Source organism: Microbacterium sp. A84, from assembly GCF_051842815.1.
GTDB lineage: Bacteria > Actinomycetota > Actinomycetes > Actinomycetales > Microbacteriaceae > Microbacterium.
Map to the genome: position 1 here is coordinate 335,468 of NZ_JBPXMS010000004.1, position 56,801 is coordinate 392,268.

General features: G+C 65.7%; 52 protein-coding genes, 3 tRNA genes and 1 other RNA gene (2 of these 56 running past the window's edge). 13 read left to right on the top strand and 43 right to left on the bottom strand.

Annotation, left to right across the window (positions count from 1 at the left end):
- Positions 1–8 carry the final stretch of a fasciclin domain-containing protein gene (locus tag ACSU04_RS16460; RefSeq protein ID WP_439280816.1) on the top strand. 667 nt of this gene lie to the left of the window's left edge, so the window shows 8 of its 675 coding nt (coding positions 668–675); the start codon falls outside the window, past its left edge; its stop codon occupies positions 6–8.
- A 562-nt stretch (positions 9–570) separates the two neighbouring features.
- On the opposite strand, the gene ACSU04_RS16465 is transcribed toward ACSU04_RS16460, so the two are convergent.
- From ACSU04_RS16465 to ACSU04_RS16480, 4 genes are all read right to left on the bottom strand, one after another.
- A complete protein-coding gene (locus ACSU04_RS16465; protein WP_439290310.1) occupies positions 571–900 on the bottom strand; it encodes a hypothetical protein in 330 nt (109 codons plus the stop codon).
- 85 nt (positions 901–985) lie between these two features.
- Positions 986–1,663: a YigZ family protein gene (locus ACSU04_RS16470; protein ID WP_439290311.1), complete on the bottom strand. Its 678-nt coding sequence runs from the start codon at positions 1,661–1,663 to the stop codon at positions 986–988.
- Entirely contained in the window at positions 1,660–2,193 is a 534-nt protein-coding gene (locus ACSU04_RS16475; protein ID WP_439290312.1) for a DUF1697 domain-containing protein, read from the bottom strand. Before ACSU04_RS16475 ends, ACSU04_RS16470 begins: the two co-directional genes overlap by 4 nt.
- The gene (locus tag ACSU04_RS16480; protein ID WP_439290313.1) at positions 2,190–2,765 is read right to left on the bottom strand and encodes an isochorismatase family protein; all 576 of its coding nucleotides are present in this window, start codon (positions 2,763–2,765) and stop codon (positions 2,190–2,192) included. Before ACSU04_RS16480 ends, ACSU04_RS16475 begins: the two co-directional genes overlap by 4 nt.
- A 90-nt stretch (positions 2,766–2,855) precedes the next feature.
- On the opposite strand from ACSU04_RS16480, the gene ACSU04_RS16485 reads away from it, so the two are divergent.
- Positions 2,856–3,299 (top strand): VOC family protein, encoded by a 444-nt coding sequence (locus ACSU04_RS16485; RefSeq protein WP_439290314.1) that lies wholly within the window; start codon positions 2,856–2,858, stop codon positions 3,297–3,299.
- Between the two features lie 50 nt (positions 3,300–3,349).
- Here ACSU04_RS16485 and ACSU04_RS16490 read toward each other — a convergent pair.
- The 10 genes from ACSU04_RS16490 to ACSU04_RS16535 form a co-directional block, all read right to left on the bottom strand.
- Positions 3,350–3,425 (bottom strand) — tRNA-Thr (locus ACSU04_RS16490).
- Positions 3,426–3,484: 59 nt separating this feature from the next.
- On the bottom strand, positions 3,485–5,008 hold the full coding sequence (locus ACSU04_RS16495) for an alpha/beta hydrolase (protein WP_439290361.1): 1,524 nt from the start codon (positions 5,006–5,008) through the stop codon (positions 3,485–3,487).
- Between the two features lie 38 nt (positions 5,009–5,046).
- Positions 5,047–6,204 (bottom strand): DNA polymerase III subunit delta', encoded by a 1,158-nt coding sequence (locus ACSU04_RS16500; protein ID WP_439280821.1) that lies wholly within the window; start codon positions 6,202–6,204, stop codon positions 5,047–5,049.
- Between the two features lie 60 nt (positions 6,205–6,264).
- Positions 6,265–6,891, bottom strand: a complete 627-nt coding sequence (tmk, locus tag ACSU04_RS16505) for a dTMP kinase (RefSeq protein WP_439280822.1) — start codon at positions 6,889–6,891, stop codon at positions 6,265–6,267.
- The gene (gene topA / locus ACSU04_RS16510; protein ID WP_439280823.1) at positions 6,888–9,746 is read right to left on the bottom strand and encodes a type I DNA topoisomerase; all 2,859 of its coding nucleotides are present in this window, start codon (positions 9,744–9,746) and stop codon (positions 6,888–6,890) included. Before topA ends, tmk begins: the two co-directional genes overlap by 4 nt.
- Before the next feature lie 89 nt (positions 9,747–9,835).
- Entirely contained in the window at positions 9,836–10,165 is a 330-nt protein-coding gene (locus tag ACSU04_RS16515) for an Rv3654c family TadE-like protein (RefSeq protein ID WP_439280824.1), read from the bottom strand.
- On the bottom strand, positions 10,165–10,500 hold the full coding sequence (locus ACSU04_RS16520) for a TadE family type IV pilus minor pilin (protein WP_439280825.1): 336 nt from the start codon (positions 10,498–10,500) through the stop codon (positions 10,165–10,167). Before ACSU04_RS16520 ends, ACSU04_RS16515 begins: the two co-directional genes overlap by 1 nt.
- 29 nt (positions 10,501–10,529) lie before the next feature.
- On the bottom strand, positions 10,530–10,727 hold the full coding sequence (locus tag ACSU04_RS16525) for a DUF4244 domain-containing protein (protein WP_439280826.1): 198 nt from the start codon (positions 10,725–10,727) through the stop codon (positions 10,530–10,532).
- 27 nt (positions 10,728–10,754) lie between these two features.
- Positions 10,755–11,654 (bottom strand): type II secretion system F family protein, encoded by a 900-nt coding sequence (locus tag ACSU04_RS16530; RefSeq protein ID WP_439280827.1) that lies wholly within the window; start codon positions 11,652–11,654, stop codon positions 10,755–10,757.
- Positions 11,648–12,652: a TadA family conjugal transfer-associated ATPase gene (locus tag ACSU04_RS16535; protein ID WP_439290315.1), complete on the bottom strand. Its 1,005-nt coding sequence runs from the start codon at positions 12,650–12,652 to the stop codon at positions 11,648–11,650. The genes ACSU04_RS16530 and ACSU04_RS16535 overlap by 7 nt, the downstream gene beginning before the upstream one ends.
- Before the next feature lie 365 nt (positions 12,653–13,017).
- On the opposite strand from ACSU04_RS16535, the gene acs reads away from it, so the two are divergent.
- Positions 13,018–14,985: an acetate--CoA ligase gene (gene acs / locus ACSU04_RS16540; RefSeq protein WP_439290316.1), complete on the top strand. Its 1,968-nt coding sequence runs from the start codon at positions 13,018–13,020 to the stop codon at positions 14,983–14,985.
- Between the two features lie 91 nt (positions 14,986–15,076).
- Here the strand turns inward: acs and ACSU04_RS16545 are convergent, their stop codons facing one another.
- On the bottom strand, positions 15,077–15,694 hold the full coding sequence (locus ACSU04_RS16545) for a TetR/AcrR family transcriptional regulator (protein ID WP_439280830.1): 618 nt from the start codon (positions 15,692–15,694) through the stop codon (positions 15,077–15,079).
- Between the two features lie 111 nt (positions 15,695–15,805).
- Between ACSU04_RS16545 and ACSU04_RS16550 the strand changes: the two genes are divergently transcribed.
- Complete coding sequence (locus tag ACSU04_RS16550; protein WP_439290317.1) at positions 15,806–17,797, top strand: hypothetical protein; 1,992 nt, start codon at positions 15,806–15,808, stop codon at positions 17,795–17,797.
- Positions 17,798–17,855: 58 nt separating this feature from the next.
- Here ACSU04_RS16550 and ACSU04_RS16555 read toward each other — a convergent pair whose 3' ends face one another.
- Positions 17,856–18,314: a RidA family protein gene (locus ACSU04_RS16555; protein ID WP_439290318.1), complete on the bottom strand. Its 459-nt coding sequence runs from the start codon at positions 18,312–18,314 to the stop codon at positions 17,856–17,858.
- Positions 18,311–18,535: a hypothetical protein gene (locus ACSU04_RS16560; protein WP_439280833.1), complete on the bottom strand. Its 225-nt coding sequence runs from the start codon at positions 18,533–18,535 to the stop codon at positions 18,311–18,313. Before ACSU04_RS16560 ends, ACSU04_RS16555 begins: the two co-directional genes overlap by 4 nt.
- An 80-nt stretch (positions 18,536–18,615) precedes the next feature.
- Here ACSU04_RS16560 and ACSU04_RS16565 point away from each other — a divergent pair, with 80 nt between their 5' ends.
- From ACSU04_RS16565 to ACSU04_RS16580, 4 genes are all read left to right on the top strand, one after another.
- Positions 18,616–21,204 (top strand): transglycosylase domain-containing protein, encoded by a 2,589-nt coding sequence (locus ACSU04_RS16565; RefSeq protein ID WP_439290319.1) that lies wholly within the window; start codon positions 18,616–18,618, stop codon positions 21,202–21,204.
- Positions 21,201–22,148: a metallophosphoesterase gene (locus ACSU04_RS16570; RefSeq protein WP_439290362.1), complete on the top strand. Its 948-nt coding sequence runs from the start codon at positions 21,201–21,203 to the stop codon at positions 22,146–22,148. The genes ACSU04_RS16565 and ACSU04_RS16570 overlap by 4 nt, the downstream gene beginning before the upstream one ends.
- Positions 22,149–22,210: 62 nt before the next feature.
- Positions 22,211–22,287: transfer RNA gene (locus ACSU04_RS16575), tRNA-Pro, on the top strand.
- A gap of 56 nt (positions 22,288–22,343) precedes the next feature.
- Complete coding sequence (locus ACSU04_RS16580) at positions 22,344–23,099, top strand: HAD-IIB family hydrolase (protein WP_439290320.1); 756 nt, start codon at positions 22,344–22,346, stop codon at positions 23,097–23,099.
- Positions 23,100–23,218: 119 nt separating this feature from the next.
- Here ACSU04_RS16580 and ACSU04_RS16585 read toward each other — a convergent pair whose 3' ends face one another.
- The 8 genes from ACSU04_RS16585 to ACSU04_RS16620 form a co-directional block, all read right to left on the bottom strand.
- Entirely contained in the window at positions 23,219–24,454 is a 1,236-nt protein-coding gene (locus tag ACSU04_RS16585) for an alpha-hydroxy acid oxidase (protein ID WP_439290321.1), read from the bottom strand.
- Between the two features lie 36 nt (positions 24,455–24,490).
- Complete coding sequence (locus ACSU04_RS16590; protein ID WP_439290322.1) at positions 24,491–25,231, bottom strand: FadR/GntR family transcriptional regulator; 741 nt, start codon at positions 25,229–25,231, stop codon at positions 24,491–24,493.
- 84 nt (positions 25,232–25,315) lie between these two features.
- Positions 25,316–25,969, bottom strand: coding sequence for a thymidine kinase (locus ACSU04_RS16595; protein WP_439280838.1), 654 nt, complete (start codon positions 25,967–25,969; stop codon positions 25,316–25,318).
- 9 nt (positions 25,970–25,978) lie between these two features.
- Positions 25,979–27,448: a malate:quinone oxidoreductase gene (locus ACSU04_RS16600; RefSeq protein ID WP_439290323.1), complete on the bottom strand. Its 1,470-nt coding sequence runs from the start codon at positions 27,446–27,448 to the stop codon at positions 25,979–25,981.
- A 192-nt stretch (positions 27,449–27,640) separates the two neighbouring features.
- Positions 27,641–28,711: an aspartate-semialdehyde dehydrogenase gene (locus tag ACSU04_RS16605; RefSeq protein ID WP_439290324.1), complete on the bottom strand. Its 1,071-nt coding sequence runs from the start codon at positions 28,709–28,711 to the stop codon at positions 27,641–27,643.
- 150 nt (positions 28,712–28,861) lie between these two features.
- Positions 28,862–30,145 carry an aspartate kinase gene (locus ACSU04_RS16610; protein WP_439280841.1) on the bottom strand — a complete coding sequence of 428 codons (1,284 nt, stop codon included), beginning with the start codon at positions 30,143–30,145 and terminating at the stop codon, positions 28,862–28,864.
- An 89-nt stretch (positions 30,146–30,234) separates the two neighbouring features.
- Positions 30,235–30,852 carry a response regulator gene (locus ACSU04_RS16615; RefSeq protein ID WP_439290325.1) on the bottom strand — a complete coding sequence of 206 codons (618 nt, stop codon included), beginning with the start codon at positions 30,850–30,852 and terminating at the stop codon, positions 30,235–30,237.
- Complete coding sequence (locus tag ACSU04_RS16620; RefSeq protein WP_439290326.1) at positions 30,849–32,048, bottom strand: sensor histidine kinase; 1,200 nt, start codon at positions 32,046–32,048, stop codon at positions 30,849–30,851. Before ACSU04_RS16620 ends, ACSU04_RS16615 begins: the two co-directional genes overlap by 4 nt.
- Before the next feature lie 95 nt (positions 32,049–32,143).
- On the opposite strand from ACSU04_RS16620, the gene ACSU04_RS16625 reads away from it, so the two are divergent.
- Positions 32,144–32,620 carry a DUF2871 domain-containing protein gene (locus ACSU04_RS16625; protein ID WP_439290327.1) on the top strand — a complete coding sequence of 159 codons (477 nt, stop codon included), beginning with the start codon at positions 32,144–32,146 and terminating at the stop codon, positions 32,618–32,620.
- 9 nt (positions 32,621–32,629) lie between these two features.
- Here the strand turns inward: ACSU04_RS16625 and ACSU04_RS16630 are convergent, their stop codons facing one another.
- From ACSU04_RS16630 to ffs, 12 genes are all read right to left on the bottom strand, one after another.
- On the bottom strand, positions 32,630–33,544 hold the full coding sequence (locus tag ACSU04_RS16630) for a DMT family transporter (protein ID WP_439290328.1): 915 nt from the start codon (positions 33,542–33,544) through the stop codon (positions 32,630–32,632).
- A 10-nt stretch (positions 33,545–33,554) separates the two neighbouring features.
- The gene (gene recR / locus ACSU04_RS16635) at positions 33,555–34,148 is read right to left on the bottom strand and encodes a recombination mediator RecR (protein ID WP_439280846.1); all 594 of its coding nucleotides are present in this window, start codon (positions 34,146–34,148) and stop codon (positions 33,555–33,557) included.
- Entirely contained in the window at positions 34,148–36,370 is a 2,223-nt protein-coding gene (locus tag ACSU04_RS16640; RefSeq protein ID WP_439290329.1) for a DNA polymerase III subunit gamma and tau, read from the bottom strand. Before ACSU04_RS16640 ends, recR begins: the two co-directional genes overlap by 1 nt.
- 41 nt (positions 36,371–36,411) lie before the next feature.
- Positions 36,412–37,509, bottom strand: a complete 1,098-nt coding sequence (locus ACSU04_RS16645; protein WP_439290330.1) for a DUF2207 family protein — start codon at positions 37,507–37,509, stop codon at positions 36,412–36,414.
- Positions 37,509–40,007, bottom strand: a complete 2,499-nt coding sequence (locus ACSU04_RS16650; RefSeq protein WP_439280849.1) for a glycoside hydrolase family 65 protein — start codon at positions 40,005–40,007, stop codon at positions 37,509–37,511. The genes ACSU04_RS16645 and ACSU04_RS16650 overlap by 1 nt, the downstream gene beginning before the upstream one ends.
- Entirely contained in the window at positions 40,004–40,810 is an 807-nt protein-coding gene (locus ACSU04_RS16655; RefSeq protein ID WP_439290331.1) for an HAD family hydrolase, read from the bottom strand. Before ACSU04_RS16655 ends, ACSU04_RS16650 begins: the two co-directional genes overlap by 4 nt.
- Before the next feature lie 95 nt (positions 40,811–40,905).
- Positions 40,906–41,529: an NAD(P)-binding oxidoreductase gene (locus ACSU04_RS16660; protein WP_439290332.1), complete on the bottom strand. Its 624-nt coding sequence runs from the start codon at positions 41,527–41,529 to the stop codon at positions 40,906–40,908.
- Entirely contained in the window at positions 41,526–42,749 is a 1,224-nt protein-coding gene (locus ACSU04_RS16665) for an acetate/propionate family kinase (protein WP_439280852.1), read from the bottom strand. The genes ACSU04_RS16660 and ACSU04_RS16665 overlap by 4 nt, the downstream gene beginning before the upstream one ends.
- The gene (pta, locus tag ACSU04_RS16670) at positions 42,746–44,881 is read right to left on the bottom strand and encodes a phosphate acetyltransferase (RefSeq protein ID WP_439280853.1); all 2,136 of its coding nucleotides are present in this window, start codon (positions 44,879–44,881) and stop codon (positions 42,746–42,748) included. The genes ACSU04_RS16665 and pta overlap by 4 nt, the downstream gene beginning before the upstream one ends.
- A gap of 22 nt (positions 44,882–44,903) precedes the next feature.
- On the bottom strand, positions 44,904–45,620 hold the full coding sequence (locus tag ACSU04_RS16675; RefSeq protein ID WP_439290333.1) for a hypothetical protein: 717 nt from the start codon (positions 45,618–45,620) through the stop codon (positions 44,904–44,906).
- A complete protein-coding gene (locus tag ACSU04_RS16680; RefSeq protein ID WP_439290334.1) occupies positions 45,617–46,219 on the bottom strand; it encodes a rhomboid family intramembrane serine protease in 603 nt (200 codons plus the stop codon). Before ACSU04_RS16680 ends, ACSU04_RS16675 begins: the two co-directional genes overlap by 4 nt.
- A 61-nt stretch (positions 46,220–46,280) precedes the next feature.
- Positions 46,281–46,377, bottom strand: an RNA gene (ffs, locus tag ACSU04_RS16685) — signal recognition particle sRNA small type.
- A 224-nt stretch (positions 46,378–46,601) separates the two neighbouring features.
- On the opposite strand from ffs, the gene ACSU04_RS16690 reads away from it, so the two are divergent.
- Genes ACSU04_RS16690 through ACSU04_RS16700 form a run of 3 tightly spaced genes read left to right on the top strand, consistent with a single transcriptional unit; the run spans position 46,602 to position 51,030 of the window.
- Complete coding sequence (locus tag ACSU04_RS16690) at positions 46,602–47,579, top strand: AAA family ATPase (RefSeq protein WP_439280856.1); 978 nt, start codon at positions 46,602–46,604, stop codon at positions 47,577–47,579.
- A 9-nt stretch (positions 47,580–47,588) separates the two neighbouring features.
- A complete protein-coding gene (locus ACSU04_RS16695) occupies positions 47,589–48,788 on the top strand; it encodes a DUF58 domain-containing protein (RefSeq protein ID WP_439290335.1) in 1,200 nt (399 codons plus the stop codon).
- Positions 48,775–51,030: a transglutaminaseTgpA domain-containing protein gene (locus tag ACSU04_RS16700; protein WP_439290336.1), complete on the top strand. Its 2,256-nt coding sequence runs from the start codon at positions 48,775–48,777 to the stop codon at positions 51,028–51,030. Before ACSU04_RS16695 ends, ACSU04_RS16700 begins: the two co-directional genes overlap by 14 nt.
- A 69-nt stretch (positions 51,031–51,099) precedes the next feature.
- Here ACSU04_RS16700 and trhO read toward each other — a convergent pair whose 3' ends face one another.
- Both trhO and ACSU04_RS16710 read right to left on the bottom strand, forming a co-directional pair.
- Positions 51,100–51,993 (bottom strand): oxygen-dependent tRNA uridine(34) hydroxylase TrhO, encoded by an 894-nt coding sequence (gene trhO, locus ACSU04_RS16705; RefSeq protein ID WP_439290337.1) that lies wholly within the window; start codon positions 51,991–51,993, stop codon positions 51,100–51,102.
- A gap of 41 nt (positions 51,994–52,034) precedes the next feature.
- Positions 52,035–53,237: an LCP family protein gene (locus tag ACSU04_RS16710; RefSeq protein WP_439290338.1), complete on the bottom strand. Its 1,203-nt coding sequence runs from the start codon at positions 53,235–53,237 to the stop codon at positions 52,035–52,037.
- Positions 53,238–53,361: 124 nt separating this feature from the next.
- On the opposite strand from ACSU04_RS16710, the gene ACSU04_RS16715 reads away from it, so the two are divergent.
- Positions 53,362–53,446, top strand: a tRNA-Ser gene (locus ACSU04_RS16715).
- Between the two features lie 65 nt (positions 53,447–53,511).
- Here the strand turns inward: ACSU04_RS16715 and ACSU04_RS16720 are convergent.
- From ACSU04_RS16720 to ACSU04_RS16735, 4 genes are all read right to left on the bottom strand, one after another.
- Complete coding sequence (locus ACSU04_RS16720) at positions 53,512–54,126, bottom strand: GNAT family N-acetyltransferase (protein ID WP_439290339.1); 615 nt, start codon at positions 54,124–54,126, stop codon at positions 53,512–53,514.
- Positions 54,123–54,749, bottom strand: a complete 627-nt coding sequence (locus ACSU04_RS16725) for a phosphatase PAP2 family protein (protein WP_439290340.1) — start codon at positions 54,747–54,749, stop codon at positions 54,123–54,125. The genes ACSU04_RS16720 and ACSU04_RS16725 overlap by 4 nt, the downstream gene beginning before the upstream one ends.
- A 33-nt stretch (positions 54,750–54,782) precedes the next feature.
- On the bottom strand, positions 54,783–56,012 hold the full coding sequence (locus ACSU04_RS16730; RefSeq protein ID WP_439280894.1) for a multidrug effflux MFS transporter: 1,230 nt from the start codon (positions 56,010–56,012) through the stop codon (positions 54,783–54,785).
- A 251-nt stretch (positions 56,013–56,263) separates the two neighbouring features.
- Positions 56,264–56,801, bottom strand: the end of a protein-coding gene (locus ACSU04_RS16735; RefSeq protein ID WP_439290341.1) for a cystathionine gamma-synthase. It continues 617 nt past the right edge of the window; the window shows 538 of its 1,155 coding nt (coding positions 618–1,155); the start codon falls outside the window, past its right edge; its stop codon occupies positions 56,264–56,266.

Sequence of the window (56,801 nt, forward strand, 5' to 3'; positions counted from 1 at the left end):
CTGAGTGACCGGACGGATCTGATCGTGCCGGTTCGGGGGAGCAACGGCACAATCGGTAGAAGCGCGGTCGCCGACGACACCATGTCGTCGGCGACCGCGCTTTTGTACGCACTACGCCGCGCTGACTTCAAGGTCCCCGCGGCAAAGCACCGGTGGGAAGTACAGCTAGACTAATTGCGCGGGCCTCTAGCTCAGTTGGCAGAGCATCGGACTTCAACAAAATAGGAGCGCCTCGGGGGAAACTTCGGGGATGACACCACTCAAAGTCGGGGAACCCTTCCTGGGAAACCAGTTGGCGATCCCGAGCCAAGCCGGACGCAAGTCCGGAAGGTGTAGAGACTGGACGGGTGGCACCTACAGCGAAAGCTATGGTGAAGGGACAGTCCAGACCACGAACGCCCAGCGGGCGGCGGCGAAAGCCGAAGTGGTATGTTAATCCGCGGGTCATGGGTTCGAGCCCCATGGGGCCCACCGCATTTAAACGTCTGACCTCGACGTTATGGTGTCTGCATGAAGAAATGCGGCACCTGTCAGAAGGTTAAGCCGTTGACCGATTTCAATCGGAAATCCTCACGAGTAGACGGCCGCCAGGAAGTGTGTCGAGACTGCAATCGAGCCTCGTCTCGCGAGTACTACCAACGCAATCGCGAGCACCACATCACGGTGATTCGTGCACGCACGGATGCGCAACGCGCCTCGAGCATCGCGTTCATCACCGACCACCTTCTGACTCATCCCTGCGTCGACTGTGGCACTTCCGATCTCAGAGTCCTCGACTTCGATCATCGCCCCGGTACGCAGAAACGGGACGCGGTGATGAAGCTGGTACGCGACGGTTTCAGCCTGCGTACGATCAATGACGAGATCGGCAAGTGCGATGTCCGTTGCCGCAACTGCCACGCGATCGTGACGTATGAGCGCATGGGGAGGAACTGGCGCTCCGCCGCGATGCTAGATCGTAGCCGTGAATCGGGCACGGTGGCCTTCAGCCGCGAATCGGGGGACGAGGCACGCCCACGAGTCGTTCAACGCCGGTGAGCACCGCCTCGACCGCACCACCGGATGCCGCAGCGATCTCTGCGGAGAGCCCCACGACCGCCGCCGGCGGCGCCCACACCTCGAATCGGGCCGTCGCGCCGTAGACCGGATCACCGAGCACTGCACCGATTCCCTGGACACCATGACCGCGCACCCAATCTCGGAGCAGGTTGTCGAAGCGCCCCGCATCCGCATGATTGACCGAGATCGTGACCTCAGTAAGCACGTGACGGTCAACCAGCGTGGCGAGATTCAACGCTTCAGAGACTGCTGACGAATATGCGCGCACCAACCCGCCCGCGCCGAGTTTGATGCCGCCGAAGTAGCGCGTGACCACGGCGACGACGTCGGTGAGCTCCCGCCGGCGCAGAACCTCGAGCATCGGAATCCCGGCCGTGCCGGATGGCTCGCCGTCATCCGAGGATCGGGCACGGTCTCCGAGATCACCGGTGACCTGCGCGGAGCAGTTGTGCCGCGCATCCCACGCACGCTTCTTCACCGCGGCGATGACGGCATCCGCGTCTTCTGGCGAGGCAACCGGCGCCACGTGCGTGATGAATCGCGACTTCTTGATCACCAACTCGTGGTCGATCGCGGCGGCGATCGTGGACGGATACGTCGTCATGCCGTCAACTCGGCAAGCTTCCTGGTCGTGCGCAGGTTGCGGGCGGTACCCGCGACTCCCAAGGCCCGATCGAGCACGGATTTGGTGAGCTTCGTAGAGTGGACGCCACTTTCGGCGTAGTTGATCCAGAGGTCACGGCCGATGAGTGCGAGCTCCTCCCCCGGCACGAGCCTCGTCTCGAGCGCCGCGATCGCTCCAGGTGCTGGCGCACCCTCCAGAAACATCGCATGGACCAGTTTCTCCGCGCCGCCGCCGAACGGCTGCGCGGCAAGTGACGTCGCCAACTCGCTGTGAGTGCGGGCGATCACGGGCGTGTCCACACCGAACCCGGTCGCGATCACCTCGCGCACGCGGGAACAGGTGGATGCAGCATCCACCGGCTCATCGCAGATGATATTCCCGCTGGCAATGTATGTCGAGACGCCGGTGAGCGAAGTTTCGGAGGCCAACACTTCACGCAACCGCGCCATCGGCACGAGATTGCGGCCGCTGACGTTCACGGCACGCAGCAGGAGGATACTGCGGCTCACGACGAGGTGACCAGCTCTGCACCCGCATGCGCGAGCTCGGCCAGCGCCGCCTCGCTGCTCTCCGCATCCACTCCGGCAATGAGATCGGTCAGTACTCGCACGTGTACGCCGTGCGCGATGGCGTCAAGCGCGGATGCCCGGACGCAATGATCCGTCGCGAGGCCGACCACATCGGCACTGAGCACGCCGTGGCCGCTCAGCACAACGGCGACAGAAGCGCCGTCATCTCCGACGCCCTCGAACATCGAATACGCGGCAACGCCCTGCCCCTTGCGGATGTGGTGCGTGACGGCATCCGTCACGAGCAACGGGTCGTACTCGGCACCGGCGCTGTCCGCGACGCAGTGCAACGGCCAGGTGTCCACGAAGTCGGGCTCGTCGGCGAAGTGCCCACCATTGTCGCTGTCGGCGTCGTGCCAGTCTCGCGACGCCACGATCACCTCATAGTCGCCCGCGTGCGCGGCGAGATAGGCGGTGATGCCGGATGCCACGGCGTCACCTCCCGCGACAGCGAGCGTGCCGCCCTCGGTGAAATCGTTCTGCACGTCGACGATGAGTAGTGCCCTGGTCATACTTCGAGGGTACGCGCTCCGCGTTCTCCGCACATGGAGCGTTCTCGCGACACCTGGCAATGCATCGACGAGGCGAGGAGAATCGGCGCCATGGGTGCCATCAAACGTTTCGATCATGTGGGAATCACCGTCGCGGACCTCGACACGGTGACGAAGTTCTTTCTGGATCTAGGCCTGGAGAAACTGGGCGGTCCGGTACAGATGGAGGGCGAGTTCCTCGACACCGTGTGCGGTATTCCCGAAGCGAGGACAACGATCGTCATGCTGCAGGCACCGGGCGGCGGCACCGGCGTCGAACTTTCGGGCTTCGAACGCCCCGATCCTGAACCCGGTCAGCCGTCGGCGATGGCCAACGAACTCGGCCTGCGCAGCGTCGCCTTCGAGGTCGACGATCTGCCAGCGCTTGTCGAGCGGCTGGACGAGGACGGATACGAACTGATCGGTGGCGTCGGAGAATACGAGCACATCTGGCGGATGGCCTATGTGCGCGGCCCGGAGGGCATCATCGTCGCGCTCGCGGAGCGCATCGGATGAACGGCAAAGCCCCGTGATGTTCTTCACATCACGGGGCTTGTCCTCCTGCGTGGAGCCGCCTGTCAGAATCGAACTGACGACCTTCTCATTACGAGTGAGATGCTCTACCGACTGAGCTAAGGCGGCGTGCGCTACGAGAGCGGCACGATCAACGATATTACCTTGCTCCGACCCTCATCGCGAAATCAGTCGCAGTGCAGGTCTTCCGCGGGAACGACATCATCGAGGAGGAACGCCTCAACGGCCGAGTCGACACAGATGTTGCCCTTGTTGTAGCCGGTGTGCCCCTCGCCCACGCGAGTGATCAGCACGCCCTCTTCGAGCTGCTCCGCAAGTGAGACAGACCACTCGTAGGGGGTCGCCGGGTCGTTGGTCGTGCCGACCACGAGGATCGGCCCCGCACCCTCGGCGTGAATCTCACCGCGCGTTCCGGTCGGCTCATATGGCCAGACGGCGCAGGTGTCTGGGCCGCTCCAGTATGGCGCGATGGTCGGCGCTCCTGCTTCGATCTTCTTCGTCGAAGCATCCTCTGCCGCCTGATCGTTCTCGACCGGATAGTCCATGCAGTTGTAGGCAGTGAACGCCTCGCTGGAGTTGTCGAGGTAGATACCGTCCTCGCGGGCGTTGTAGGCATCGGCGAGGTAGAACGCTACGTAAGCATCGCCCTGCAGCACCCCATCGAGCGCCTGCGTGAGGCTGCCCCAGTTGCCCTCCGAATACAGCGTGACGATGATCGCTGTCATGAGCGAGTCGGCACCGAGCATGCGCCCGTCGTCATTCTTGAGCGGGCTGCGATCGACGCTGGCGAGGAGCGCACCAAGATCAGCCATGGCCTCGTCGACAGTGCCGTTGAATGGGCACTCACCGGAATCAAGGCAGTCCTGCATGTAGGCGCGCAGCGCCGACTCGAATCCAAGAGCCTGAGTGGTCCCGACCTCAAGTCCGGAGACGGCGGGATCGATCGCACCGTCAAGCACAAGGCGCCCAGCCTTGTCCGGGTACAGGTTCGCGTAGGTCGCGCCGAGGAACGTGCCGTACGAGTAGCCCAGATAGTTAAGCTGCGCGTCTCCCAGTACTGCGCGAAGCAGATCCATGTCGCGGGCGGAGTTGATCGTCGTGATGAATGGCAGGATGCCATCACTGTTAGCCTCACACGCGTCGGCGAACGCCTGGTCTGCCTTCGTGAGCTCAGCCTCCCAGGCGTCGCTGCCGCGCGGCGCCTCGGGGATGTCATAGAGGTACTTATCCATGTTGCCGGCGTCGAAGCACGTCACGGCCGTGGAATCACCCACGCCGCGCGGGTCGAACCCGATCACGTCGTAGTTGTCGATGAGGTCGGCGCCGACGGCGTAGTCGAGGCTGTTCAGGATGAAGTCCCGCCCGCTGCCGCCGGGGCCGCCGGGATTGGTGAGCAGCGATCCGATCGGCGTGCCTGTGGCCTGGTGGCGCGACACTGAGATCTCGATGTCGCCGTCGCCCGGGTTCTCCCAGTCCAGCGGCGCGGTCACGTACGTGCAGTCGAACCCGACGGGGCCGTCGTCGCACGATGTCCAGTCGAGAGTCTGCTCGTAGAACGGCAGCAGGTCCGCCGCAACACCCTCGGTGTCTGGCGCGTTCGTCTGGGAAGGACGCGGCGCGGCCTCCTCAGGGATCACCGAATACAGGCATCCGCTCAGTGCCACAGCTGCCGCGGCAAGCCCCGCCGTCATCACGGCGAGACGTCGCAGGCGAGAAGTCGGTCGAGTGTTCACGGTTTCCTCCCGCTCGCGACAGTCACGAGCAAACTTTCCAGGGCGAGAGTCGGGGCGACGTTACGCTCCAGCGACTCTCTCGTCTCAGCGAGATGGTCAAGAACGACCAGCGTACGTTCCACCGGCCATGCTGTGGCCAACGCACTCAGATCATCATACAATTCACGGTTTATGAGGTCGTCGCCGCGGCCGAACTGCAGCATGACGACGTCACGGAACATCGACTGTAAATCGGTGAGCACGCGGTCGATGCCATCGCGGAGGCTACGCGTCGCGCGTTTCTTCTGGTCGTCTTCCAGCGCGGAGATCTGAGCGCGCAGCGCCGGCGGCACCGCCTGCCCTTCTCCGACTCCGACCATTCGCAGCAGCGACGCACGTTCGGCGGCATCCCGCTCAGCGGTGAGCGTCTTGGCGTCCTCTGTGGCGGCCTGGATGATCTCGCCCGCGACTTCCACGGCGCTGCCCACACCTCGCACCCCGAGCACGGAGCGCAGCGTCGTGTCGCGCCTGCGGCGAGCAGCCTCATCCGTCGCCAGTCGCTGCGCCATGCCGATGTGGCGTTGCGCGTGCCGGGCGGCCTGCTCTGCGATCGCTTCATCGGCGCCGGTGCGCTGCACGATCAGCCGTGTGACGTCGGCGACATCTGGCTCACGCAATCGCAGCGTCCGCACTCTCGAGCGGATCGTCGGCAGGAGATCTGCTTCGCTGGGCGCGCAGAGAATCCACACGGTGTTCTCCGGCGGCTCTTCAAGCGCCTTCAGCAGAACGTTGGAGGTGCGCTCGACCATGCGATCGGCGTCTTCGACAACGAGAACCCGATAGCGCCCGGCCGATGGGGCGAAGTAGGAACGCTCGACGAGCGCACGCGCCTCTTTGATCGTGATGATGACCTTGTCGGTGCGCAGCGCCGTGACATCGGGATGCGTGCCGGCGAGCACCTGCCGCATGGTGTGCTCGTCGTCTGGTGTGTCGGCGACGAGTGCCGCGGCGAAGGCGTACGCGAGCGTTGATCGCCCCGACCCTGGCGGGCCCGTGATCAGCCAGGCGTGCGAAAGCGCAGCGGGATCGGATGCCGCGGTGCGCAGTGCATCGACGGCGTCGTCCTGGCCCCAAATGTCCGTCCACGGGAACGGCGCGAGGGCTACGGATGGCATGGACTCAGCCTAACTGGAGTGTCCGACAGCGCCCGCCGTGCTGTGGTGCATGATGCGGGCTCAGACAAGCGTAGCGACGCGGGTACGGACAGCTTCGGAGATCTCGTCAACGGATGCCGAGGCATCCAGCACCAGGAAACGCTCGGGCTCGGCCTCGGCGAGCTGCAGGAAAGACTCTCGCACTCGAGTGTGAAACTCGGCCTTCTCGGCCTCCAGGCGATCGAACGGCTTGTCAGCGGAGTCGAGGCGCACACGCGCTGCAGCAGGATCAAGGTCGAGCAGCACAGTCAGGTCAGGCAGCGCGCCTTCGGCAGCCCACAGCGACAGTTCGCGCACTTCGACAGCATCGAGAACGCGACCTGCGCCCTGATAGGCGACAGAGGAGTCGAGGTAGCGGTCCTGCAGCACGATATCGCCACGATCGAGCGCGGGCTGCACGACAGTTGCGACGTGATGCGCACGGTCAGCCGCATAGAGCAGCGCCTCGGCACGCGGGGCGATGTCGCCACGGTGGTGCAGAACGATGTCGCGGACCAGCTGACCGACCTCGCTGCCGCCGGGCTCACGCGTGCGAACGACCGTGTGCCCAGCATCCGTCAGCCACGTCTCCAGCAGCTCAGCCTGTGTGGTCTTCCCAGAGCCGTCGCCGCCTTCGAGAGTGATCCACAGCCCTGGGCGTGCGGTCACGAGGCCGCCTTTTTGGCGGCGTTGGCCGCACGAGTAGCCGCGGCCTTCTTCGCCGCAGCCGAGCGCGCCGCAGCCTTCTCTTCATCGGTCTTCGCAGCGGCCTTGGCCGGAGCTTTCTTCGCTACAGCCTTCTTCGCCGGCGCCTTCTTCGCGGCAGCCTTCTTTGCCGGCGCCTTCTTTGCAGCACCACGCTTGGGCGCAGGACCCTTGGCGCGCTTGTCGGCAAGCATCTGCACGGCGATCTCGAAGGTGATCTCTTCCGGCTTCTGCCCGCGCGGAATCGTCACGTTCGTCTCACCGTCGGTGACGTACGCACCGAAGCGGCCATCGCGGATGCGGATCAGTTTGCCACTGACAGGATCAGCTTCGAACTCGGCGAGCGCGCTCGATGCACGACGAGAGCCGGCACCGTACTTCGGCTGCGCGTAGATCGCGAGGGCCTGCTCCAGGGTGACCTCGAAGATCTGCGCTTCGCCCTCGAGCGAACGCGAATCGGCGCCCTTCTTCAGGTACGGACCGTACCGGCCGTTCTGAGCGGTGATCTCGTCGCCTGATTCAGGATCAGCGCCGACCACTCGCGGCAGGCTCAACAATTGCAGCGCGGTGTCGAGATCGATCGTGTCGACCGCCATCGAACGGAACAGCGAACCGGTGCGAGGCTTCGGCGCATCCTTCTTGGCGGGCTTCTTTTTCTTCTTGGGCGCCTCGACGACCTCGCCGGTGGCTTCATCAACCACAACGGCTTCATCGGCGGGAACGACTTCCTCGGGCAAGTTCTCCTGCACGTAGGCGCCGTAGCGTCCGTCCTTGACGACGATGACTCGACCGTTCTCGGGGTTCTCACCGAGCACGCGGTCGCCGGCAACGGGAGCGTCGATGAGCTCCTGCGCCTTGGCTGCGGTGAGCTCGTCCGGCGCGAGCTCTTCCGGAACGTTGACGATGCGCCCGCGCTCCTCCGGTTTCGCCGGGTCGATGACCTCAAGGTAGGGGCCGTACTTGCCGAACCTCAGGGTCGCCGTGTCGGTGATCTTGGTCGAGTTCAGCGCGCGGGCGTCGATCTCACCGAGGTTGTCGACGACCTGGCGTAGTCCCACCTGCTCATCGGTACCGAAGTAGAACGACTTCAGCCATTCGCCGCGCTTCTGCTCACCGCGTGCGATCGCGTCGAGGTCATCCTCGAGGCCGGCGGTGAAGTCGTAATCGATGAGGTGCGCAAAGTGCTCCTCCAGCAGACGCACGACGCTGAATGCCATCCAGGTCGGCACAAGCGCCTGGCCGCGCTTGGTGGCGTAGCCGCGATCGATGACTGTGCCGATGATGCTGGCGAATGTCGATGGGCGGCCGATGCCGTGCTCTTCGAGCGTCTTCACCAGCGACGCTTCAGTGAAGCGGGGCTTCGGATTGGTCTTGTGGCCCTTTGCCTCAGCATCCGACATCACCAGCGCGTCACCGACGGCGACGGCAGGAAGCGACTGGTCCGAGGCTGCGTCGGCATCGCCGCGCTTCTCGTCGCGGCCCTCTTCATAGGCCTCGAGGAAGCCCTTGAAGGTGTAAACGGTTCCGGATGCCGTGAACTCGGCGTTCTGGCCATCGGCGTCGACGGCAATGGTGACCGTGGTGGTCTCGTACTTCGCGTCGGCCATCTGGCTGGCGACGGTGCGCTTCCAGATCAGGTCGTAAACCCGCTGCTCTTCGCGGTCGAGCTCGCCAGACACGGATGCCGGGGTGCGGAACTTCTCGCCCGATGGGCGGATCGCCTCGTGCGCCTCCTGTGCGTTCTTGCTCTTGGACTTGTAGACGCGCGGCTTCAGCGGCACAGCCTTGTCACCGTAGAGCGAGACCGCCTGGCTCCGTGCTGCCTGCACTGCTTGGGTGCTCAGCGCGACAGAGTCGGTACGCATATAGGTGATGAAACCCTTTTCGTACAGACGCTGGGCGACACTCATCGCCTGCTTCGCACTCATCGAGAGCTTGCGACCGGCTTCCTGCTGCAGCGTGGAAGTCGTGAATGGTGCGTAGGGGCTGCGGGTTCCGGGCTTCGCCTCGACCTTGGTAACGGTGCCAGCGCCGGTTTTCTCCACGGCGTGTGCGAGAGCTGTGGCCTTTTTCTCATCGAGAACAAGGACGGCCTTCTTCAGTTTTCCGGCGTCATCGAAGTCAGTACCTCGGGCGAGCTGGCCGCCGTCGACACGCACGAGGCGCACGCGGAAGGAGATACCACTGGACGCGGACGCATCGACATCCCAGTATTCGGCGGAGACGAACGCCATGCGCTCGCGTTCACGCTCGACGATCATGCGGGTGGCTGCGGACTGCACACGGCCGGCCGACAGACCGGTCTTCACCTTGTACCAGAGCACCGGCGAGACATCCCAGCCGTACAGGCGGTCAAGGATGCGGCGGGTTTCCTGTGCGTCGACAAGTGCGAGGTCGAGCTCGCGGGTGTTGCCGACGGCAGCCTGGATCGCGTCCTTGGTGATCTCGTGGAACACCATGCGCTTGACGGGAACCTTCGGTTTCAGCGTCTCCAGCAGGTGCCAGGCGATCGCCTCGCCCTCGCGGTCCTCATCAGTTGCGAGGAGGAGCTCGTCGGCATTCTTCAACGCACGCTTGAGTTCGGCGACCGTCTTCGTCTTGCGATCGGAGACGACATAGTACGGGTCGAAGCCGTTCTCGATGTCGATCGAATACTTCCCGTACGCGGCCTTGTCGGCAGCGGGGATGTCCTTCTTATCAGCGAGGTCGCGAATATGGCCGACAGAGCTGAGTACCTCGTAGTCATCACCGAGGTACCCCTGAATCGACCGCATCTTCGTCGGAGACTCGACGATGACGAGCTTTTTGCCTTCAGCCAAGGGTGCGTCCTTTCTTCGAAGCACACCATACACACCACTTGCATGGTGCGTTCACAGCGAAGCCGTGGGTGAAGCCCGGATCAATGCCGTCAGAATCCCTCTGGTGGCCCGGCGCGGGCTCGGGAGACGGCAGCTAGACCAGAGTACGCCGCTTGAACCTGAACGGTCGCCACTGACCCGTCGATTGTGCACGAGGTGAGAGTCGCACCGGATGCCGCGGCCACTCGCGCGGCGAGCGCGCAGGGCTCCTCATCGGTGATGATCGCCCCGGAGACGGCGTCAGCTGCGGCCAGTGCCGCCGCGTCCGCAGCCCCGGCCGCTCGCTGCGCCGTGACGGCGGCGCCGCCGACGGCCGCGAGTCCCAATGAGAGCGCTGCGGCGACAGCCAGCACACCGGCCGCGAGTGCAGATCCGGCCATCAGAGACCTCCGCTGAGCGCACAGCTCGACGCCGTCAGGGGAATCTGAATGACCCGCCCGATCGTGACGTCGAGCCGTGCACTGACGCAGGACAAATCGCCACGCTGCTCGCTGGATACCTGCGCATCGCTGACGGATGCCACCACCACCGCATACGCGGTCGCAGTGTCCTCTCCGCGGCCGAGAAGCCGCGCAGCATCGGCGACAGCATCCTGAAGTGAGACCTGCCGCGCCGCAGCGCCCAGCGCGCCCGCTCCCAGCAGCAGCGTGAGCACCACTGCGGGGAGGGCGAGCGCGAGCTCTGCGGCGACAGATCCGTGCGCGTCTGTCTTCATCGCACGGACGGTCGTCTTGAGCCACATCGCTATGACACGGTCAATGCCCGGCGCACGAGATCGGTGAGGATGCCGCGCACCTCATCCGAGCGCATGATGACGACGAGAAGTCCAGCAAATGCAACGGCAGCCATTGTCGTGATCGCATATTCAGCGGTCGCGGCACCCGACTCGTCTGTGAATAACGACGCGGCGCGCCGTCTGGTGAGGGTGGAGATGGTGTTCATGTGTTCCTTCTTTCATTGGCGCTGTCGTCAGATCGGCAGCGGGGTGGATGAGAGCACGGAGAGGATCATCGGCGCGACGCCCAACAGCAGGAACGCGGGCAGCGTGCAGACACCGAGTGGGATGAGCAGTTGGGACGAGAGCTTGGCCGCGCGCAGACGCCCACGGATGCGCGCATCGTGTCGTTCCTGTGCGGCAGCGGCACGCAGGAGCTCGCCCGCGGGAACCCCCGCAGCGCGCGACAGTGCCAGCACTCCCGTCGTGCGCGCGCCGCTCAGCCGGTCGCGCGCGGGGCTGTCGTCGACGAGGCGCAGCGAGCGGTCGATGGATGCTCCGCCGGAGAGCGCGACGGCGACGAGCTCGGCATGCATCCCCGGTGTGCCAGGGTCGGGTTGCGCGCGCCGCAGAAGCTTGTGCGTCCACGCTCGCGCGCAGAAGACCAGCGCGAGGCCCGCGACAAGACAGGCTGTCCCGATCGGGTTGCCGATGAGCACGCCCAGTGTGTCGAACCCCAGCGCGAATCCGAGTATGAGTCCTGCCAGCGGCATCCACATCAGAAGGCGGGCCGTGCCGGCGGGTTCGGCGAGCGCGATGCGCACGTCGTCGGCGGCCGATGCGGCATCCTGCATCGTCTCCGCCAAAGATCTCAGCACCTCGGCCAGCGGGGCGCCCACTGTCGTCGCGACGTCCCAGGCCGCGGCGACGTCGCTCCATGCGCCGCCCTCCGTCTCGATCGCGGAGACGAGAGGCATGCCATCGTCGCAGCGTTCGACCACTCGCTCGGCGTGCACGTCCCCTGAACCGGCGAGGTGTCGCCACGCGATCAGCGGTACAGCTCCCGCCTGCAACAGCACGGCGAGGGTGCGCACCGATACGGCGGCGGCTTCGGCGCTGGCATCCGCCGTTTTGCGCCCACGCACGCTCACCACGGCTGCACCTCTTCAATATCGAGGCGGTCGGCGCGCAACAGAAACCGCCCTGCCTGCGCGATCCGGCGCACGCCGTCTGTCCCGCGAGCAAGATGAACCACGATGGTGAATGCACTCACGGCCTGACGCGCCAGCGCCGTGGCATCCATCCCGGCGAGCGCACCGAGCGCCTCAAGTCGAGCAGGCACATCGACGAGACCACTGGCGTGCAGAGTGCCCGCGCCACCGTCGTGACCGGTGTTCAACGCCGACAGCAGTTCGCGCACTTCCTCACCGCGGCATTCGCCGACGATGAGGCGATCTGGGCGCATCCGCAGCGATTCCCTTACCAGGCGCGCAAGTGTGATCGACCCGGCACCCTCGAGGTTCGCCTGCCTGGCCTCGAGGGCCACATGATGCGGATGCGCGGGGCGCAACTCGGCGACATCCTCAATGGTCACGATGCGCTCCGACGCCGGCACAGCGTGCAGCAGAGCGGCCAGCAGCGTCGTCTTTCCCGTGCCGGTGCCGCCGGTGAGGAGGATATTCGCTCGATCCATCACGAGCTGTTCCAGCCAGGCGCGTTGACGGGCATCGAACGCGCCGAGCGCGGCGAGGGCATCCAGATCTGCCACCCCCACCCGTGGGATGCGCACCGACACCGCTGTGCCGGACGTGGACACCGGCGACAGCACCGCGTGCACACGGATACCGGCGGAAAGTCGCACATCGACGCACGGAGATTGATCGTCCAGATGCCGCCCGCCCGCGCCAATCAGCGCCACAGCGAGGTCGCGCACCTCACGCTCGGAGGCCGCCCACGCCGCCACCCGCTCGGCCCCATCGCCCCGGTCGATGAAAAGACCGTCGACACCGTTGACGAAGACGTCGGTCACCCGCGGGTCCGCACAGTGCTCGGCGAGCGGCCCGAACGCGGCATCCAGATCGACAGGAAGCGCCTGGATGCCCGCGGCCGCACGCGCAGTGTCACGCGGCTGGATGATGAACGGCTGTGGCATCCCCCGAAACTATGCGCCCTGGCATCCGCGCGAAGGGCCAGAACCCACGCCCTGTGGGCAAGTCACCGCATCCGATTGACGGTGCAGAACAACTGCTCCACCAGAGGCAGAGGAGTCTGAAAGGGCGGCACCTCACGGGGGGAATGCGATGCCGCCCACTGGCGTGCCGCAACTTGGGGGACACGAGCACGCCGGGCCAGAATGAAATTCGGCTGTCGTCGAGTGTACGCATGACGACCGGTCTCGCAAAACTCCACGCACTACCGACTTTCGGCAGTACTGGCCGAATCGGGTGCAGACTAAAGTCACCGTGTCACGGTCGCGTTTTCTGCGCGGCCTCGTCCCGCCGCAAAGGAGCGCCCGTCATGAGCAGCCAGATCGATCATCTCCTCGACGAGACCCGACAGTTCCCGCCTTCGGACGAGTTCGCCGCAGCCGCCGTCGCACAGCCCGACATCTACGAGCGCGCCGCCGCGGATCGCGAAGGGTTCTGGGGCGACCAGGCCCGCGAGCTGCTGCACTGGCACAAGCCGTTCACCGAAGTACTCGACTGGTCGACGCCGCCATTCGCGAAGTGGTTCGATGACGGCGAACTCAACGTCGCCTACAACTGCCTCGACCGCCACGTCGAAGCTGGCAACGGTGACCGGGTCGCACTGCTGTGGGAAGGCGAACCGGGAGACTCCCGCCGCATCACCTACGCCGAGCTCACCGACGAGGTCAAGCGCGTGGCCAACGTGCTCGCTGGCTACGGCGTCGTCGCCGGAGACCGCGTCGCCATCTACCTGCCGATGATCCCCGAGGCCGTCGCGTCGATGCTCGCCGTTGCCCGCCTCGGCGCGATCCACTCCGTCGTGTTCGGCGGCTACAGCGCAGACAGCCTTCGCTCGCGTATCGATGACGCGGGCGCAAAGGTCGTCATCACCGCCGATGGTGGCTACCGCAAGGGCCGCGTCTCCGCCCTCAAGCCTGCCGTCGACCAGTCACTCAGCGACCGTGGCGACGGTGAGCAGCAGACCGTCGAGCATGTATTGGTCGTCAAGCGCGGCGAGAATGAGGTCGGCTGGGTCGAGGGCCGCGATCACTGGTGGCACGACGCCGTGCCTGCGGCATCCGCAGAGCACGAGGCGCAGCCGTTCCCGGCCGAGAACCCGCTGTTCGTCCTCTACACCTCCGGCACCACGGGCAAACCCAAGGGCATCCTGCACACCTCGGGTGGCTACCTCACCCAGGCCGCATACACGCACAAGAACGTCTTCGACTTGAAGCCCGAAACCGACGTGTTCTGGTGCACGGCCGACATCGGCTGGATCACCGGCCACAGCTACGTCACGTACGGGCCCCTGGCCAACGGCGCCACCCAGGTGCTCTACGAAGGCACCCCGGATGCCCCGCACCCCGGACGCTGGTGGGAGATCATCCAGAAGTACAAGGTGTCGATCTTCTATACCGCGCCGACCGCGATCCGCTCGTTCATGAAAACCGGGCGCAGCATTCCTGCCGCGTTCGATCTGTCCTCGATCCGCCTGCTCGGATCAGTGGGCGAACCCATCAACCCCGAGGCTTGGATGTGGTACCGCGAGGTCATCGGGGCAAATAAGGCCCCGATCGTCGACACGTGGTGGCAGACCGAGACCGGCGCGATCATGGTGTCGGCGCTCCCCGGCGTGGTCTCAACCAAGCCGGGCTCCGCACAGGTGCCGATCCCCGGAATCTCACTCGACGTCGTCGATGAGTCTGGTGCCGAGGTCGGCAACGGCAACGGCGGTCTGCTCGTGATCACCGAGCCGTGGCCGGCAATGTTGCGCGGCATCTGGGGAGACCCCGAGCGCTACCGGGAGACCTACTGGGAGAAGTTCGAAGACCAGGGGTACTACTTCGCCGGTGACGGCGCCCGCCTCGATGAAGACGGCGACGTGTGGCTGCTCGGACGCGTGGATGACGTGATGAACGTGTCGGGACACCGTCTGTCGACGGCCGAGATCGAGTCGTCTCTGGTTGCGCACGAGGCGACGGCCGAGGCCGCAGTGGTCGGCGCATCCGATGACGCGACAGGCCAGGCAGTCGTTGCATTCGTGATCATCAAGGAGAGCTATCTCTCCGGACACGACCCGGCGGGCCTTGCCCAGCTGCTCCGACTGTGGGTCGGCGAGCAGATCGGTGCGATCGCTCGCCCCCGCGACGTCTACATCGTCGGTGAGCTCCCGAAGACCCGCTCCGGAAAGATCATGCGTCGCCTGCTGCGCGATGTCGCCGAGGGCCGCGAGGTCGGCGACACCACGACGCTTGCCGACACCGCGGTGATGAGCATCATCTCGGCGCAGGTGAAGTAGCCCAGTCACCCGCGAGACCGCACAACCACGCCGAGACGACACGCATACGTGTATTTTCGGCGTGGTTTTGTGGTTTCGGTGAAGTGGGCAGTCACTCCGCCGGGATGCTGATCGCGGCCATCTGAGCGCGAACGACCTGAATCCGCTCGAGATCGATCGGGAATTCCCCGTCCACCTCGCGCGCGTGACGCTGCACTTCGTCTCCGAGCGCGATCGCCAGGCCGACCGTCACACGTGCTTCGGCGACGTGATTCGTATCGTCCAGACGCGCATACTCCGGATGCGCATCGAGCCACGCGGCGAGCACATCAACAAGTCGGTCGCGGCTCACCCCGCTCCCCCAGGAGACCGTGCTGGTAACGCCCGGTTCACGCACGAACAGCGCGAACCGGCGGCGCGTGAGGTCGTCGCCGGCCTGTCCCCGCACCGACGCCATCACGATCAGGCTGGCCGCGACCACAAGATCATGTGCGTGCTGCGTGAGGATGCGATCGGTGAGCGCAGGATCGTACTCCAGCGCCGAGCCGAAGATCGCCTGGTCAAGGGAGGAAAAATAGTTGAAGAACGTACTGCGAGAGACCATCGCGGCTTCGCACACGCGGTCGACAGTGACCGCCTGCACCCCTTCTTCATAGGCGAGATCCACCGCTGCACGCTCCATCGAGCGCCGGGCGGTACGCATCTTGCGCTCGCGAAGCCCCTCAGCCATGTTCGCTCCTTCACAACGTCCCTCACCACAATACTCAGTCGATGTTTGGCTTGTGTGTAAGTTTGGACTTAGTCCATACTTGTCGAAATAGTCACGGCTGAAAGGCACCCCATGCGTCGCCCGATTCATAATCGCCCCCTCCCCACGAAGGCCTTCACGCTCACCCGGGCCAGCGGCGCGATCGCCACGGTGATCGGTCTGACGCTGATGTCCGTGCCGCTGGTCGCTCACGCCGAGGAGCCGTCGACACACACCGTTGACGTCACCACGAGCATCACCGATGGGATGGATGCCGCATCCCTCGCCGGCGTCGAGATCGCGATCCGCAGCCCCTACGGCGACGATACGGTGATCGCCTCCGGAACCACTGGCGCCGGTGGCACCCTCCAACTCGAGGTGACCGGTGCCGAGTCGAGCTATGTGGTGGATGCTGAGTGGCCGGGCGCCGTCGGCGATCTCGAGACGACCTCGACGCGCACCGAGTTCCCGGTGAGCAGAGATGCTCCCGTCGAGGTCATGCTGTGGGGTCCGTTCGGTGCTGTTTCCGGATCCGTCGTCGCGACAGCGGATGGTGAGCCCGTAGCCGACCTCCGTGGAGCCAGCCTCCTCATCGCGAGCGCGGGCACGCTCGTACAGCAGGTGCCGATCGCCGCCGACGGCTCGTTCGCATCCGGCGCACTACCCACGAGCGATTCCCCGGACTACAGCGTGCGATTCCTGCCGCCGACCGGGTACGACCTCGACGACACGCAGACCGCTGCGAACGAGCCGTTCGCGCTTCCGTCCGCTGAGACGAGCCCGGCAGCGCTAACGATTGAGCGCAGATTCGCGATCGTCTCGAACGGTACAGTGCCGACACCGGAGCCGGAACCCACTACGGAACCGACGCCAGAACCCACGGCCGAGCCGACGCCAGAACCCACCGCTGAGCCGACACCGCAACCCACTACCGAGCCCACGCCGGAACCCACAACAGAGCCGACGCCCACCACCCCGGAGCCGACACCGACCACCGACCCGACACCGACACCGACACCGACACCGACCGCCGAGCCCACCGCGGAACCGAATCCCCTGCCCACCTCCACTCCGTCACCGACGACATCCCCTATCGCCCCGACAGCGCCGATGCTCGTCCCACCGATAGCACTGGGCAACGCCGCGGACCTCGGAGCAGCCATCGGCGGCATCACCAACGCCCAGTTAAGCCAACTGCTATCGGCCGCTCGCAGCAACCAGCCCGTCCCAGTCACCAATGCAGCAGGCCAGTTGCTCGGCCTGGCGTGGACGCCTGCACCTGCATTGCAGCCGGGGCTGTCTGCCATGAGTTCAGCCACGCTGGTGACCGCCCCTGGTATCGCCTTGATTCAGACGCCGGTGGCAGCAATGAGTCTCGAGGCCGCACTAATGGCCGTCCAGTCATCCCGCGCCTCCGCACTCGATGCCGATCTGGCGGCGCAACTCACCGGGGTCCAGGCGCGCAACACTCAGATTGCAATGTTGAACGCCGCGGTATCCGCCGTGTCCGTGTACCTCGCCTCACCAACCGATACGACTTACGCCGCATCCGTTGACGAAGTGAAGGCCGCCGGCATCGATCATCCTTTCCTCTCCGCTTCCGCTGAGGACCGCGCGTCGGACGCAGCATCGCTGCTCCAGTCGCTGCGCACCATGATCGATGCGACGGCGAACAGCCAGCAAATGGACATGCTGAGGCTGCAGGCGCTCACGGGCAAGCGCAACGAAGAGTTCGACTTGATGACGAACTTCGTCAAAAAGATGAACGAAACGCGCTCGAGCATCATCGGCAACATGCGCTCGACGCCGATCGCTCTGGGCACTGTGCACTGGGATGGCAGCACGGTGGCCGGCAGCTTCGATCTGGCCGCAGTGCAGGATGGTGACCACCACCTCATCCTGGACATCGCAGATGCCGGCGTCGTCCTCGTCTCCGGCGTCACCGTGCAGCGGAACTCGTTGGCGGCGACGGGAGCAGACCCCAGCGCAGCACTGATTGCGGGCGCAGGACTCATCGCCGTCGGGCTCGCTGCGTTCCTCGGCGCACCGCTGATGCGACGCAAGACTTCCGCTGACCCCCAGTAGGCGGAAACGCGAACAGCCTCCCCATCAGTTGATGGGGAGGCTGTTTGCGCGCCACACGTCAAGCGAGGATGAAGGTGACCTCAACCTCGACCGGGCTGTCCAATGGCAGCACTGCGACGCCGACGGCGGCACGGGCGTGCAGGCCGGCGTCGCCGAAGATCTCGCCGAGAACTTCGCTCGCACCGTTGATCACACCGGGCTGTCCGGAAAACGCCGGGTCGGATGCCACGAAGCCACCGACGCGCAATACGCCGCCGAGCTTGTCCACGCCGCCAGCAGCCGCCGCAGCTGCAGCCACCGCGTTCAGGGCACACGTGCGGGCATAACCCTTGGCATCCTCAGCCGTCACCTCAGCACCCACCTTGCCGGTCGCGGGAAGCGCTCCGCCGGCGAACGGCAGTTGGCCGGACGTGTAGACGAGGCCTGCGTGCACCACCGCGGGGACGTACGCAGCCACGGGTGCTGCCACCTCGGGCAGCACGATTGCGAGTTCGTTCAGACGCGCGGCAATGCTCATGCGGCACCGCCCTCAAACTTGCGTGCTGCCTGCTCGGCTGCGGCGAGACCGACGCTGTTCGAGTCGTCGCCCACGACGGGCCGCTTCAGGTAGGCCACGAGGCCCCCCTCGGGGCCCGTGATGACCTGCACAAGCTCCCAGCCCTGCTTGCCCCAGTTGTTGAGAATTGCTGCGGTGTTGTGAATCAGCAGCGGTGTAGTCAGATACTCCCACGTAGTCATGGCACTCCTGCACATCAGCGACGGTCGGCTCTGCCGAGCGTCAAAGGCGGTATTCAGGGAACTCCCCTACGATCTAGCGTATGCCTCAGAAGAATCGCACGGCGAAAGGCGTGCTCGGCGGCCTCCTCGGTCTCGTCGGGCTCAGCGTGGTCGCCGGGGTCCTGGTGACCGCAACAGTGACGCCCGCTCTGGCCGTCGCCGGTGCCGCCGGATCCCAAGCCCTCGACCTGTTCGAAAATCTGCCGTCGTATCTCAAGCCGGATGCGCCGATGGAGCCGAGCACGTTCTACGCCATCGGCCACGACGGCAACCCCACGCCGATGGCGAGCTTCTTCGACCAGAACCGCACGCAGGTCACCTTCGAGCAGGTCGCCCCCGTGATGTTCGATGCGATCCTCTCCAGTGAGGACAAGGGCTTCTACGAGCACGGCGGCATCAACGTCGGCGCCACCGCGAGGGCCCTCATCGACAACCTCACCAAGACGTCATCACGCGGCGCCTCGACGATCACCCAGCAGTACGTCAAGAACGTCCTGATCCAGCGGTGCGAGCAAGGTGTCTCGACCACCGACCCGAACTACGGCGAAAAGATCGAGCAGTGCTGGTGGGATGCAGCGAATGCCCAGGGCAGCGACGGCATCGAGCGCAAGTTGCAGGAGTTGCGCTACGCGATCCAGATCGAAAAGGACTACTCGAAGAACGAGATCCTGCTCGGTTACCTGAACATCGCCAGTTTCGGTAGCACGGTCTACGGCATCGAAGCCGCGGCCAACTACTATTTCAGCACCACTGCGGCTAACCTCACCCTCGAGCAGGCAGCGACACTTGCCGGCATGGTGCAGAATCCGAACACCTTCCGGATCGACAAGATCGAGGGTTCTGACACTGACTCGGCGGGCAACGCAGTGAACAGCGAGGCCGACGGCTATGCGCTCGCGAAGGATCGCCGTCACTACGTACTGGGCATGATGATCACCCAGGGCAAGATCACGCAAGAGCAGTACGACGCTGCGGATGCTTCGGCGATCGTGCCGGTGATCAAGCCGGCGACCCAGGGCTGTGCGGCAGCGGTGGCGAATGCCTACTTCTGTAAGTACGTGGAGACCATCGTGCTCGACGACCCCGCCTTCGGAGACACCGACCAGGAGCGCGTGAACGCCCTGCAGCGTGGCGGTTTGGACATCTACACCACGCTCGATCTGCGCGTGCAGGACCCCGCTGTGCATGCCATGCAGAGCCGCGTACCTCCGAACTTGGACAACCAGTACTTCGGCGCAGCCGGGGTAACGATCGAGCCGGGCAACGGCCGCATCCTGGCGATGACGCAGAACACGATCTTCCGAGAATCCGCGACCGAGGTCGAAGACCAGGCGTACTCGTCGCTCGTCTACGCCGCGGACCACGAGCACGGCGGATCCGGAGGCTTCCCGGTCGGCTCGTCTTACAAGCTGTTCACCCTCGTCGACTGGCTGGAAAAGGGCCACTCGGTAAACGAGTCGATCAACGGCCGCCAGCGGAATCTGAAAATACCGGCCGCTTGCGTGGATGCGACTCTCCCGCTGAAAAAGGACCAAATCGAAAACTTCGGTCGCAACGGCGGCTACACCGGCACGCCCATGACGTTCACGAGGAACTCACTCAACTCCGGCTACCTCGCTATGGCGTCCGAGCTCGACATCTGCGACATCAACAAGGTCGCAGAGCGCATGGGAGTCGACCTCGCCAAGGGCGGCAGCCCTGCCGACATCAGTATCAAGGGCAACCTTCCCGTCCCTTACAACGTGCTCGGCGACAAGTTCATCTCCCCATTGGATATGGCGGGCGCCTACGCGACTGTCGCCAACGGCGGCATTTACTGCGAGCCGAAGGCGATCGACAAGGTCATCGACCAGTCGGGCGCCGAGTTGGCAGTGCCCGAGACGATTTGCTCTCAGGTCATCACCCCCGAGGTCGCGGCCACCGCTGCCTACGCTCTTCAGGGCGTCATGACCGGCGGCGGCACCGGCTCCGCCGCCAACACGGGCGACGGTACACCGCTGATCGGCAAGACCGGCTCGCACGAGAGTTACTCGACCATGATGATCGAGTCGAGCACGAGGGCCACCACTGCGGTGTTCGTCGGCCGTACGGAGGGCCAGGCCGACATGTGGAAGCAGCCGTGGTACAACGGCAACGATCTGGAGAGCATCCGTTACCCCCTTGCCCGCGACATGCAGTACGCCGCCAACCAGCTGCTCGGCGGTGGCGATAATTTCCCGCAGCCGGACAGCAACCTCACGCGCCGGATCCTCACCGATCTGCCCGGCGTCGTCGGACAGACGATCGAGGATGCGACACGCACCCTCGAGGATGCCGGATTCAGCGTTGCTGTGGGCGACGCGGTCGACAGCGACATCGCCGAGGGACTCGTCGCCGCACAGGATCCGGGCGCTGGTCAGGCACCTGGTGGCACGACCGTCACGCTCTCGCCCAGCAACGGGCAGAGTGCGACCGTGCCCGATGTGACCGGCGAATCGCTCCAGAGCGCGATCAACACCCTGAATGCCGCGGGATACGGCAATGTGTCACCGCATGGGTCGTGCGCGAAGCCCGACGCCGAGGTAGAGAGCACGAGCCCTTCTGCCGGCACCGCGGCGAACAAGTCCACCACCGTGACGATCAAGTGCTGACGGGGCGTTCGCGCTCCGCTCACCCTGCCCTCATCGCGCTCGGCGCGGTGGGGGCTGTGGGTGCCGCCTGCGCCGTCTGGGGCATCGGCATCGAGCGCTACCTCTTCACCGTTCGCGAAGCATCCGTCGCCGCCCTCGCACCGGGTGCGCGACCATTGCGAGTGCTGCACGTCTCCGATGCCCACATGGCTCCCTGGCAGCGCCGCAAGCAGGACTGGCTGTCCTCGCTCGCCGAACTCGAACCGGATCTGGTGATCAACACCGGCGACAATCTGGGTCACCGCGACGGCTTGCAGGGCATCCGGAACGCCTTCGATGCCTTCGCCGGCGTTCCTGGCGTCTTCGTGCACGGCTCCAACGACGTGCAAGGCCCTTCGCCGCGCAACCCGCTGCGGTACTTCTCCGGCCCGTCGAAGCGGCACCGCGATCCCGAGATGCTCGACACCGCAGCCTTGGACGCGTACTTCACCGACGAACTCGGCTGGGCAGGGCTGAACAATGCTGCCGCACGCATCGAAGTGGCTGGCAGCACCGTCGATCTGTTCGGTGTCGATGATGCCCATCGCGATTGGGATGATCTCGACTCGGTGCCGGCGACGATCGCGTCGCTCGGAGCACGGGACGGCGCTACTCCCCTGCTCGGCGTCACTCACGCCCCGTACCAGCGAGTGCTGAACGCCTTCACCGACAACGGCGCGCAGGCGATCTTCGGCGGACACACGCACGGCGGCCAGGTCTGTCTGCCCGGCTTCGGCACGCTCGTCGCGAACTGCGATATTCCGCTGAAGCAAGCCAAGGGCTTGAGCACCTGGACGCACGGCGGTCGCAGCATCCCACTCAACGTCAGCGCAGGATGCGGGCACTCGATCTATGCGCCGGTGCGCTTCGCATGTCGGCCCGAAGCGACCCTGCTCACACTGACCGCGCAGGACACGCCCGCCTGACAGCGCGACCCGCGCTCGATTCGGCGCACGGTCAGTTTCCCTGTAGACTCAAACGGTTGCAACGGGGTGTGGCGCAGCTTGGTAGCGCGCTTCGTTCGGGACGAAGAGGCCGCAGGTTCAAATCCTGTCACCCCGACCACAGTTGCAGGAAGGCCGTCCTACGGGGCGGCCTTCCCCATATCACCTGGAGAGTTCATGACCACGCCTCGACTCGTTGCCTTCGACCTCGATGACACGCTTGCCGCGTCGAAGAGCGCGATCGACCCGCGTATCGCCGCGCATCTGCGCGCGCTGCTCACCCGCGTCGATGTCGCGATCATCTCCGGCGGCAACGAGCAGCAGTTCCGCTCGCAGGTCATCGAGAACCTGGGCGAAGCGGATGCGGCGAGCCTCGGCCGCCTGCACCTTCTGCCGACCTGCGGCACTCGCTACCTGCGCCACGACGGCTCCGAATTCACCACCGTGTACGCCCACGACCTCTCCGACGAAGAGAAGTCCTCGGCACTGCTGGCTCTTCGTGAAGAGGCCGAACGGCTGGGCCTGTGGGAGCAGAACCCGTGGGGCGACATCCTCGAGGACCGCGGCTCGCAGATCACCTTCTCCGCACTCGGCCAGAAGGCGCCCAGCGACGCGAAGCACGCGTGGGATCCGTCCGGCCAGAAGCGTCTGACGCTACGCGACGCGGTCGCCGCACGCCTCCCCGCGCTCGAAGTGCGCGCCGGTGGTTCGACGTCCATCGACATCACCCGGGCCGGCATCGACAAGGCGTACGGCATGCGCTCGCTCACAGAGCACACCGGCATCCCGCTCGACGACATGCTCTTCTACGGCGACCGCCTCGACGAGGGCGGCAACGACTACCCCGTGCTCGCCATGGGCGTCCGCTCGATCGCGGTGTCCGGTTGGGAAGACACTGCGACCAAGCTCGACGAGCTGATCCCTACTCTCTGAGGCCCACTCTCTGAGGTCTCGGGCCGACCAGCCCGAACTCGACAACGCAAATTCCGCCCTTCCCGTAGCTTCGGAAGGGCGGAATTTGCGTTCTCGGCCGGGAGCGGGAAACGCCGGAGCTACTTCGCGACCGGCACCAGACGCTGCAGCTGCGTCACATGACCGGGCTCGAGCTCGGCGAGTGAGGCCACGCCCAGCAGGCGCATGGTGCGCTCGATCTCGGTGCGCAGGATCGTGATCGTACGATCGACGCCCTGCCGTCCGCCAGCCATCAGCCCGTAGAGGTACGCGCGTCCGATCAGCGTGAAGTCGGCACCAAGCGCGACGGATGCCACGATGTCGGCGCCGTTCATGATGCCGGTGTCGACCATGACCGTGAAGTCATCGCCCACTGCCTTTCGCACCTTTGGCAGCAAATGGAACGGGATGGGCGCACGGTCGAGCTGGCGTCCGCCGTGGTTTGACAGCACGATGCCGTCGACGCCCGCATCGCGCAGCCGCACAGCATCCTCGACGTTTTGCACGCCCTTGATGACGAGCTTGCCCGGCCAAAGACCACGGATGACCTCGAGATCGTCGTAGCTGATCGTCGGGTCCATCGCGGCATCCAGCAGTTCGCCGACGGTGCCGCCGGTGGTGCTCAGCGAGGCGAACTCGAGCTTCGGAGTGGTGAGGAAGTCATACCACCACCACGGACGCGGAATCGCATTGATGATCGTGCCAAGAGTGAGCTGGGGCGGGATGCTGAATCCATTGCGCTTGTCGCGCAGACGAGCCCCGGCGACCGGGGTGTCGACGGTGAACTGCAGCGTGTCGAAGCCAGCAGTGGCAGCGCGGCGGGTGAGCTCGTAGGAGATCTCACGGTCGCGCATGACGTACAGCTGGAACCAGTTGCGCCCGTTCGGGTTCGCTGCCTTCACGCCCTCGATCGAGGTCGTGCCGAGCGTGGAGAGCGTGAACGGGATGCCGGCGGCAGCGGCGGCGCCCGCACCAGCTTCCTCACCCTCGGTCTGCATCAGACGGGTGAAGCCGGTCGGAGCGATGCCGAACGGCAGGGCGCTGGGGCCACCCAGAATGTCGACGCTGGTGTCGACGTCGGGCGCCGGACGCAGCACGCCGGGGTGAAACTCGACATCCTCGAACGCCTGGCGTGCACGCGTGAGCGAGATCTCGCCCTCGGCAGAGCCATCGGTGTAGTCGAACGCGGCCTTCGGCGTACGACGCTTCGCGATCGTGCGCAGGTCGTTGATCGTCAGGGCCCCCTCGAGGCGACGCTTCTTGCCATCGAACTCGGGCTTTTTGAACTTCATCAGATCGAGGATCTCGACCGGGTTGGGCAACTGGCGCTTCACCATGATGCTCCTCTCAGTTTCGGGGTTCAGTTTTGGGGTTCAGTTTCGGGGTTCAGTTTCGGGAATCGGTGACGCGGAATCGGTGACGCGAGTCAGGCCGGTAGCGATGTAGTAGCCGGTGATGTGGGCGCGGACCAGCGCGCGGGCGCGATCGGCGTCGCCTGCGTCGATCGCAGTGACGATCTCACGGTGCTCGGCGCGGAGGCTGTGTGCCATGGCATCCCAGTCGGCGATCACCTCGGAACCGGCCTGCACATAAGACTCGATGGCCGTGCGCAGGCCCGCCATCATGGCCGCGATCACGGTATTGCCGGATGCTTCGGCCAGAGACAGGTGCAGCTGAGCATCCAGGGCAAGAAATTCGCCTGGGGTCAGTGTGCTGGCATCCATCGCGTCAAGAACGCGGTGAGCTTCAGTCGTGTCGCGGGCAGTGTCCGCCGCGAGGGATGCCGCCACCGCATCTTCCAGCACGAGCCGCGTCCCCACGACATCCGCCAGCGGGAAGCCCTGTGCGGCCACCTGCAGGCGCAGCAGAGCAGACATACCCCCAGAGGGTGTCGCAATCACGATCGCGCCAGACTGCGGGCCTGAACCGGTCGCCGTGCGGATCAGCCCCATGACCTCGAGTACACGCAGCGCCTCGCGGACGCTGGAGCGGCCGACGCCAAGGCTGGCTGCGAGCTCACGCTCGGAGGGAAGCCGGTCACCGGGACCGAGGCGTCCGTCAAGAAGGTCGCGCTCGATGTGCTCGAGCACGAGTCGCCATGCGCGCTCTGCCATTCCGCCTCCTGTGGTCCGACCACAGAATATCGCGTGTGGTCAGACCACGCAAACGTGGGCTTTTGACAGACTCGCCTCGGGACCTCAGCCCAGGCGTCCGCCGGATTCCTCCAGATAGCAGTGCCCGCACAGCGACTCATACGTGACGACGTCGGCGGGTGCTCCCCCACTCGCCCCTTCATCGATCGCAACCTGGTCGCCATCGAACACGAAGCTGCCGTTGATCACGCGGCCGTTGAACACTGCCTTGCGTCCGCAGCGGCAGATCGTCTTCAGCTCCTCGAGGGAGTGCGCGATCGCGAGCAGACGGGCAGACCCAGGAAATGCATGAGTGAGGAAGTCGTTGCGGATGCCATAGGCGATCACCGGGATGTTGTCATTGACAGCAATCCGGAACAGATCATCGACCTGCTCCGCAGTCAGGAACTGCGCCTCATCGATCAGGAGGCACGCGACATCGATCGGGGCGGCGGGGATGAGTCCCTCGTCGCTGCGTCGCTGCATCCGCTCGCGCTCGCTCTGGAACAGCCCTCGCGCGTCACCGTCCGGAGGGATCAGGAAATCAACCTCGCGGGTCATGCCGAGGCGGCTCTCCACCTGGCCTGCACCCTTGGTGTCGATCGCGGGTTTTGCGAGCAGAACGTGCTGCCCGCGCTCTTCATAGTTGTACGCGGCCTGCAGCAGCGACGTCGACTTGCCGGAGTTCATCGCCCCGTAGCGGAAGTAAAGCTTCGCCACGGCGCCGTGTCACTTCGAGATGTTGAGGGTGGCCGCTGTCGCAGCCATGGACTTCTCGGCCACTACCGCATCCCCGTTCAGCGTCTGGCCGTACGTCGGGATGAGCTCGCGCAGCGCAGGCTCCCAACCCGAGTACTGCTCCGGGAAGCAGTCCTTCAACAGGTTGAGCATGATTGGCACGGCCGTGGATGCACCGGGCGATGCGCCGAGGAGACCAGCGATCGAGCCGTCAGCCGCTGAGATGACCTCGGTGCCGAACTGCAGCACTCCGCCCTTTTTCGCATCCTTCTTCATGACCTGTGCGCGCTGACCGGCGTCGATGAGCGTCCAGTCCTCATCCTTCGCCGTGGGCATGAAGATGCGCAGGCTGTCGACCTTCTTGCGGTGATTCTTCATCAACTCGCCGACGAGGTAGGTGATGAGGTCGGGGTTCGCGAAGGCGACCCGCAACATCGGCCACAGGTTATGCGGGCGCACCTGAGTGACCAGATCGAGTATCGAGCCGTGCTTGAGGAATTTGGGGCTGAAGGTCGCGAATGGTCCGAACATCAGCGAGGCTTCGCCGTCGACGACGCGGGTGTCGAGGTGCGGCACCGACATGGGCGGCGCGCCGACGGATGCCTGCGAGTACACCTTCGCCTTGTGCTGCGAGACGATGGCGGGGTTCGAGGTCTTCAGGAACTGTCCACCAATCGGGAAGACGCCGTAGCCCTTGATCTCCGGGATGCCGGAGCGCTGCAGCATCTTCAGAGCCCAGCCGCCCGCACCAACGAAGACGAACTTCGCGTTGATCTGACCAGGGGTGTGGCCGAGGGAGTTGCGGAACTTGATGTCCCAGCTGCCGTCCTTCTGCTTCTTGAGCCGACGCACCTCGTGGTTGGTGCGCAGCTCGACGCCGTTGTCCTTGAGGTGGCCGAAGAGCTGGTGGGTGAGCGCGCCAAAGTCGACGTCGGTGCCGGCAGGCACGCGCGTGGCGGCGAAGGGCTCCCCGCTGCGGCGCTTCTGCATGAGCAGCGGCGCCCACTTGTTGATCACGCGGGAGTCTTCGCTGTACTCGATGCCATCGAACAGCGGCTGCTTCTTGAGCACCTCGTAGCGGTCCTTGAGGTACGCGACGTCCTTCTCGCCGCGCACGAAGGTCATGTGCGGGGTGGCGTTGATGAAGGTCGACGGCGCATCGAGCACGCCCTTGTCGATCAGTGACGACCAGAACTGGCGGCTCTGCTGGAACTGCTCGTTGATCGAGACCGCCTTGGCGGGGTCGAGCGGTCCACCGGTCTGCGGCATGTAGTTCAGCTCGCAGAGGGCGGCGTGGCCGGTACCCGCGTTGTTCCACGGGTTCGAGCTCTCCTGGGCCACATCAGACAGTCGCTCGAAGGCGACGATCTTCCAGTCTGGCTGCAGCTCGTGCAGCAAGGTACCCAGTGTGGCGCTCATGATGCCACCACCGATGAGGACAACGTCGACGGATTCAGTCACCAGATCAGTCTAATCCGCGGGCGGTGCCCCACGAACCATCCCTGCCCTGCATCCGACGCCGTGGCGCTGCCCTGCACAGATGCAGGGCGATCGAACGGATGCAGGGCGAAACGCCGTCGGATGGCCAGACATCCGTGCATCCGCCCTGCAAGTGTGCCGGCGGCTCGACGCCACCGACCGGTTATGCGGCGACTAGGCAGCGACGGTGAGGCGCGCGGCGACGATCTCGGCGATCTGCACGGCGTTGAGGGCTGCGCCCTTGCGCAGGTTGTCGTTGCTGACGAACAGCACGAGGCCCTTGTTTTCGGGTGCAGACTGGTCGGCACGGATGCGGCCGACGAAGCTCGGGTCCTTGCCTGCGGCGTGCAGCGGTGTCGGCACCTCTTCCAGCGCGACGCCGGGAGCCTCGGCGAGAATCTCGCGTGCCCGGTCGGGGGTGATGTCGTCAGCGAACTCCGCATGGATCGACAGTGAGTGACCGGTGAAGACCGGAACACGCACACAGGTGCCCGCGACCAGCAGGCCGGGCAGTTCGAGGATCTTGCGGCTCTCGTTGCGTAGCTTCTTCTCTTCGTCGGTCTCGTTCAGCCCGTCATCGACGATCGCACCCGCGAGCGGGATGACGTCGAAGGCGATGGGGGCGACGTAGTTGTTCGGCGCCGGGAAGTCCACCGCGGATCCGTCATGCACGAGGCGCAGCGTGTCACCCTGCGCGAGGACGCCCTCGACCTGGCCGAGCAGCTCCTGCGCACCGGCGAGACCGGAGCCGGAGACGGCCTGGTACGTGGAGACGATGAGCCGCTCGAGACCAGCGGCCTCGGCCAGGGGCCCCAGCACCGGCATGATCGCCATCGTCGTGCAGTTCGGGTTCGCGATGATGCCCTTGGGGCGCTCATCGATGGCGTGCGGGTTGACCTCGCTGACCACGAGCGGAACCTCGGGGTCACCTCGCCACGCGCTGGAGTTGTCGATCACGACAGTACCTGCGGCCGCGAAGCGCTCGGCGTAGGCACGGCTGGCCGTGGCGCCGGCCGAGAACAGCGCGATGTCGATGCCCGTGGCATCCGCCGTCTCGACATCCTCAACGACGACGTCAACGCCAGCGAACTCGATGACCTTCCCCGCCGAGCGAGCCGAGGAGAACAGGCGCAGCTCACGAATCGGGAACGCGCGCTCCACGAGGATCTCGCGAATCACCGCGCCCACCTGGCCGGTGGCGCCGACGATGGCGACGGAATGTCCTGAGTCAGAGATGCGGGTCATGAAAGTTTCCTTGGCGTCGTGCGGTATTGCGAATGGGGCACGAGGCACGGCGTCGGGATGCGGATGCCGCGCCTGGCGCCGATGTCAGGGTTCCGGTGAGTCTACCGCGCCGGACGGATGCCGGAGGTCGGCCGGATGAGGATGGTCATCTCAGCGACCGGTGCCGGCGTGCACGACGGCTTCGGCGTCGCCGTCGAGGCCGTAAGCGGTGTGCACGATGCGGGACGCATCGGCGAGGTCGGTGTCGCGCAGCACCACGGAGATGCGGATCTCAGACGTCGAGATCATCTCGATGTTGATACCGGCGGTCGACAGCGCCTCGAAAAGCGTTGCCGAGACTCCGGAGTGCACCCGCATGCCGGCGCCGACGACCGAGAGCTTGCCGATCTGGTCATCGTGGATGAGGCCATCGAACCCGACTTCGGACTGCTCAGCGGCCAGTGCTTTCAGCGCCGCGGAAGCGTCCGCCTTCGGCAACGTGAACGAGATGTCCGCACGGCCAGTGGCCCCAGACACGTTCTGCACGATCATGTCGACGTTGGCGCCGGACTTTGCGACGATCTTGAAAATCTCAGCGGCCTTGCCAGGAACATCCGGCACGCCGACAACGGTGATCTTCGCCTGGCCCATGTCGGTGGCCACGCCTGCGACGATCGGTTCTTCCATGACTTCTCCCTCAGCTTCGCGGGGGTTCTTCATGCCCTCGCCCAGAACGTAAGTGCCTTCGCTTGATGAGAAGGACGATCGTGCGTGGATGAGCACGCCGTGACGGCGGGCGAACTCGACAGCGCGGATGTAGAGAACCTTGGCGCCGTTTGCGGCCAGCTCGAGCATCTCTTCGCTGGAGAGGTGATCGAGCTTCTGCGCACGGGGGATGATTCGCGGATCCGCGGTGTAGATGCCGTCGACGTCGCTGTAGATCTCGCACACGTCGGCGCTCAGCGCGGATGCCAGTGCGACAGCAGTCGTGTCGGAGCCGCCACGGCCGAGTGTGGTGATGTCGCGGGTGTCGCGGTTGAAGCCCTGGAATCCGGCGACGATGACGATCGCGCCCTCGTCGAGCGCTTCCCGCAGGCGAACCGGTGTGACATCGACGATGCGCGCCGAGCCGTGATGGTCATCCGTGATCATGCCGGCCTGACTACCGGTGAACGAGCGTGCCTCGAAGCCCATGGAGTGGATCGCCATGGCGAGCAACGCCATCGAGATGCGCTCCCCACTGGAGAGCAGCATGTCGAGTTCACGCGGTGCGGGGATCGGCGCGACCTCGTTCGCGAGTTCGAGCAGTTCGTCGGTCGTGTCGCCCATCGCGCTCACGGCGACGACGACATCGTGCCCTGCGCGTCGGGTGTCGACTATGCGCTTGGCGACGCGCTTGATGCTCTCAGCGTCGGCGACGGACGAGCCGCCGTACTTCTGCACAATGAGGGCCACGTTCACTCCCAGGGATGTCGGGCAGTTCCGCCCACCGGCCATTCTACTTTCGCCGCGTATGCCGCCAAATGCATGTGACGCTTTGCCGGTCAGAGAAGTCCGAGTCGACGCGCCTCGCTGGCCGCGGCGGAACGGCTGGCGACGCCGAGTTTCTCCAGCAGATGCACGACATGGGTTTTGACTGTGGATTCCGTGATGAACAGTCGTGTGGCGATCTCTTTGTTCGCCGCACCCGCATCGATCAGCAGCAGGACGTCGCGTTCGCGTTCGGTGAGTTCGACGCGCGGTGCGCGCAGAGCCGCGATCAGACGCTCATCGCCGCCCGGCGTGAGAACCAGGGCGCCTGCGGCAGCATCGACGATCGCACGCACGATCGTGTCGGTGTCGACGTCCTTCAGCAGATAGCCGGCAGCTCCGGCCTCGATCGCGCGAATGATCTGCGCATCATGATCGAACGTCGTCAGGATCAGCACGGCCGGGGCATTCGGCAGCCGCCGCAGCTCCGCCGTCGTCTGGACGCCATCCATCCCGTCACCGAGGCGGAGGTCGCACAGGACGACATCCGGTTTCAGCGCGGATGCCATCGCGAGCGACTCTTCGCCGGTCGACGCCTCCCCCACCACGGTGAATCCGCGCGCCTCGATGACGGCACGCAGGCCCGCACGCACCACCGGATGATCATCGATCAGCATGACTCGTGTGCTCATTCGCGGCCTTCCTCCACGGACGCCGCTGCACGCACCGGTACCTGCGCGACAAGAACAGTGCCCTCTCCAGGCGCCGAGCGCACGGTGAGCTCTCCCCCGTACTCGCCCAGCCGCGAGCGCATGGCCGAGAGGCCGTACGACGTCGAAGGCGAAGGCATCGCCGAATCGTCGGGCCGGAAGCCGACGCCGTCATCCGTCACCGTCAGCCGCGCATCCGCCCCCACCATCTCCAGCCGGATCTCGACGGCGTGCGCCTGCGCGTGCTGGCGCACGTTCGCGAGCGCCGATTGCGCGACTCGCAAGAACACCACCTCGATCGGCGTCGGCCACGTCGGCAATTCCTGGTCGGCCCTCAGCGCGGTGTCGACGTCGGTGTCTGCATGCAGTGCGTCTAGCATCCGCGTGAGGGCGGCCGCGAGCGCGGAGCCCTCGAGCTCAGCCGGTGCGAGCGCTGCGACGATGCGGCGAAGGTCGATGAGCGAATGCTGCGCGAGAGACTCGATTTGCGGCATCCGCTCGCTGTCACCGCTGCGCGCCAGCAGCACCATGGAGCTGAGTTCCTGGGCGATCGTGTCATGCAGATCGCGCGCCAGGCGGGTGCGCTCGTGAGTGGCGCCAGCCTCACGCTGAGTGCGCGCGAGCTCTTCCTGAAGCGACGACATCTCCTCCTGTGTGCGCACCAGTGATGCGATGAGGCGATCGCGTTCGACGGCATCTCGAACGAGCGCGTCATAGCCGAGGGATATCGCCAGGGCGAAGCCGCCGCCCAACAGCGGTCCTGCGATGTGGGCGAACGAGATCGACACCTGGTGCAGGATCGGCGCGATGATCGCCGCGGTCAGCACCGGCAGCGCGAAGACGACCGACGGCCAGGCACGCAGCACGTGTCCGGCGAGCAGCAGCAGCGGAAACGCCAACCACACGAACTCGGCCGAAACGACGAGCATCCCCAACCAGAGGATGCCGAGGCCGCACAGCCACCAGCCCGCAAAGCGACCGCGTGTGAAGCGCGCCCCGGCCCCGTAGCAGGCCAGGAAGGCGCCCGCTGAGAGCATGGCGGGCAGCAGCGGCACGCCGACAGTGATGGCACGCAACGCTGTCACCACGGCCAGCAGCACGGTGATCAGATGCAACGCGAAACGCGCTGAGGTGAGCATCCGCCGCCGAGCAGGATCGGTGACGGCTGGAGCAGACATGATCCGATCATGCCTCGTTCTGCGTCGAGATGTGCAGTCTGGATATCGATCTTTCGATGGATGCTGCACGCGCGGCGGCCGCGCACGCTGGAACTATGACTATTGAAACCGTTCCCGTCCCGCGCGGCGTTTCGCGCACCGCCCAGATCGTCCTCCTGCGTGCCGTCGCCGCCTACACGCTGTTGGGCCTCGCCGCCGGCCTCTTCTACCGTGAGTTCACCAAGGCCAACGGCTTTCCCGAGGGCCTGATGGGGCAGCTGGGGCTCGCGCACACGCACATCCTCACCCTGGGGATGATCGTGCTGCTGATCGTGCTGGCGCTGGAGAAGACGTTCGCGCTGTCATCGAGCAGACTGTTGCGTTGGTTCTTCTGGGTCTACAACATCGGCGTCGTGCTGACCAGCGCGATGCTGATCTGGCACGGGATGCTGCAGGTGCAGGGCCTGGAATCGTCCAAGATGATCGCCGGCATCGCCGGGATCGGGCACATCCTGATCGGCGCAGGCTTCGTCCTGCTGCTGCTCAGTCTGCGCGCAGTAATTCGTCGGGAGCCTGCCGCATCGCAGGGCTGAGTGTGAGACTCAGGGCATCTGCGGCGGCGGTAGCGCCTTCTCTCGGGCACGCAGCCGCCCGCCGGTGCCTGCGAACCAGCATCCGATGATGATGAGTGGGAATCCGATCAGCAGACCCGGCGTCAGCGGCTCGGAGAGCACGATCGCGCCCAGGATGATCGCGACAACCGGATTGACGTAGGTGAACAGGGGCGCACGGACCGGGCCCACTTCGCGGATCAGGGCGAAGAACACCAGGAACGCGACAGCAGTGCACACGAGCGCGAGGATCACGAGCGCGACCGTGGCTGACACCGTCGGCACCTCGTGCTGGGTGGCAAGTGCGATCGGCAGGTAGAAGATGCCGTTGGCGATGAGCGCGAGGGTGATGACGCCGAGCGATGGCGCCGCGCCCAGCTTCTTCGCCACGATGAACGGCGCTGTGGCGTAGAGCACCGCGACCAGCAGAACTTCACCAGCGGCAAGCAGGTTGCCGCTGGCAAGCCCTGGCCCCGCCACCACCACGAGGACGCCGATGAATCCGATGGCCAGACCGATCACGCGTGCGGGCTTGAGGACGCCGCGATCGCCACCGACGAGTGCGATGATCACGGCGAACAACGGCACGGTGGCAACGAGGAGTCCGGTGAGCCCGGATGGCAGCGTCATCTCTGCGTGGCCGAGCAATACAAACGGTCCGGCGATCTCTACCGCAGCAAATGCCAGCACCCACCGCCAGTGTGGCAGCGCTGCTTTGAGTGCTCCGCTACGGATCGCGAACGGCAGCAGCGCGAGCGCGCCGATGATCGCGCGACCGGCAACGATCGCCGGTGGGGAGTAGGACTGCACCGCGATGCTGATGAACAGATACGGGATGCCCCACAGCACGGCCATGGCACCGAACAGCAGCCATCCCTTTCGGGTAAAACCGCCGTGGGCGTTCATTTTGCGGTGGTCACAGCGTGCGCCGGCCCTCGAACGCGCGACCGAGCGTGACCTCGTCGGCGTACTCAAGATCGCCGCCGACCGGCAGGCCGGATGCCAGGCGCGAGACAGTGATCTGCATCGTGGTGAGCAGGCGGCTCAGGTAGCTTGCCGTCGCCTCGCCCTCAAGGTTCGGGTTCGTCGCCAGAATCACTTCCTGCACTGTGCTGTCAGCGAGTCGCGTCATCAGCTGAGTGATGCGCAGGTCATCAGGGCCCACGCCTGCGATCGGGCTGATCGCTCCACCGAGCACGTGGTAAAGACCACGGAACTCGCGTGTGCGTTCGATCGCTGATACGTCCTTCGCATCTTCGACAACGCAGATCAGCGCCGGATTGCGGCGGGGATCACGGCAGATCGAACAGCGATCCTGCTCGGAGACGTTGCCGCAGACCTCACAGAAGCGCACTCTGGCGCGGACGTCGGCGAGCAGTTCCGCCAGCCGCGCGACATCAAAGGATGGTGTCTGCAAGATGTGGAACGTGATGCGCTGCGCGGACTTCGGCCCGATACCGGGAAGACGCCCGAATTCGTCAATGAGTTCCTGAACGATGCCGTCGTACATCAGGCGAACCTCGTCGGAGGCTCGTAGGGCTCTTCGCGCACGAAGGTCGCGCCGAGCACCTGGCGGATGACAGCCTCGCCGTAGCGCTGTACGCCTCCGTTGCCCGCCTTGGGCGGGGTGGCGGGAGCAGTGCGCTGCGGCGCGGGCGCAGAAGGAGCCGCCTGAGGAGCGGGTGCCTGGTGAGCCGGTGCCTGCGGGGTCGGGATCTGCGGAGCCGATGCCTGCGGGGGCATCGGAGGATCGTAGGGTGGCGGCTCGTCGTCGGGGTACGGCGCCTCGTCGTCGCTCGGCATCGGCGGTTCATCGCGATCCGTGGCGCCGTCGCTCGGCGGCAGGGGCGCGGATGCCGCGGACTCCACCTCTGCAGGCTCCTCAACGACCGGGAACTGCGGCTGCGGCGCAGCCACTTCCGCGCTGGGAATTGCGGCAACCGCCCACTCTGTGACGGGCGTCGATGCGGCTGCCTGCTGCGGCGCGGGCGTCGCAGCAGACTTCGGCGCGGTGCGCACAGGAGCAGGCTCGGCGGCCTCGGATAACGCCGTCGGCGGCAGCGGCGCAGGGCGATACTTCACACGTACGCCGAGTTCCTGATCGATGGCAGCGCGAAGGTGATCGGATGCTCCGTCACCGGGCGCCGTGCCCTTGAACTTCGCGACGTCCTGCTGCCCAGCGAAGCCGATCGTCAGAACCTCGGATGCGGTGTCAAAGTCGAGCGGCTGCACCGTGGTGACCAACAGCCACGACGTGCGACTCACGTCTTCGAGCCGCGTGAGGATGGCCGGCCACGACGAGCGGATGCGTTCGAAATCGACCGGTCCGGACACGGTGGGTGCGGGTGCGGGTTCGGGCTCTGGTTCGACGGGTTCAGGTTCGAGTGCGGGTTCAGGCTCGACGGGTGCTTCGACGGGCTCAGCGACCGGAGTGGCAGCGACCGGCGCCGCTACGACCGGCGCAGCGACGACGGGCTCAGCGACCGGGGCCGCTACGACCGGCGCAGATACGACTGGTGCGGCAGCCGGCGCAGCAACGACCGGCGCAGCGACAACAGCCGGTACAGCAGCGGGCGCGACGCCAGCCACCGCAACGCCCTGCACCGCAACGCCCTGCACCGCAACGCCCTGCCCTGCGGCGCTCAGCACCCGGGCGATCATGAGTTCCAGGTGCAGACGGGGGGATGTGGCTCCCGCCATGTCATCCAGAGCGGCGCTCACGACGTCGGCGGTACGCGAGAGGCGCGCCGCACCGTACGCGGTGGCCTGTGCGCGCATGCGGATCAGCTCGTCTTCGGCCAGGCCGCGCAGCACGGCGGAGGCACCGTCGCCGACCGCGGCGATCACGATGAGGTCGCGCAGTCGCTCCAGCAGATCATCGACGAAGCGGCGCGGGTCTTGCCCTGTCTGCACCACTCGATCGATCGCGGGGAATGCGGCGGCGGCATCGCCCGCGGCGAGCGCCTCGACGATCTCATCCAGCAGCGCACCGTGCGTGTAACCGAGCAGCGACACAGCGCGTTCGTATGCGACCGTGTCGGTGTCAGAGCCCGCGATCAGCTGGTCAAGCAGCGACAGCGTGTCACGAGGCGATCCGCCACCGGCACGGACAACGAGCGGCAGCACACCCTGTGCAACCTTGACGCCCTCTTCCACACAGAGCTTCTCGACGTACTCGAGCATCGCCGCCGGTGGCACCAGCCGGAACGGATAGTGGTGCGTACGAGAGCGGATGGTGCCGAGCACCTTGTCGGGCTCGGTGGTCGCGAAGATGAACTTGACGTGTGCCGGCGGCTCTTCGACGAGTTTCAGCAGCGCATTGAAGCCTTGAGGCGTGACCATGTGCGCCTCGTCGAGGATGAAGATCTTGAAGCGATCGCGGCTGGGGGCGAAGGTCGCCCGCTCGCGCAGGTCACGGGCATCGTCGACACCATTGTGGCTCGCCGCATCGATCTCGACGACGTCGAGGGATCCTCCACCGGCGCGGGACAGCTCTACACAGCTCGGGCACGTGCCACACGGGGTGTCGGTGGGACCCTCCGCGCAGTTCAGACAACGGGCGAGAATACGTGCTGAGGTGGTCTTTCCGCAGCCGCGAGGACCGGAGAAGAGATAGGCGTGCCCGACCCGGTCGCTGCGCAACGCGGTCATGAGCGGATCAGTCACCTGGGACTGCCCGATCATCTCGCCGAAGTTCTCGGGGCGGTAGCGGCGGTACAGGGCTGTGGTCACTTCCCCAGCCTACGGCGTACCGCCGACACCAAGGTGAGCGATCAGGAGGAGATCGCGTCGAGGACCCCGCCGACCGCCTCGAAGACGCCCCCGACGACTTCGACGACGCCCCCGGTCGCATCCACCATGTCTCCGACTGCAGAGACGAGCATCACCACACCTCCGACGAGCTCGATCACCTCGAACACAGATCCGGCAACCCCGAGCACACCGTCAGCGACATTCAGCGCACCCAGTTCTTCCGACTCCGTCTTGAGGATCTTGGCCCACGACGTCTCCAGGCCGAACAGCACCGCGTAGGGCAGCAGCCGCTCGTTCAGGAGGTAGCGCTCCAACTTCTCCTGCCTGGCCTCAGCCGACACGTCGCCGCGCATCTCGGCACCGTGCACAGATTGGGAGAAACGCAGCGGCTCTGTCTCGGCGAGCGCGATGTATTCACGTAGCCCGGCCAGATGTGCGCGCAGCGGCTCTGCCGGTGCCAGAAATCGACGCCAGGGACGGGGAACCACCGACACCGCCGCAATCGCGACGAGGAACGCCCCGAACGAGATACCGAAAGTCGCCGGGTCCCCCGCTCCGTCATCCACTGACAACGCCACGCTGAACAGGATGAAGCTCACCACGATCGTGATCCATCCGAAGATCCGGATCAAGACGACGGGCCAGACCGCTCGCCCCGTCTGGAGAAGACCCGCATCCGCCAGCCGCTTCTCCACGCCACGCATCAGCGTGCGCAGCGTCCGTTTCTGGGCACGCCCGTCTGCGGTGAAGCGCCGTACTCGACCCGAGGCGTGGCCTGGGCCGAAGAGCGCCTCGAGAACGGCCAGTTCGTCGGCGCTGAACACTGCGCCGTCGATCACCTCAACACCGATCGGAGCACGAGTACCGTCGTTCTTCTCGCGCGTCGGGGCGAGAAGTCTGATCTTGCGTTGTACTGCCATGTCGATCAGCGCGGCGGGAACGGCTTTGCGGTCGGCTCTTACCAGGAACGCGTCATACAGCACGGTCGCCCCGGGCGCGGGTGCGAACTGCGCGCCCGTCGATGAGGGCATCCGCGTGGCCCGGACCCGAGCGACGATCGCGAGCACCAGAAGCGCCAGCGCCGGGACAAGCCCGAGAACGAGCGCGACGACCAACATCAGTCTTCGACCACACCCATGATCGGCATGGTCGTCGTGATGACCGGGACGGATGCCGAGAGCCGCGTGCCGTCGTCGCGCCGTGCGTCCTGGAACTGTTTCAGCGTCGGCCGCCCCGGCAGCAGCGGGCCTTGATCGGCGAGCGCGACCACGACGTCCTTGCCTGGCGCCACCGTATATTCGGTTCCACGCACGGTGAATGAGACTGGTTCTCCCGAGCGGGCAACGACGCGCAGTTCATCTCGCGTCACCGTCACCTGCAGAGCAGTGCCCTGCCACTGCAGCGGATACGACAGCGATGGCCAGTCCGCAGGCAATCGTGGGTCAAAGCTCAGTTCACCCGCGTGATCGCGCATGCCGCCGAAGCCGGACACCAGAACGCTCCAGACACCGCCGGCCGATGCCACATGCACACCGTCGGCAGCGTTGTGATGCAGATCGCCGAGATCGACGAACAGTGACTGCTCGAAGTACTCCCTGGCGAGGTTCTGATATCCGACCTCGGCCGCGAGGATCGATTGCACGACGGCTGACAGCGTCGAGTCGCCGGTCGTCAGCGGGTCGTAGTACTGGAAGTCCGCGAGTTTCTCCTCGGGGGTGAAGTGGTTGCCCTGCAGGAACAGCGCAAGCACGACATCCGCCTGCTTGAGCACCTGGAACCGGTAGATAACCAGGGGATGAAAGTGCAGCAGCAGCGGACGCTGATCATCGGGCGTGTGGTCCAGATCCCAGACTTCGCGCTCCAGGAACATCGCGTCCTGAGGGTGGATGCCGAGGCTCTCGCTGAACGGGATGACGATGGCCTCTGCGGCGCGGTCCCACGCATCCGGCTCGCCTTGGCCGACCCCGGTGCGCTCGACGAGCGCCGCGTATGCCCGGGGATGGTCCTCGGCGATCTCCCGCACGACGCGTGCGGCGTAGCGAAGATTATGGCGTGCCATCACGTTGGTAAAGAGGTTGTCGTTGACGACGGTCGTGTACTCATCAGGGCCGGTCACACCGTGGATGTGGAACGTTTCCTCCGGGATGTTTGAGCCCCCGTTGGACGTCCGCCAGAATCCGAGCGTCGCCCAGAGCCTCGCCGTTTCCACGGCGATGTCAGCCCCCTCTCGTCGAAGGAACTCCTCGTCTCCCGTGGCACGGACGTACTTGCCGAGCGCGAAGTTCACGTCGGCGTTGATGTGGTACTGCGCGGTGCCGGCGGCGTAGTAGGCAGAAGCTTCCTCGCCGTTGATGGTCCGCCACGGGAACAGCGCGCCCGCCTCGTTGAGCTGGCCGGCGCGGCGACGAGCCGCAGGCAGCATCAGCACACGCGCGCGCAGCGCATTGCGGGCCCATTGCGGGCTCGTATAGGTAAGGAACGGCAAGACGTAAATCTCGGTGTCCCAGAAGTAGTGACCGCTGTAGCCGGATCCGGTGAGGCCCTTGGCCGGAACACCTGATCCGTCCGCGCGCGCAGATGCCTGAGCCAGCTGGAACAGACACCAACGGGTCGCCTGCTGCAGATCGTCATGCCCCTCGATCACGACATCCGAACGTTCCCAGAACGCCGCCAACCACTCCCGCTGACGCTCGAACTGGTAGTCCACACCCTCCACAGCCGCTCGGTCGAGCGAGCGACGGCAGCGGTCGACGAGCTCTCTCGCAGGCATCCCGCGAGAGGTGTGGTAACTGACGAGCTTCGTGATCCGAATCGGGATGCCGGCCTTCGCCTGCACGCGGAAGACGTGCTTGGCGATGTCGGGTTCGACCAGCATGCGAACGCTGTAGTCGTTATCGGTCTCGATCACGTGATCGGCGACCGCGGCGACTGTCATGCCGGAATCAGTGGTCTCATACGACAGCACTGAACGCAGACCGTCTTGCCAGTACTCCGCTGGCTGCAGCACTCGCTCGGTGATCCGCTCGGTCTTGCGCGGGTCGAACCCCTTCTTCTGCGCAGCATCCGGTGTGCCGGCGTAGACGTTCCCGCCGTCCTGCCGGTTCAGCAGCTGGCAGGAGACCGTCACCGGGGCATCCGCGTTCTCTACCGTGATCTCGAGGCGAAGGATCGTGAGATGACGTTCTTCGAAGCTGACCATGCGCTCGTCACGGATGTGGATGCGCTTACCGGACGGCGTATCCCACACAAAGCTGCGCGCCAGCACGCCGGTGCTCATGTCCAGGGTGCGGGTGTAGTCACGCACCTCTGATTCCTCGAAGGAGATCGGCTCATCATCGACGTAGACGCGCATGATCTTCGCATCCGGTGCGTTGACGATCGTCTGGCCGACCTCAGCGAAGCCGAAGGCCTGCTCCGCATGCCGAATCGGCCAGGTCTCGTGCAGGCCGTTGATGAAGGTGCCGTGCTCGTGTGCGCCGCGCCCTTCGATGTGGTTGCCACGCAGGCCGAGATAGCCGTTTCCGACCGTGAACATGGTCTCTGCGACGCCGTCGTCTGCATAACGCGTCTCGATGAGGCGCCAGGGGTCGACGGGGAAGCGGTCACGATCGATCATGCGGTCTCCGAGGTTTCGGGCAGAGAGGTTTCGGGCAGAGAGGTTTCGGGCAGAGAGGTTTCAGGCTGAGGAACGTCAATCAGAAGGCTGGCAAGGTCATCGACGATGGAGGTGGCACCGACAGCGCGTAGGTTGTCGGCACCTGCACCACGGTCGACTCCGACGATGACGGCGTAGCCGGCGGATGCCGCGGATGCGACGCCGGACACGGCATCCTCCACTGCCACGCTGTGCTCCGGATTCACGCCCAGCGCGACGGCACCGGCGCGGAACATATCGGGCGCAGGCTTCGAGGCAAGGCCCTCGCGCTCGGCAACCGCGCCGTCGACGACGATGGTGAAGAAATCCCGGATGCCGGCTTTCGCCAGCACTTCTTCCGCATTCTTCGAGCTGGACACGACGCCCAGCGGGATGCCTGCGTCGCGAAGCTGTGCGATGAGCGCGAGCGACCCCGGGTACGCAGCGATGCCCTCACGTCGAAGGGATACGGAGAACGCGGCGTTCTTGCGATTGCCGATGCCGCAAATCGTGTCGGTTTCCGGCAGATCATCCACGTGCCCCCACGGAATCTCAACGTTCCGGCTGCGCAGCAGGCTCGCGACTCCGTCGTAGCGCTTCTTGCCGTCAACGTAGGCAAAATAGTCAGCGTCGGTGTACGCCGGGGCGATTCCCCACTTCGCGAACACCTCGTCGAATACGTTCTGCCAGGCGCGCATGTGCACCTCGGCAGTGGGCGTCAGCACGCCATCCAGATCGAAGAGGATGCCTTCGGCACGGCTCAGGTCGGGCAATGTCTGGGACATTCAAAACTCCCATCGGCTCGGTGGTCTCAGTGGTGGAGCGACACCTCAACGTGCCTGTGTGCCAGCGTAGTGCGGGGCGCTGAACAGGGTAAGGGTTACGCGCCAAGCGGAGCCAGGCCCACCGAGGTGCGACTGTAAACCTGGGGCTGCTCGACTGCTTTAACGAGGAAATCGGCGACGGACGCACGCGGGATCGCGCGGTTCATCGCGGGCGCCCCGGTGAAGGTCTCGACATACTCGACGGCTTCGCTGTTGCTCAGCGTGGTGGGGCGCGCGACGGTGACGTCGAGGCCGGCATCCGTGATGTGGCGCAGTGCCGCACGATGATCGGCGAGCGGATGCCGCAGCACCCACTGCACTCCGCGGCCGATGATCCCATCCAGCTCACCGTCGACACCGAGAGACGCGCAGTAGGCGATCCTGCTGACACCGCCCTGTTGCATGCCGGCGACGATGTTCGCTGTCATCCGCTCAAGTTCGTCAGATTTCTTGAGGCCGGTAGACGGGGCCAGGCACGAGATCACGGCATCCTGTCCCTCGATCGCGGATGCCACGGCAGACGCGTCGAACGCATCTCCCTGCCGCACCGTCACCCCCTCGCGATATTGCAATTTCTCGGGTGTTCTCACGAACGCCGTCACCTCGTGACCAGCCTCTGCGGCACGGCGCACCACGTGCTGACCGACTCCGCCGGTTGCTCCGAAGACGATGATCTTCATGCGAGACTCAGCGTCTGTCGTGCGATCTCGAGTTCTTCATCCGTCGGCACGACCAGCACCTCGACGCGCGACGCATCGGTGGAGATTCTGCGGATGCCTGAGCCTCGTGCCTGGTTGCGCGCGTGATCGATCTCGACGCCGAGGAACCCCAGAGTGGCCAGTGCCTCGGCGCGCACGCGCGCGGCGTTCTCGCCCACGCCCGCGGTGAACGAGATGACGTCGACGCCGCCGAGCTGGGCCATGTAGGCGCCGGCATAGGCGCGCAGGCGGTGAATGTAGACGTCGAACGCGAGGGTCGCGGCATCCTCACCCGCGTCGACGCCCGCGAGGATGTCACGCATGTCGCTGCGTCCGGCGAGCCCAGTCAGACCGCTCTGCTTGTTCAGCATCGTGTCCAGCTCGCGGCTGGTCATCTGAGCGACCCGGCCGAGGTGCAGCACGACTGCGGGGTCAATGTCGCCGGAACGGGTTCCCATCACCAGTCCCTCGAGCGGGGTCAGCCCCATCGACGTCTCCACCGAGCGTCCACCGTCGACGGCGGTGACCGAGGCTCCGTTGCCGAGGTGGAACACGATCTGCCGCAGATCTGCCAGGGGACGATCCAGGAACAGTGCGGCCTGCTCGGAGACGTACTTGTGGCTCGTGCCGTGGAATCCGTAACGGCGGATGCGGTGTCGGTCCGCGAGCGCGCGGTCGATCGCGTAGGTGTACGCGGCCGGAGGCAGGGTCTGATGGAAGGCGGTGTCAAAGATGGCCACGTGCGGGACGTCGGCGAAGGCCCGCCGTCCGGCTCGAATTCCGGCGACGGCGCCGGGATTGTGCAGCGGCGCCAAAATCGAGAGGTCCTCGATGTTGATCTCGATCAGGTCGTCGATGAGTGTGGGGGCGAAGAACCTCGCCCCGCCGTGCACGACGCGGTGCCCGACGGCGATGGGCGGATGCTCCGCGAGCTGCGGTCCGTGCTCGGCGAACTGCTCGAGCATGACGGCCATGGCCTCGTTGTGGTCGGCGATCGGTCGCTCACTGCGGTGCGTCGCACTCAGCAGCGTCTGGGTGGGTTCTCCCTCAACCGCGAGATGGCGGACGGTGTGGGAGATCTCGCCGGATTCCTGCCCGATCCGCTCGATGAGCCCTTCGCCGAGCGGCACCTCGCGCTCCATATCCATCAGGCTGTATTTCAGCGAGGAAGATCCGCTGTTGATGACAAGGACGACGCTCATGAGGATGCTCCCTGCGCTGCGCCGGCTGCACCCTGCGCCTGGATCGCGGTGATGGCGACGGTGTTCACGATGTCGTCGACCAGAGCGCCGCGGCTGAGGTCGTTGATCGGCTTGTTCAGCCCCTGCAATACCGGCCCCATCGCCACCGCACCGGCAGAGCGCTGCACCGCTTTGTACGTGTTGTTGCCGGTGTTGAGGTCGGGGAATATGAACACCGTGGCGCGGCCAGCGACGGCCGAGTCCGGCAGCTTCGCCTTCGCGACCGCAGCATCGGCCGCGGCGTCGTACTGGATCGGTCCCTCCACCGGCAGCTCGGGAGCGCGCTCACGCACGAGCGCGGTCGCCTCGCGGACCTTGTCGACGTCGGCGCCGGTGCCCGACTCCCCCGTCGAATACGACAGCATCGCCACACGCGGTTCGATTCCGAACTGCTGCGCGGTCTCGGCAGAGGAAATCGCGATGTCGGCAAGTTGGATGCTGGTGGGATCGGGAATCACGGCGCAGTCGCCGTAGACCAGCACGCGATCGGCGAGCGCCATGAGGAACACGCTCGATACGACATCCACTCCCGGCCTGGTCTTGATGATCTCGAATGAGGGACGAATCGTGTGCGCCGTGGTGTGCGTCGCACCGGAGACCATGCCGTCAGCGAGCCCGAGGTGCACCATGAGCGTGCCGAAGTACGAGACGTCGGTGACGGTGTCTGCCGCCTGCTGAACAGTGACCCCCTTGTGCGCCCGCAGCCGGGCATACTCCTCCGCGAAACGCGCGACGTACTCCGGATCGGTCGGGCTGATGATCTGGGCCACCGAGACGTCAATACCCAGCTCGATCGCACGTGCATGGATGGCAGCCTCGTCCCCGAGGATCGTCAGGTCGGCGACATCGCGTGCGATCAGCGACGCCGCCGCCCGCAGAATGCGATCGTCTTCACCCTCGGGCAGCACGATGCGCTTGCGGTCGGCGCGCGCGCGTTCGATGAGCCCGTACTGGAACATCAGTGGCGTGACCACGCGCGACTCGGCGAGCCCGAGCTGAGTGGTGAGCTCAGTGATGTCGACGTGGGTCTGGAAGAGTCCGAGCGCCCGGTCGTAGCGATGCCGGGAGTCGGCTGCGAGACGCCCGCGCGCGCCCATCACACGCACGGCCGTGTCGTAGGTGCCGTGATCGGTGGCGATGATCGGCAGCGACGAGGCGAGCCCATCGAGCAGCTGTTCGATCGCCGCGGGGAGCGGGAACGGTCCGTTCAGAATGACGCCGGCGACCGAGGGGAAGGTGCCTGCGGCATCCGCGAGAAGAATTGCCAGCAGTACTTCGGTGCGGTCCGCAGGAATCACCACGACCGCATCCTCAGTGAGGCGCGGCAGGACGTTCACCATCGACATGCCAGCGACGACGACGCTGAGCGCCTCCCGGGTCAGCAGTTCCGGGTCACCCTTGACCAGGCGACCGTCCACAGCGGCCAGGATGCCACGGATCGAGGGCGCGACCAGTTTGCGATCCTCCGGGATCGCCCAGACCGAGGTCTCTCCTGCTCGTGCTGCACGCACCGCGTCGATGGTCTGCGGCAGAGCATCCGGGTCGGATCGGTTCACGATCACGGCGAAGAGCTCGGCGCGCTCCTCCTGCAACTCGGAGAGCGCGAGCGCCGCGATCTGTCCGACCGCTTCCGGTGTGCGCGCCGTGGACGTTCCGAGCTGTTCGGCATGGGGCTGCTGACCGCGCCCGCCGAGGACAAGCAGCACAGGAGCTGCGAGGTTCGCGGCGATGCGCGCGTTGTATCCGAGCTCCGCCGGGCTCGCGACATCCGTGTAGTCGCTGCCGATGATGACGACCGCGTCACACTGCGCTTCGACCGCCTTGAAACGGGAGACGATGGTGGCGAGTGCCCGGTCGGGAGCGTCGCGCACATGGTCGTAGGTGACGCCGATGCAGTCTTCGTAATCGAGGTGCACGCCATCGTGGGCGAGCAGCAGCTCGAGCACATAGTCACGCTCTTCGGATGACCGCGCGATCGGGCGGAAGACGCCGACCCGGGGAGTCACTCGCATGAGCGCGTCAAGCACGCCCAGTGCGATGGTGGACTTGCCTGAATGTCCCTCGGCCGAGGTGATGTAGATGCTCCGTGCCACAGAGCCACCCTATGCCCGTCTGCTATGCCGGGCAGGCACCCGACAGCGCGTCGACCACCAGGGTTGCGTCGTCTTCGAACTGTGCGTAGTGGTTGGGGTCGGTGTTGATCTGCACGCGGTGGATCGCCTGGGTCGGCTCCATCTGCTGCCAGCCGGCGAGGCCTGCGAGCCGGCCGAAGAACAACGCCGCAGCGGAGGCCGGGTCCATCCGCTCCTGCGGGCTCCCCCACCACTCCTGCTGCTGGAACAGCCCGATGCTGCTCGTGCGGGTGCCATCCGGGTTGGTGATGCCGGACGTCTCCCAATCGCCGTAGTCGATGTTGTGCAGGCTGCTCTCCCCCATCGCTGCCATCACACCGAGAATCTGGCCGTCGCGTTCGAGCTGCTGCGCTTTGGCCGTCCGAACGATGATCGCGGCGTTTTCCAACTGCCCGCCCTGCCAGCCGGCCACGCCCTCAGCAGGGAAGGCAGCGGTGTCGTCGACACAGACTCTGAGCGGATCCTTCGAGGTCGCCACCGGGATGAGCACGATCAGGAGCGCGGCGAGCGTGAGCGTGCCGAGGGTCAGGATGACCGGTCGCGCGGAGCGCCGCGTCTTTTTCGTCGACTTCTGCGTCGACTTCGTCTTCGTCGACTTCTGCGTCGGCGTCATCCGCGTCGGCGTCATCCGCGTCGGCGTCTTCCGCGTCGGCGTCTTCCGCGTCTTCCGCGTCTTCTTCGTCGTCGTCCGAGTACTCACGTAGTGCGATCTCTGGGTCGCCGTGCTCCGGCGAGCGCGGCCACGCCGCCGCCGATCGCACCGAACAGGTGCGCCTGCCACGAGATGCCGGTACTCACACCGACGATGCCGGCCAGCATCGAGCCGCCGTAGAGCACGATGATGATGAGCGCGATGAGCGCGTAGGCGATGCGGTGCGCGATCGGACGCGGCGAGAACACTCTCACGACGACGTACGCGAAGTAGCCGAACACGAGACCGGATGCCCCGACAGTCAGTGTGCCCGGCGCGTTGACGAGCCAGGTGCCTGCACCGCCGATGAAGGCGACGACAAGGGTCACCAGCCAGAAGCGGCGAGCGCCCTCGATCGCGACGAGGCAGCCCAGCACCAGCAGCGGCAGGCTATTGGCAATAAGGTGCGGCCAGCCGGAGTGAAGCAGCGGCCCGAGCACAATACCGAAGAGGCTCCCGAAGTCCCAGGAGCGTAAGCCGAACCCGGTGAAGGAGCCCGGCAGCACGGCATCCGCAATCTGGATCACCCACATCAGGGCGAGGAGCGCCACCGGCGAGGCGAAGCGTGCGAAAGCAGCGGTGCGTTGCGGTGCGGCGGATGTACTCACACCACGATCCTCGCAGGCGCAGCTGGACAATCGGCCCAAATTTGGCCCGAATCCGGGCAAAAGAAATGACCCTCCGCGCACCCAGCAGAGCCCGGTTACCCTTGCTACGTTTCCGTCCTGGGGGAATTGGCCTGGATGCTGCCACGCGGAGAGCCGAGAAACAGTCTACCCGTCGTGCGGCGTGGTCACGAACGTGCGCCTTACTGACGGCCCGAGCCGCCCGCGCAGCCTCGGTACAGATGTCGGTCGGATGCACACTTGTCGGCTGAGAACTCGGCGTGTCGGCTGGCATCCGTATTCTGAACCGACATTTGTACCGCCCTAGTTGGCCGGACCTGGGGATACGATCGAGTAACACCCAACGCAGGGCGAGAGGCAGTGCATGGACGACACCGGAACGCCGATGACGGCCGAGCAGTTCGCGACACAGACCTCCGCGATCCTTGCGTCCGTCGGCAAAGTCATCGATGGCAAGCCGGAAGCGGTGCGCGGCGCAGTGGTGTGCCTGCTCGCCCAGGGGCACCTGCTCATCGAGGATGTGCCTGGCGTCGGCAAGACGATGCTCGCCCGCGCACTGGCGGCCAGCGTGGACGCCACGGTCCGGCGCATCCAGTTCACCCCCGACCTGTTGCCGGGTGATGTCACCGGCGTCTCGGTGTACAACCCCGTTGATCGCGAGTTCGAGTTCAAGCAGGGCGCAGTCTTCGCCCAGATCGTGATCGCCGACGAGATCAACCGCTCTTCTCCCAAAACGCAGTCCGCACTACTGGAGGCGATGGAGGAGGGCCAGGTCACGGTCGACGGGCACACGCACCCACTGCCTGATCCGTTCCTCGTCGTCGCCACCCAGAACCCGCTCGAGATGGAGGGCACCTACGCGCTCCCCGAGGCGCAGCGCGACCGTTTCATGATGCGCATCTCGATGGGATATCCGGATGCCGCGGCAGAAGCCCTCATGCTTCGCCAGCGTGACAGTGTGAACCCGCTCGCCGCGATCACCCCGGTCGCCGATGCCCACTCGATCAATCGAATGATCGGCTGGGCCCGCGCCGTGCATGTCTCCCCTGCCGTCGAGGAGTACGCCGTCGCGCTGGCACACGCCACGCGGTCCGATCCGAGCCTGCACCTCGGGGCGAGCCCGCGGGCGACGCTGCAGCTTGTGCGCGCCGCCAAGGTCTGGGCGGCACTGGATGGCCGTGACTTCGTGATCCCCGATGACCTCACGACCCTGCTGGCTCCGGTCTTCGCACATCGCCTGCTGCCGGCACGAGGAGTTCACCGTGCCGGCGCGCAACCGATCGAGGCCGCACTCAGCCAGATCGTGGAACGGGTTCGCGTTCCGATTGCGGCCCGAGTCTGACCCAGGGCCATGCGTCGCCGTCGTCCTCTCACCCACCGCGGCGCAGCCGCGGTGCTTGCGGGGCTGCTCTGTGTGATCGCGGCGAACCTGCTCGCGGCGCCGATCCTGATGTACGTCGCGGTGCTGCTGTTTCTGCTCGTCATCTTTGCGGCGCTGGTCGTGCACGTTCCCCGGCGCGGCGGCGCGGTGACCAGGCGCATCTCCACGGATCTGCTCACCGTCGGCGAGGAGTCCCAGGTCGCCGTGCGCTTCGACCTGCGCGCGCTGCGCGTGCCGCACGGGACATGGCGCGATCTGCTGCCGACGGCGGTCTCCGGCAACGCAGAGGGTGAGTTCCCCACCGACAACGGTACACACATCCGCTACGCGATCACCGGGGTGCGGCGCGGCGTCTGGCCGGTGGGTCCACTGCTGCTGCGCACAATCGACCCCTTCGGCTTCGCCCAGCGCGAGCAGGAGTTCGGCGACACCCGCACCGTCACCATCGTGCCGGAGATCGTTCCGCTCGCACCGCTGAGCAGCATTGTTGGCGCAGCCGGAGGCACCGCACACACGTCCTCGACGAGGCTCGGCCAGGGCAGCGACAACCTCTCGCCCCGGCATTACGTGTCGGGCGATTCCATGCGCCGCATCCATTGGCGAGCGACCGCCCATCGCGGAGACCTGATGGTGCGCCAGGAGGAAGAGGAGTCCAGCCCCGATGCGCTCGTCGTCCTCGACCGCACCGCGCGCCGCTGGGAGCGAGTGGGAGTGGATGCTGACCCGGCGTTCGAATCGGCAGTCTCCGCATGCGCATCGATCGCCCTGCATCTCGTGCAGGGTGGATACAGCGTCGACGTTCTCGACTCTTCCGGCGCGGTGCTCGGCACCCTCCGCGGGCACGAGGATGACCGTGACTCCCTGCTCGTCGCATTGGCGATGGTCTCCCCTCAGGGCGAGGGACGAGACATCATCACCCTCTTCGACGGCGCACCGCCCGGCCCCCTCGTGATGATCACCGGCCGACTCGATGAAGAGGATGCGGCGCTGCTGAGACACGGCGGCGCCTCAGCTCCCATCCTTCTTGCCACAGAGCCGCTCGATGGTGCTGCGGATGCTGCAGCGGCACTGGGTTGGTCCTCCGCACAGCTCACCGATGATGTGGCATCCGCATGGGAAGACGCACTGCCCGCGCGCATGGCAACCGGAGGCGGGCATGTCACCCGTTGAACCGCGCCCTGCCGTCCGCCGGGAAGAAACCGCCGAACGCCGGGAGCGCACTCTTGCCGTCGCGATTTTCACCGTCTGCGCCAGTTTCGTGGCGCTGTGGCCGTACACGTCGGTGATCTCCGCCGGCGGCTGGTCGCTGGTGAGCGTCATGGTCATCCTCGTCGTCGCCGCCACCGGTTTTGTCGTGCGGCAGTTACGCGCAGGCAGGGCAGACAGAGTGTGGTCGACGCTGGTCGCCCAGGTGCTCGTGGCGATCATGACGCTCACGGCGCTCGCGTTCTCGCAGGGGGCGATCTTCGCTGTGATCCCCACGCGCACCACCCTCACTTCGTTAGGCAGGCACGCGAGCGAGGCATTCGAGCAGGTGCAGTACGGCACGGCGCCGCTGGAGGCAACCCCTGCGCTAGGCGCCATGCTCGGCATCGGATTCGCTGTGATCGCGATCCTGCTCGATCAGCTCATCTCGCAGCGGATCACCCTGATCGCGGCGATCCTGGTTGCCACGGTCGGGGCGATGCCGATGATCATCACGCTCGGAGACGCGAACGTTCCGTGGTTCGTGATGCTGGCACTGCTGACGCTGTTCTTGCTGCGACACAGCATCCGGCATGATCGCACGTCGCCGCGACGCGCATCCCTCGGAGTCACCGTTTCGCTGGGCGCCGCGGCCATCGTCGCAGCGCTTGTGATCACCCCGGCACTGCCGGTCTCTGCCACCTGGATCGGCGTCGGCACCAGTGTGCAACTGAACCCGTCTCTGCGACTGGGAGACGATCTGCGGCGACCCAATCCGTTCACGGTTATGACGCTGGCGACCAGCACCGCGACGGCTCCATATCTGCGCATCGCGAGCCTGTCACAGTTCGATGGCGAGACCTGGACGCCCGATGAGAGCGACGTGCAACCTCTCAGCGACGGCTTCGGCGCACCCGACTGGGCAGACAATATCGAGACTGTCGAGAAGCGCACGTCGATTCGTGTCAGCGGTATTTCCAGTCCGCTGCTGCCGGTACCGTTTCCCGCCACGAAGATCATCGGGCTCTCCTCCGGATGGACGGTGATGCTCGACAATCGCACGGTCGTGTCCGAGAGTCGGGATGCGGAAGGGCAGGACTACACCGTCACCACCCAGACGGCGCTGCCGTCCAGGGAACAGATTCAGGCCGCGACGACGACCAGCGCTGCCGCCGCCTCCGCCGCTGCTGCGGACGAGTCCGACGACGAGCCTGCCGAAGACCTCCCGCCGGTGATCGCCGAGACCGCGCGTGAGGTGACAGCGGATGCCGCGACCGACTACGACAAGCTCATCACGCTGCAGAACTGGTTCCGTTCGCAGTTCAGCTACTCGCTGGAGGCACCGGTCGATGGCGGCTTCGACGGCACCGGCGCGGAGGCTGTCGCGGAGTTCCTCGATGTGCGCTCCGGCTACTGCATCCATTTCGCTGGCGCGTTCGCACTGATGGCGCAATCGCTCGACATGCAGGTGCGCGTCGTCGTCGGCTACCTTCCTGGCCGGCCGACGGATGAGAAGCGCGGCGACGAGTCCATATTCACCGTCAGCAGCGAACAGCTGCACGCCTGGCCCGAAGTGCACTTCGAGGGCATCGGCTGGGTGCCCTTCGAGCCGACAGCGTCGTTGGGAGTCCCGACGAACTTCGCCGCCGCCGCCACCGAGGGCGGTTCCGGTGCAGGCCCCACCACACCAGCACCGAGCGCCGCACCGTCGACGGCGCCGACCAGCGGTCCAGAACTCGACAGGGACCAGGGCGGCTCCTCGACCGCCGACGGCCAGTCCTTGCAACGTCTGGATCCCACGCCCGTGCTGCTGATCACCGGTGGCGCGTTGCTGGCACTACTGATGCCTGCGCTGATCCGGTTCGTGATTCGTCTGCGGCGTCGTATACGCGCCCGCCGCGGCGATGCGATGAGCGCGTGGCAAGAGGTGCGTGACACGCTGATCGATCTGCGCCTGCCAGTATCCGAGGCGCACAGTCCGCGAGCGCGTGGAGCCGCGCTGGTTCAGCGTGGGGTGGATGCCGAAGCAATGCATGTGCTGGTGGACGCGGTGGAGAGCATCAGCTACGCGCGCACTGCAGGCGAAACCGGGAATCTGTCCCCGGCCCTCGCACGCGTCACCGCCGACCTGCGCCGCAGCGTCGATCTACGCGTCCGCGTCGCTGCAGTGCTGGCACCCCGCGCGCTGTTTATCGCGCGCGGGTCACGCGGGTCGGTACTCGCTTAGCGACGCGCTCGCCTAGCGACGCGCTGGCCTAGCGACGCGCTGGCCTAGCGACGCGCTACACCTAGTGGGTCAGCCGACGGCGATGTGCTCTTCGCAGGGCACAGCCTGGCAACTCTCGCAAACGACGAACTCGCGACCGCATGAGGTATCCGGGCAGTTCGCCGTGCGTTTGGTGCTCGCGCCGCATCCGACGCAGGTGCCGATCACCGCTGAGTGGTCGCTGAAGTCGATCGAACCGCGCTTGTCGAAGACGTAGAGCGAGCCCTCCCACAGTCCGCCATCACCGAACTTCTCGCCGTAGCGAACGATGCCACCATCGAGCTGGTAGACCTCGCCGAAGCCGCGTGCGGTCATCAGGCTCGAGAGCACTTCGCAGCGGATGCCACCGGTGCAGTACGTGACGACGGGCTTGCCCTTCAGATCGTCGTACGCGCCGGAATCGAGCAGTTCCACGAAGTCGCGGGTGGTCGCCGTATCTGGCACCACCGCATCCTTGAATCGCCCAATCTCGGCCTCCAGCGCATTGCGACCGTCGAAGAAGACGACGTCATCGCGTGAGCTGACCAGCGCGTGTAGCTCGTCAGGGCTCAGCCGTGTGCCGCCACCCACGACACCGCCCTCATCGACCCGCAGCTCACCGGGGGCCCCGAACGAGACGATCTCGTCTCGCACCTTGACGCTGAGCTTGGGAAAGTCGAGACTGCGCCCGTCGGCGTCCAGGCCCGTTCCCTCGCTCCATTTGATGTCGGCATCCTTGAACGCTGGGTAGGAGCGGAAGGAGCGCGACCATTTCTTGAGCGCCGGCAGGTCGCCGCCGAGGGTGCCGTTGACGCCGTCCTTCGAGATGATCAGGCGCCCACGCAGACCGAGGGCCTGGCCGAAGTCGCGCTGCCACAGCCGAATCGCCTCCGGATCCGCAAGCGGAGTGAAGGCGTAGAAGAGGACGATCTTGGGAGTTGCCACCCTGCGATTTTACGCGGCTGCCGCTGACCGCCGGCTCAGCGTCAGCGAACTTGGCCGGTCGCGCATCCCTCGGCCTCACCGGTCGTGCCGGTGATCGCCGGCGGGAGCACGGCGGCCCCGTCGACAGGTGCCTCCGTCGCGGGCACCGTCGGATCGGGCGTCTCCGGCACAGGGACATCACCCTCGCCCGCCAACACGAGCGGCTCATTGGCCGCCAGCGCGGCGAAGAGCTGATCCGCCGCGTCCGTGATGGGGAGGAGCCGGTTCGGGTTGTCCGGCGCGTCCGCGACGGGGTACTGGACGAACACATAGTCGCTGAGCGGGATGTCCTTGAGCGCCAGTCCCATCTGTACGAGCGTCACGGGGTTCGTGAGGCTGGTGCTCGGGTCGATGGCCGACAGGATCGTCCGCGCGAGCGTCAGCAGCACCGACGGGTTGGAGAGCACCTGCTCGCTGGTGACCTTCTTCACCAGGCTCGACATGTAGAGCTGCTGGTTGCCGATGCGATCGAGGTCGCTGCCGTGCTCGGTGGAGTACCGCGCACGCAGGAACGCAAGCGCCTGCGCACCCTCAAGAGAGTGGGTACCGGCGGGGAGATCGATGGTGGAGTCGTCGTCCTTCATTGCTGTCGCCAGGCACACCTCGACTCCGCCGATGGCGTTCGTCACGTCGATCACGCCGCCCCAGTTGATGGATGCCGCATACTGCACGTCGACACCGGTGAGCTCTTGGATCGTCAATGCCGCACAGTCGAGCCCGCCGAGGCTGAACGCCGAGTTGAGCATCTGCCGGGACTGCGGCGACGTTTCGTTGCCGTTGGCATTCGTGCAGGAGGGTATGTCGACGAGCAGGTCGCGAGGGAAGCTGATCACCGTGACGCGGCGCGGCGGCGCCGAGATGTTCACGAGCATCAGAACGTCGCTGCGCACGCCGTCTTCGGGATTGGCGCACCGGTCACCGAAGAATTCGGCGTACTCGGGTTCGCAGATATCGGTGCCGGCGACGAGGATGTTCGCGCCGACGGTGAGCTCGGCGAAGGCGGGTGGGGCGTCTCCGCTGAGTTCGACGGCGTCGGCTGTGTAGGTGGAGCTCAGATCGATGAACAGCCATGCGCCGATGCCCAGCGCTCCAACCAGTACTGTTGCCAGTCCGACCCCGAGCATCTTGATCAGCTGGCCGCCGGTGGACGGCGTGCCCTGCTGACCGTGACGAGCAATGGTCGCCCGTGTCGCATTTCGCACCATCGGCACAGCATAACTGCGGATGCTGGCGAACTGCTTCGTGCGGCATTCAACGCCGGAATGGGGCACGGAATGGGGCGTGGCACGGGGAGCCTGAAGGATCGGATAGACTGTTCAGGTTGTTCCTGGTGACGTGTCCGAGCGGCCGAAGGAGCACGCTTGGAAAGCGTGTGTTGTGCAAGCAACCGAGGGTTCGAATCCCTCCGTCACCGCCGAGTAAATCCCCGCAGAACCCCCGGTAAGCGAAAGCGCGCCGGGGGTTCTTTGGTTGTATCGGCTACCCGGCGGGGTGAGCACCGAAGCGAACCCCGAAACTCTGGCCGCCTGGATCGGTCGGAAGGTGCTGCATGCCGAGTCGTTCATAGAACGCGGCCGCGCCGAGGTTGGCCGGGTCCATGCCCAGGTGCAGCCCCGTCACGCCACGCCCCTGCAACTCAGCGAACAGCGTCTGGATCAGCTGGCGCCCCATCCCTTGACCCTGTGTCTCCGGCAGCAGATCGATGTGCAGGTGCGCGGGATACTCCCCCACGTTCTGGTTCCGGCCTGGCCCGCGCGTGTATGCGCCGTCGATCATCTCTGCTTCGCGAGTCTCCGGCTTCTCCGGCCGAGGAAAGCGCTCTGCGAACTGCGGCCACCACTCATCGCGGAACCACTGCTCAAACGCATCCGTATCGTCGGTGGCGACGATGTAGCCGATCACTCGATTGTCGTCCGACTCGACGACCCAGGCGAGATCTGGATGCCGCTCAACGTAGGGCACAGCGAACAACAGGCCCCAGAGCTCGTCATCGCTGAAGATTCCCGTCGCATCGCCTCCGGAATCGGCGGTCTTCACACATATCTCGAACATCGCCGGGCGATCATCTTCGCGGTACGGGCGGATGCTTGTCATAGAGATTCCTGTCGATTTCGGGGCTGTCGCACCCACTCCAGCATGAGGCCACCCACCACGAGCGCGGCGCCGGCTCCCACCAGCATCCCGCCGATCGTGTCGGTCAGCCAGTGCACCGAAAGAGCAGTACGAGAGAAGGCCATTGCGAGGGTCCAGAATATCGCGATCAGCACGACCCAGAGCCGCGGGAACAGCAGCGCCGCCAGCATTGCGAGTGTGGCGGCGTTGGCTGTATGCCCCGAAGGGAATGAACCGAAATCGCTGGTGACGAGCATGTCCTCCGGCCGCGCGCGACCGTACAACTGCTTCAACAGCTGGATCGCTGCGACGCTCGCGAGCAGTGTCACGGCGACGAAGACGGCAGCCTTCCAGCGCCGCGCGATCAGTAGAGCGGCAATGATCACCAACGGAATGAGTAAGGTCGCGACCCAGCCGCCTCCGAGATGGTTCATCACGTCAGCGAGGTCGATGAGTAACGGCGAGCGGATGCTGACCATCAGGTCATTCCATCCGACATCCAGAGCACTGGGCAGATCCGGCCCTGCTGCAGTCAACGACGCTCCGAGGGCCATCGCCGCGAGAATCGCGCCGATGCCCCACCAGAGAAGAGCGCGACGAGTCATCCGCCCATTCTGGCTCAGATGACGACGCGAATGCTACGGATTCAGCATCCCGACCGTGCGCGGGCGCACGATCAGCCAGAGCGCAAGGATTCCGACGACGGAGCAGCCCACCATCACTGAGGCCATTGTCGTCGCGGTGATTCCCGCACCAGCGGAGATGATCCCGACCACTGGTGAGATGATCGCCGCGACGCCGTTATTGCACGCGCCGAGAACCGATGCGGCGGTGCCCGCTGCCTTGCCGTGGCGGTCAAGCGCAAGCACCTGCACGCACGGGAACGAGAATCCACACGCGGTCATGAACACGAACAGCGGAATGACGGTGCCCCAGAATCCCAGGCCGAGCTGGTCATTGACGATGATCGCGGCGCCGCTGATCAGCAGCACTGCGGTCGAGAACGCGAGCACCCACTGCGGTCCGAATCGGGCAGCGAGCCGAGATGCGACCTGCACGCCGACCACGACGCCGACCGAGTTGATCGCGAACAGCCAGCCGTACTCCTGCGCGTTCAGCCCGTGAGTCGCCTGGAACAGAAATGGCGATGCCGACAGGTACGAGAACAGGCCGGAGAAGGTCATGGCCCCGATGACCAAAACTCCGACGAAGACGCGATCACTGAAGACGCTGCGGTAACGCTGCCAGATGGTTGTGCTGCCGCGCTCACCCCGTCGAGCCTTCGGCAGAGTCTCCGGAATGAACAGCAGCGCCGAGAGCAGCATGACCGCACCGTAGACCGCGAGCACGATGAAGATGCCGCGCCACGGCATGACGCCCAGCAGCCAGGATCCGATCAGCGGTGCGACAACCGGGGCCACGCCAGAGACCAGTGCGAGCCGTGACAGCATCACCACGAGTCGGCGCCCGCCGAACAGGTCGCGCACAATCGCCATCGCGACCACGCCGCCGGCAGCAGCGCCGATTCCCATCACCACGCGGGCACCGCCCAGCAGCAGCAGATCCGGTGCGATAGCAGCAGCGATACTGGCGAGCACGTGCAGCGCCGTCACGGCGATCAGCGGTATGCGGCGACCGACCTTGTCAGACAGCGGTCCCACGACGAGCTGTCCGAGGGCGAAGCCGATCATGGTGCCGGTGAGCGTCAGCTGAATCGCGGCAGCGGTCGTCTCGAATTCGCTCTCCAGCAACGGGAACGCCGGCAGATACAGGTCGATCGTGAACGGGCCCAACGCCGTGAGCGCTCCGAGCAGAATGATGTACAGCACACGCCGCGAGTGCGAGATCGCATCGCCAGGATGCAACATGATCGGCGCGGTCGCAGGATCTGGTCCCAGCGTGCGGATCGCGCTGGTGGGCGTGCTGGTGCGGATCGTTCCGGTGATCGCGCGGAAGCTACCGGTCGGAGTTCGTTCGAGGTCGGGACGTTCGAGGTCGGGACGTTCGACGTCGAGACGTTCGTCGGGACGTTCGGGATCGGGCGTGGGCGCCGAGGAAGAGGTTGAATCGTTCAAGATTCCCCAATTGTACGGGCGCGACCTGGGCCGTTGCCGGAGGATCAGCCTGCGATGCGCGCGAGGCCCTGTTCCAGATCGGCGATCAGGTCAGCGATGTCTTCGATACCGACGGACAGACGCACGACATTCTCCGGAACTGCCAGGTCAGTACCGCGCACGGAGGCGTGGGTCATCTCCGGCGGATAGCTGATCAGCGATTCCACGCCGCCCAGCGACTCGGCCAGTTGGAACAGCTCGGTCGACTCGGCGAAGGCACGCGCGGCGTCGTGCCCCGCGGCGAGCGCAAGTGAGAGCATCCCACCGAAGCCGCTCATCTGACGCGCCGCGATCTCATGGCCGGGGTGCGAGGCGAGCCCCGGATAGAAGACCGTCTCGAATTCGGGGCGCGCTTCCGCCCATTCGGCGATGGCCTGCGCGTTCGCGCTGTGTTGCCGCATCCGCACTGCGAGAGTCTTGATGCCGCGCGTGGTGAGCCAGCCGTCGAGTGGCGCCGAGACCGCTCCGACGGCGAACTGCTGGAACTTCACCTGATCGTAGAATCGGTCATCGCCGAAGATTACGGCACCGCCGAGCACATCG

What these genes read in the sequence shown, in the direction of transcription:
- ACSU04_RS16485 (WP_439290314.1), top strand. Translation starts at nt 2,856, where the DNA reads ATGGGTGCCATCAAACGTTTCGATCATGTGGGAATCACCGTCGCGGAC.
- ACSU04_RS16620 (WP_439290326.1), bottom strand. Translation starts at nt 32,048, where the DNA reads ATGTCTGCTCCAGCCGTCACCGATCCTGCTCGGCGGCGGATGCTCACC.
- ACSU04_RS16710 (WP_439290338.1), bottom strand. Translation starts at nt 53,237, where the DNA reads ATGGTGCGAAATGCGACACGGGCGACCATTGCTCGTCACGGTCAGCAG.
- ACSU04_RS16560 (WP_439280833.1), bottom strand. Translation starts at nt 18,535, where the DNA reads ATGACTACGTGGGAGTATCTGACTACACCGCTGCTGATTCACAACACC.
- ACSU04_RS16725 (WP_439290340.1), bottom strand. Translation starts at nt 54,749, where the DNA reads ATGACTCGTCGCGCTCTTCTCTGGTGGGGCATCGGCGCGATTCTCGCG.
- recR (WP_439280846.1), bottom strand. Translation starts at nt 34,148, where the DNA reads ATGTACGACGGCATCGTTCAGGAACTCATTGACGAATTCGGGCGTCTT.
- ACSU04_RS16700 (WP_439290336.1), top strand. Translation starts at nt 48,775, where the DNA reads ATGTCACCCGTTGAACCGCGCCCTGCCGTCCGCCGGGAAGAAACCGCC.
- ACSU04_RS16550 (WP_439290317.1), top strand. Translation starts at nt 15,806, where the DNA reads ATGCGTCGCCCGATTCATAATCGCCCCCTCCCCACGAAGGCCTTCACG.
- ACSU04_RS16495 (WP_439290361.1), bottom strand. Translation starts at nt 5,008, where the DNA reads ATGACGGCGGGGCTTGCCGCGGCAGCTGTGGCACTGAGCGGATGCCTG.
- acs (WP_439290316.1), top strand. Translation starts at nt 13,018, where the DNA reads ATGAGCAGCCAGATCGATCATCTCCTCGACGAGACCCGACAGTTCCCG.
- ACSU04_RS16565 (WP_439290319.1), top strand. Translation starts at nt 18,616, where the DNA reads ATGCCTCAGAAGAATCGCACGGCGAAAGGCGTGCTCGGCGGCCTCCTC.
- ACSU04_RS16645 (WP_439290330.1), bottom strand. Translation starts at nt 37,509, where the DNA reads ATGTTGGTCGTCGCGCTCGTTCTCGGGCTTGTCCCGGCGCTGGCGCTT.
- ACSU04_RS16585 (WP_439290321.1), bottom strand. Translation starts at nt 24,454, where the DNA reads ATGGTGAAGCGCCAGTTGCCCAACCCGGTCGAGATCCTCGATCTGATG.
- ACSU04_RS16590 (WP_439290322.1), bottom strand. Translation starts at nt 25,231, where the DNA reads ATGGCAGAGCGCGCATGGCGACTCGTGCTCGAGCACATCGAGCGCGAC.
- ACSU04_RS16695 (WP_439290335.1), top strand. Translation starts at nt 47,589, where the DNA reads ATGCGTCGCCGTCGTCCTCTCACCCACCGCGGCGCAGCCGCGGTGCTT.
- ACSU04_RS16720 (WP_439290339.1), bottom strand. Translation starts at nt 54,126, where the DNA reads ATGACAAGCATCCGCCCGTACCGCGAAGATGATCGCCCGGCGATGTTC.
- ACSU04_RS16605 (WP_439290324.1), bottom strand. Translation starts at nt 28,711, where the DNA reads ATGACCCGCATCTCTGACTCAGGACATTCCGTCGCCATCGTCGGCGCC.
- ACSU04_RS16615 (WP_439290325.1), bottom strand. Translation starts at nt 30,852, where the DNA reads ATGAGCACACGAGTCATGCTGATCGATGATCATCCGGTGGTGCGTGCG.
- ACSU04_RS16655 (WP_439290331.1), bottom strand. Translation starts at nt 40,810, where the DNA reads ATGTCCCAGACATTGCCCGACCTGAGCCGTGCCGAAGGCATCCTCTTC.
- ACSU04_RS16665 (WP_439280852.1), bottom strand. Translation starts at nt 42,749, where the DNA reads ATGAGCGTCGTCCTTGTCATCAACAGCGGATCTTCCTCGCTGAAATAC.
- ACSU04_RS16580 (WP_439290320.1), top strand. Translation starts at nt 22,344, where the DNA reads ATGACCACGCCTCGACTCGTTGCCTTCGACCTCGATGACACGCTTGCC.
- ACSU04_RS16690 (WP_439280856.1), top strand. Translation starts at nt 46,602, where the DNA reads ATGGACGACACCGGAACGCCGATGACGGCCGAGCAGTTCGCGACACAG.
- ACSU04_RS16555 (WP_439290318.1), bottom strand. Translation starts at nt 18,314, where the DNA reads ATGAGCATTGCCGCGCGTCTGAACGAACTCGCAATCGTGCTGCCCGAG.
- ACSU04_RS16730 (WP_439280894.1), bottom strand. Translation starts at nt 56,012, where the DNA reads ATGTTGCATCCTGGCGATGCGATCTCGCACTCGCGGCGTGTGCTGTAC.
- ACSU04_RS16520 (WP_439280825.1), bottom strand. Translation starts at nt 10,500, where the DNA reads ATGAAGACAGACGCGCACGGATCTGTCGCCGCAGAGCTCGCGCTCGCC.
- ACSU04_RS16480 (WP_439290313.1), bottom strand. Translation starts at nt 2,765, where the DNA reads ATGACCAGGGCACTACTCATCGTCGACGTGCAGAACGATTTCACCGAG.
- ACSU04_RS16650 (WP_439280849.1), bottom strand. Translation starts at nt 40,007, where the DNA reads ATGATCGATCGTGACCGCTTCCCCGTCGACCCCTGGCGCCTCATCGAG.
- ACSU04_RS16470 (WP_439290311.1), bottom strand. Translation starts at nt 1,663, where the DNA reads ATGACGACGTATCCGTCCACGATCGCCGCCGCGATCGACCACGAGTTG.
- ACSU04_RS16625 (WP_439290327.1), top strand. Translation starts at nt 32,144, where the DNA reads ATGACTATTGAAACCGTTCCCGTCCCGCGCGGCGTTTCGCGCACCGCC.
- ACSU04_RS16545 (WP_439280830.1), bottom strand. Translation starts at nt 15,694, where the DNA reads ATGGCTGAGGGGCTTCGCGAGCGCAAGATGCGTACCGCCCGGCGCTCG.
- ACSU04_RS16500 (WP_439280821.1), bottom strand. Translation starts at nt 6,204, where the DNA reads ATGCCATCCGTAGCCCTCGCGCCGTTCCCGTGGACGGACATTTGGGGC.
- ACSU04_RS16515 (WP_439280824.1), bottom strand. Translation starts at nt 10,165, where the DNA reads ATGGCCGGATCTGCACTCGCGGCCGGTGTGCTGGCTGTCGCCGCAGCG.
- ACSU04_RS16525 (WP_439280826.1), bottom strand. Translation starts at nt 10,727, where the DNA reads ATGAACACCATCTCCACCCTCACCAGACGGCGCGCCGCGTCGTTATTC.
- ACSU04_RS16630 (WP_439290328.1), bottom strand. Translation starts at nt 33,544, where the DNA reads ATGAACGCCCACGGCGGTTTTACCCGAAAGGGATGGCTGCTGTTCGGT.
- ACSU04_RS16535 (WP_439290315.1), bottom strand. Translation starts at nt 12,652, where the DNA reads ATGCCACAGCCGTTCATCATCCAGCCGCGTGACACTGCGCGTGCGGCC.
- ACSU04_RS16660 (WP_439290332.1), bottom strand. Translation starts at nt 41,529, where the DNA reads ATGAAGATCATCGTCTTCGGAGCAACCGGCGGAGTCGGTCAGCACGTG.